Origin of the sequence: Pseudomonas sp. MWU12-3088, from assembly GCF_023242405.1 — a bacterium.
GTDB lineage: Bacteria > Pseudomonadota > Gammaproteobacteria > Pseudomonadales > Pseudomonadaceae > Aquipseudomonas > Aquipseudomonas kribbensis.
Map to the genome: position 1 here is coordinate 222,189 of NZ_JALJEA010000008.1, position 55,778 is coordinate 277,966.

53 protein-coding genes, 4 tRNA genes and 1 pseudogene (2 of these 58 cut by a window edge) are annotated in these 55,778 nt (G+C 60.8%); 31 read left to right on the top strand and 27 right to left on the bottom strand.

The window, feature by feature from the left end; translation table 11 throughout:
* Together M5B98_RS19820 and M5B98_RS19825 are read right to left on the bottom strand one after the other, a co-directional pair.
* Window positions 1-259 carry the 5' portion of a zinc ribbon domain-containing protein YjdM gene (locus M5B98_RS19820; RefSeq protein WP_007950963.1) on the bottom strand. 83 nt of this gene lie to the left of the window's left edge, so only the first 259 of its 342 coding nucleotides appear in the window; its start codon is at window positions 257-259; the stop codon falls past the left edge of the window.
* A gap of 125 nt (window positions 260-384) precedes the next feature.
* Window positions 385-1,353: a polyprenyl synthetase family protein gene (locus tag M5B98_RS19825; protein ID WP_248743717.1), complete on the bottom strand. Its 969-nt coding sequence runs from the start codon at window positions 1,351-1,353 to the stop codon at window positions 385-387.
* 241 nt (window positions 1,354-1,594) lie between these two features.
* Between M5B98_RS19825 and rplU the strand changes: the two genes are divergently transcribed.
* The 5 genes from rplU (at window position 1,595) to M5B98_RS19850 (ending at window position 5,348) form a co-directional block, all read left to right on the top strand.
* Complete coding sequence (gene rplU, locus M5B98_RS19830; RefSeq protein ID WP_003228361.1) at window positions 1,595-1,906, top strand: 50S ribosomal protein L21; 312 nt, start codon at window positions 1,595-1,597, stop codon at window positions 1,904-1,906.
* A gap of 35 nt (window positions 1,907-1,941) precedes the next feature.
* On the top strand, window positions 1,942-2,199 hold the full coding sequence (gene rpmA / locus M5B98_RS19835; RefSeq protein ID WP_003228360.1) for a 50S ribosomal protein L27: 258 nt from the start codon (window positions 1,942-1,944) through the stop codon (window positions 2,197-2,199).
* Window positions 2,200-2,392: 193 nt separating this feature from the next.
* Window positions 2,393-3,616 carry an Obg family GTPase CgtA gene (gene cgtA / locus M5B98_RS19840; RefSeq protein ID WP_085712195.1) on the top strand — a complete coding sequence of 408 codons (1,224 nt, stop codon included), beginning with the start codon at window positions 2,393-2,395 and terminating at the stop codon, window positions 3,614-3,616.
* A 137-nt stretch (window positions 3,617-3,753) separates the two neighbouring features.
* Window positions 3,754-4,872 carry a glutamate 5-kinase gene (gene proB / locus M5B98_RS19845; RefSeq protein WP_085712194.1) on the top strand — a complete coding sequence of 373 codons (1,119 nt, stop codon included), beginning with the start codon at window positions 3,754-3,756 and terminating at the stop codon, window positions 4,870-4,872.
* Between the two features lie 11 nt (window positions 4,873-4,883).
* A complete protein-coding gene (locus M5B98_RS19850) occupies window positions 4,884-5,348 on the top strand; it encodes a CreA family protein (RefSeq protein ID WP_085712193.1) in 465 nt (154 codons plus the stop codon).
* A 115-nt stretch (window positions 5,349-5,463) separates the two neighbouring features.
* Here M5B98_RS19850 and rpsT read toward each other — a convergent pair whose 3' ends face one another.
* Window positions 5,464-5,736, bottom strand: a complete 273-nt coding sequence (gene rpsT / locus M5B98_RS19855; RefSeq protein ID WP_003228351.1) for a 30S ribosomal protein S20 — start codon at window positions 5,734-5,736, stop codon at window positions 5,464-5,466.
* Between the two features lie 252 nt (window positions 5,737-5,988).
* Here rpsT and murJ point away from each other — a divergent pair, with 252 nt between their 5' ends.
* From murJ to ispH, 6 genes are all read left to right on the top strand, one after another.
* Window positions 5,989-7,527 (top strand): murein biosynthesis integral membrane protein MurJ, encoded by a 1,539-nt coding sequence (murJ, locus tag M5B98_RS19860; RefSeq protein WP_248743718.1) that lies wholly within the window; start codon window positions 5,989-5,991, stop codon window positions 7,525-7,527.
* A 129-nt stretch (window positions 7,528-7,656) separates the two neighbouring features.
* The gene (ribF, locus tag M5B98_RS19865) at window positions 7,657-8,595 is read left to right on the top strand and encodes a bifunctional riboflavin kinase/FAD synthetase (protein ID WP_007959537.1); all 939 of its coding nucleotides are present in this window, start codon (window positions 7,657-7,659) and stop codon (window positions 8,593-8,595) included.
* A gap of 13 nt (window positions 8,596-8,608) precedes the next feature.
* Window positions 8,609-11,440, top strand: coding sequence for an isoleucine--tRNA ligase (ileS, locus tag M5B98_RS19870; RefSeq protein WP_248743719.1), 2,832 nt, complete (start codon window positions 8,609-8,611; stop codon window positions 11,438-11,440).
* The gene (lspA, locus tag M5B98_RS19875; RefSeq protein ID WP_085732853.1) at window positions 11,433-11,945 is read left to right on the top strand and encodes a signal peptidase II; all 513 of its coding nucleotides are present in this window, start codon (window positions 11,433-11,435) and stop codon (window positions 11,943-11,945) included. The genes ileS and lspA overlap by 8 nt, the downstream gene beginning before the upstream one ends.
* A gap of 7 nt (window positions 11,946-11,952) precedes the next feature.
* Window positions 11,953-12,390 (top strand): FKBP-type peptidyl-prolyl cis-trans isomerase, encoded by a 438-nt coding sequence (gene fkpB / locus M5B98_RS19880; protein ID WP_248743755.1) that lies wholly within the window; start codon window positions 11,953-11,955, stop codon window positions 12,388-12,390.
* A gap of 73 nt (window positions 12,391-12,463) precedes the next feature.
* Window positions 12,464-13,408, top strand: coding sequence for a 4-hydroxy-3-methylbut-2-enyl diphosphate reductase (ispH, locus tag M5B98_RS19885; protein ID WP_248743720.1), 945 nt, complete (start codon window positions 12,464-12,466; stop codon window positions 13,406-13,408).
* On the opposite strand, the gene M5B98_RS19890 is transcribed toward ispH, so the two are convergent.
* A complete protein-coding gene (locus tag M5B98_RS19890) occupies window positions 13,380-13,934 on the bottom strand; it encodes a GspH/FimT family protein (protein WP_248743721.1) in 555 nt (184 codons plus the stop codon). The genes ispH and M5B98_RS19890 overlap by 29 nt on opposite strands.
* A gap of 130 nt (window positions 13,935-14,064) precedes the next feature.
* Here M5B98_RS19890 and M5B98_RS19895 point away from each other — a divergent pair, with 130 nt between their 5' ends.
* The 7 genes from M5B98_RS19895 to thiO are packed head-to-tail and all read left to right on the top strand — an operon-like array spanning window position 14,065 to window position 20,837.
* Window positions 14,065-14,538: a GspH/FimT family protein gene (locus M5B98_RS19895; RefSeq protein WP_114885624.1), complete on the top strand. Its 474-nt coding sequence runs from the start codon at window positions 14,065-14,067 to the stop codon at window positions 14,536-14,538.
* On the top strand, window positions 14,535-14,984 hold the full coding sequence (pilV, locus tag M5B98_RS19900) for a type IV pilus modification protein PilV (RefSeq protein WP_248743722.1): 450 nt from the start codon (window positions 14,535-14,537) through the stop codon (window positions 14,982-14,984). The genes M5B98_RS19895 and pilV overlap by 4 nt, the downstream gene beginning before the upstream one ends.
* Entirely contained in the window at window positions 14,981-15,694 is a 714-nt protein-coding gene (locus tag M5B98_RS19905; protein ID WP_248743723.1) for a PilW family protein, read from the top strand. The genes pilV and M5B98_RS19905 overlap by 4 nt, the downstream gene beginning before the upstream one ends.
* Window positions 15,695-15,704: 10 nt before the next feature.
* Complete coding sequence (locus tag M5B98_RS19910) at window positions 15,705-16,184, top strand: PilX N-terminal domain-containing pilus assembly protein (RefSeq protein WP_248743724.1); 480 nt, start codon at window positions 15,705-15,707, stop codon at window positions 16,182-16,184.
* The gene (locus tag M5B98_RS19915; RefSeq protein ID WP_248743725.1) at window positions 16,171-19,263 is read left to right on the top strand and encodes a pilus assembly protein; all 3,093 of its coding nucleotides are present in this window, start codon (window positions 16,171-16,173) and stop codon (window positions 19,261-19,263) included. The genes M5B98_RS19910 and M5B98_RS19915 overlap by 14 nt, the downstream gene beginning before the upstream one ends.
* A gap of 14 nt (window positions 19,264-19,277) precedes the next feature.
* Entirely contained in the window at window positions 19,278-19,679 is a 402-nt protein-coding gene (locus M5B98_RS19920) for a type IV pilin protein (RefSeq protein ID WP_085712180.1), read from the top strand.
* Between the two features lie 57 nt (window positions 19,680-19,736).
* Window positions 19,737-20,837 carry a glycine oxidase ThiO gene (thiO, locus tag M5B98_RS19925; protein WP_248743726.1) on the top strand — a complete coding sequence of 367 codons (1,101 nt, stop codon included), beginning with the start codon at window positions 19,737-19,739 and terminating at the stop codon, window positions 20,835-20,837.
* 102 nt (window positions 20,838-20,939) lie between these two features.
* On the opposite strand, the gene M5B98_RS19930 is transcribed toward thiO, so the two are convergent.
* The 4 genes from M5B98_RS19930 to M5B98_RS19945 form a co-directional block, all read right to left on the bottom strand.
* On the bottom strand, window positions 20,940-22,286 hold the full coding sequence (locus tag M5B98_RS19930; protein WP_248743727.1) for a sigma-54-dependent transcriptional regulator: 1,347 nt from the start codon (window positions 22,284-22,286) through the stop codon (window positions 20,940-20,942).
* Window positions 22,283-23,872 (bottom strand): sensor histidine kinase, encoded by a 1,590-nt coding sequence (locus M5B98_RS19935; protein WP_248743728.1) that lies wholly within the window; start codon window positions 23,870-23,872, stop codon window positions 22,283-22,285. Before M5B98_RS19935 ends, M5B98_RS19930 begins: the two co-directional genes overlap by 4 nt.
* Window positions 23,862-24,095, bottom strand: a complete 234-nt coding sequence (locus M5B98_RS19940) for a PP0621 family protein (RefSeq protein ID WP_085712176.1) — start codon at window positions 24,093-24,095, stop codon at window positions 23,862-23,864. Before M5B98_RS19940 ends, M5B98_RS19935 begins: the two co-directional genes overlap by 11 nt.
* 126 nt (window positions 24,096-24,221) lie before the next feature.
* Window positions 24,222-25,244, bottom strand: a complete 1,023-nt coding sequence (locus M5B98_RS19945; RefSeq protein ID WP_248743729.1) for an outer membrane protein assembly factor BamD — start codon at window positions 25,242-25,244, stop codon at window positions 24,222-24,224.
* Window positions 25,245-25,396: 152 nt separating this feature from the next.
* Here M5B98_RS19945 and rluD point away from each other — a divergent pair, with 152 nt between their 5' ends.
* From rluD to M5B98_RS28915, 9 genes and pseudogenes are all read left to right on the top strand, one after another.
* On the top strand, window positions 25,397-26,359 hold the full coding sequence (gene rluD, locus M5B98_RS19950) for a 23S rRNA pseudouridine(1911/1915/1917) synthase RluD (protein ID WP_085712174.1): 963 nt from the start codon (window positions 25,397-25,399) through the stop codon (window positions 26,357-26,359).
* On the top strand, window positions 26,356-27,078 hold the full coding sequence (pgeF, locus tag M5B98_RS19955; protein ID WP_248743730.1) for a peptidoglycan editing factor PgeF: 723 nt from the start codon (window positions 26,356-26,358) through the stop codon (window positions 27,076-27,078). The genes rluD and pgeF overlap by 4 nt, the downstream gene beginning before the upstream one ends.
* Window positions 27,079-27,208: 130 nt before the next feature.
* Window positions 27,209-29,773: an ATP-dependent chaperone ClpB gene (gene clpB / locus M5B98_RS19960; RefSeq protein WP_114885605.1), complete on the top strand. Its 2,565-nt coding sequence runs from the start codon at window positions 27,209-27,211 to the stop codon at window positions 29,771-29,773.
* Window positions 29,774-30,071: 298 nt separating this feature from the next.
* Window positions 30,072-30,147: transfer RNA gene (locus M5B98_RS19965), tRNA-Asn, on the top strand.
* Window positions 30,148-30,156: 9 nt separating this feature from the next.
* A tRNA-Pro gene (locus M5B98_RS19970) sits at window positions 30,157-30,233 on the top strand.
* 5 nt (window positions 30,234-30,238) lie between these two features.
* A tRNA-Lys gene (locus M5B98_RS19975) sits at window positions 30,239-30,314 on the top strand.
* Window positions 30,315-30,411: 97 nt separating this feature from the next.
* Window positions 30,412-30,488 (top strand) — tRNA-Pro (locus M5B98_RS19980).
* Window positions 30,489-30,647: 159 nt separating this feature from the next.
* Window positions 30,648-31,418: pseudogene (locus M5B98_RS28910) on the top strand (MCP four helix bundle domain-containing protein); the annotation flags it as partial.
* Window positions 31,410-32,273 carry a methyl-accepting chemotaxis protein gene (locus tag M5B98_RS28915; RefSeq protein ID WP_412548547.1) on the top strand — a complete coding sequence of 288 codons (864 nt, stop codon included), beginning with the start codon at window positions 31,410-31,412 and terminating at the stop codon, window positions 32,271-32,273. The pseudogene M5B98_RS28910 and the gene M5B98_RS28915, both read left to right, overlap by 9 nt.
* An 86-nt stretch (window positions 32,274-32,359) precedes the next feature.
* Here M5B98_RS28915 and M5B98_RS19990 read toward each other — a convergent pair whose 3' ends face one another.
* The 4 genes from M5B98_RS19990 to M5B98_RS20005 form a co-directional block, all read right to left on the bottom strand.
* Window positions 32,360-32,767 (bottom strand): EF-hand domain-containing protein, encoded by a 408-nt coding sequence (locus M5B98_RS19990; RefSeq protein WP_114885602.1) that lies wholly within the window; start codon window positions 32,765-32,767, stop codon window positions 32,360-32,362.
* A 212-nt stretch (window positions 32,768-32,979) separates the two neighbouring features.
* The gene (locus M5B98_RS19995) at window positions 32,980-34,278 is read right to left on the bottom strand and encodes an NAD(P)/FAD-dependent oxidoreductase (RefSeq protein WP_085712169.1); all 1,299 of its coding nucleotides are present in this window, start codon (window positions 34,276-34,278) and stop codon (window positions 32,980-32,982) included.
* 66 nt (window positions 34,279-34,344) lie between these two features.
* Window positions 34,345-34,518 (bottom strand): DUF3094 domain-containing protein, encoded by a 174-nt coding sequence (locus M5B98_RS20000; RefSeq protein ID WP_065261571.1) that lies wholly within the window; start codon window positions 34,516-34,518, stop codon window positions 34,345-34,347.
* Between the two features lie 144 nt (window positions 34,519-34,662).
* A complete protein-coding gene (locus M5B98_RS20005) occupies window positions 34,663-35,289 on the bottom strand; it encodes a DUF1780 domain-containing protein (protein WP_065261573.1) in 627 nt (208 codons plus the stop codon).
* A gap of 133 nt (window positions 35,290-35,422) precedes the next feature.
* On the opposite strand from M5B98_RS20005, the gene M5B98_RS20010 reads away from it, so the two are divergent.
* Both M5B98_RS20010 and M5B98_RS20015 read left to right on the top strand, forming a co-directional pair.
* Complete coding sequence (locus M5B98_RS20010; RefSeq protein WP_248743732.1) at window positions 35,423-36,112, top strand: energy-coupling factor ABC transporter permease; 690 nt, start codon at window positions 35,423-35,425, stop codon at window positions 36,110-36,112.
* A gap of 65 nt (window positions 36,113-36,177) precedes the next feature.
* Window positions 36,178-36,393 (top strand): hypothetical protein, encoded by a 216-nt coding sequence (locus M5B98_RS20015; RefSeq protein WP_007959584.1) that lies wholly within the window; start codon window positions 36,178-36,180, stop codon window positions 36,391-36,393.
* Window positions 36,394-36,399: 6 nt separating this feature from the next.
* On the opposite strand, the gene yacG is transcribed toward M5B98_RS20015, so the two are convergent.
* From yacG to pilB, 5 genes are read right to left on the bottom strand one after another with little or no spacing between them, the layout of a single operon-like run.
* Window positions 36,400-36,600 carry a DNA gyrase inhibitor YacG gene (gene yacG, locus M5B98_RS20020; RefSeq protein WP_085712167.1) on the bottom strand — a complete coding sequence of 67 codons (201 nt, stop codon included), beginning with the start codon at window positions 36,598-36,600 and terminating at the stop codon, window positions 36,400-36,402.
* Window positions 36,597-37,220 (bottom strand): dephospho-CoA kinase, encoded by a 624-nt coding sequence (gene coaE, locus M5B98_RS20025; protein WP_248743733.1) that lies wholly within the window; start codon window positions 37,218-37,220, stop codon window positions 36,597-36,599. The genes yacG and coaE overlap by 4 nt, the downstream gene beginning before the upstream one ends.
* Entirely contained in the window at window positions 37,217-38,089 is an 873-nt protein-coding gene (locus M5B98_RS20030) for a prepilin peptidase (protein WP_248743734.1), read from the bottom strand. The genes coaE and M5B98_RS20030 overlap by 4 nt, the downstream gene beginning before the upstream one ends.
* A 1-nt stretch (window position 38,090) precedes the next feature.
* Complete coding sequence (locus M5B98_RS20035) at window positions 38,091-39,308, bottom strand: type II secretion system F family protein (protein WP_248743735.1); 1,218 nt, start codon at window positions 39,306-39,308, stop codon at window positions 38,091-38,093.
* Window positions 39,309-39,310: 2 nt separating this feature from the next.
* On the bottom strand, window positions 39,311-41,011 hold the full coding sequence (gene pilB, locus M5B98_RS20040) for a type IV-A pilus assembly ATPase PilB (RefSeq protein ID WP_248743736.1): 1,701 nt from the start codon (window positions 41,009-41,011) through the stop codon (window positions 39,311-39,313).
* A 226-nt stretch (window positions 41,012-41,237) separates the two neighbouring features.
* Between pilB and M5B98_RS20045 the strand changes: the two genes are divergently transcribed.
* A complete protein-coding gene (locus M5B98_RS20045; RefSeq protein ID WP_114885593.1) occupies window positions 41,238-41,681 on the top strand; it encodes a pilin in 444 nt (147 codons plus the stop codon).
* 299 nt (window positions 41,682-41,980) lie between these two features.
* A complete protein-coding gene (locus M5B98_RS20050) occupies window positions 41,981-42,337 on the top strand; it encodes a BON domain-containing protein (RefSeq protein ID WP_065261581.1) in 357 nt (118 codons plus the stop codon).
* Window positions 42,338-42,506: 169 nt separating this feature from the next.
* Here M5B98_RS20050 and M5B98_RS20055 read toward each other — a convergent pair whose 3' ends face one another.
* The 10 genes from M5B98_RS20055 to M5B98_RS20100 form a co-directional block, all read right to left on the bottom strand.
* The gene (locus M5B98_RS20055; protein WP_085712161.1) at window positions 42,507-42,803 is read right to left on the bottom strand and encodes a DUF2845 domain-containing protein; all 297 of its coding nucleotides are present in this window, start codon (window positions 42,801-42,803) and stop codon (window positions 42,507-42,509) included.
* Window positions 42,803-45,754 (bottom strand): DUF748 domain-containing protein, encoded by a 2,952-nt coding sequence (locus tag M5B98_RS20060; protein ID WP_248743737.1) that lies wholly within the window; start codon window positions 45,752-45,754, stop codon window positions 42,803-42,805. The genes M5B98_RS20055 and M5B98_RS20060 overlap by 1 nt, the downstream gene beginning before the upstream one ends.
* Before the next feature lie 133 nt (window positions 45,755-45,887).
* Window positions 45,888-46,904, bottom strand: a complete 1,017-nt coding sequence (locus M5B98_RS20065; RefSeq protein ID WP_085712159.1) for a class I SAM-dependent rRNA methyltransferase — start codon at window positions 46,902-46,904, stop codon at window positions 45,888-45,890.
* Window positions 46,905-46,958: 54 nt separating this feature from the next.
* A complete protein-coding gene (locus tag M5B98_RS20070; RefSeq protein ID WP_248743738.1) occupies window positions 46,959-47,828 on the bottom strand; it encodes an oxygenase MpaB family protein in 870 nt (289 codons plus the stop codon).
* Between the two features lie 50 nt (window positions 47,829-47,878).
* Window positions 47,879-49,816 carry an acetate--CoA ligase gene (acs, locus tag M5B98_RS20075; RefSeq protein ID WP_248743739.1) on the bottom strand — a complete coding sequence of 646 codons (1,938 nt, stop codon included), beginning with the start codon at window positions 49,814-49,816 and terminating at the stop codon, window positions 47,879-47,881.
* 192 nt (window positions 49,817-50,008) lie between these two features.
* On the bottom strand, window positions 50,009-51,673 hold the full coding sequence (gene pgi / locus M5B98_RS20080) for a glucose-6-phosphate isomerase (protein ID WP_248743740.1): 1,665 nt from the start codon (window positions 51,671-51,673) through the stop codon (window positions 50,009-50,011).
* A 358-nt stretch (window positions 51,674-52,031) separates the two neighbouring features.
* Window positions 52,032-52,892, bottom strand: coding sequence for a pantoate--beta-alanine ligase (gene panC / locus M5B98_RS20085; protein ID WP_248743741.1), 861 nt, complete (start codon window positions 52,890-52,892; stop codon window positions 52,032-52,034).
* Entirely contained in the window at window positions 52,889-53,689 is an 801-nt protein-coding gene (gene panB / locus M5B98_RS20090) for a 3-methyl-2-oxobutanoate hydroxymethyltransferase (protein ID WP_114885579.1), read from the bottom strand. The genes panC and panB overlap by 4 nt, the downstream gene beginning before the upstream one ends.
* Window positions 53,690-54,008: 319 nt before the next feature.
* The gene (gene folK / locus M5B98_RS20095) at window positions 54,009-54,494 is read right to left on the bottom strand and encodes a 2-amino-4-hydroxy-6-hydroxymethyldihydropteridine diphosphokinase (protein WP_248743742.1); all 486 of its coding nucleotides are present in this window, start codon (window positions 54,492-54,494) and stop codon (window positions 54,009-54,011) included.
* Window positions 54,495-54,497: 3 nt separating this feature from the next.
* A protein-coding gene (locus tag M5B98_RS20100) for a polynucleotide adenylyltransferase PcnB (protein WP_007959609.1) crosses the window boundary here: on the bottom strand, window positions 54,498-55,778 show its 3' portion. Its footprint extends 120 nt past the window's final position; 1,281 of the gene's 1,401 nt are visible here — the last part of the coding sequence; the start codon falls outside the window, past its right edge — the gene reads right to left on this strand; its stop codon occupies window positions 54,498-54,500.

Consider the following 55,778-nt stretch of genomic DNA (forward strand, 5'->3'; position numbering starts at 1 on the left):
ACAGACGGATGTTTTTCACCTTGGTGCCGACCTTGACCACCAGCGAGGTGCCCTTGACCTTCAGGTCCTTGATCACGGTGATGGTGTCGCCGTCCTGCAGGACGTTGCCGACCGAATCTTTCTTCACGGCATCATCGGACGCCACTTCGGCTTCGCCGCCGGCAGACCACTCGTGGGCGCACTCCGGGCACACCAGTTGGGTGCCGTCTTCGTAGGTGTATTCGGAATTGCATTTCGGGCAGGGTGGCAACGTGCTCACTAAGGCTCCTTGGTTTGAGGATCGCTAAAAGTCGCACATTGTATAGGGTTTTAATCCCTGATGGCAGGCAACAAAAAACCGCAGGCTCCGACGGAGGCTGCGGTTTCTTGGTGGTGCGGCGTTGATCAGTGCGTGCGGGCGACTGCGAACTCGCTCAGTTCAACCAGTGCATCGCGGTATTCGCTGGCCGGCAGCGCTTCGAGGCACTTGATCGCACGGGCCACATAATCGCGAGCCAGTTGCGCGGTGTATTCCAGCGAACCGGATGCTTCCACGGCAATGCGGATGCTTTCCAGGTCTTCGATCCCGCCTTTCTGGATCGCCTGGCGTACCAGTGAGGCCTGCTCTGGCGTGCCTTCGCGCATGGTGTAGATCAGCGGCAGGGTCGGCTTGCCTTCGGCCAGATCGTCACCGACGTTCTTGCCCAGGGTTTCGGCGTCGCCCTTGTAGTCGAGCAGGTCGTCGACCAGCTGGAACGCCACGCCCAGATGATCGCCGAAGGTACGCAGGGCTTCGCTCTGCTCGGCGGTGGCACCGGCCAGCGCTGCGGCGCTGTGGGTCGAGGCTTCGAAGAGCATCGCGGTCTTGCCGCGGATGACTTCCATGTAGGTTTCTTCGGTGGTGCTGGCGTCACGGACCTTGGACAGCTGCAACACTTCGCCTTCGGCGATGATGCGCGTGGCCTGGGACAGGATCTTCATCACCGGCATCGAACCCAGTTCGACCATCATCTCGAACGAGCGCGAGTACAGGAAATCGCCGACCAGCACGCTCGGGGCGTTGCCCCACATGGCGTTGGCGGTCGAACGGCCACGGCGCATGCCGGACATGTCGACCACGTCGTCATGCAGCAGGGTGGCGGTGTGCAGGAATTCGATGGTGGCGGCCAGCAGGCGCAGGTCGTCGCCTTCGCGACCCAGGGCCTTGCCGCACAGCAGCACTAATAAAGGACGCAGGCGTTTACCGCCGGCCGACGTGATGTAATCGCCGATTTTCGATACCAGCGGCACTCGGGAAGTCAGCTGCTTCTTGATGATGCCGTCGACGGCGCTAAAATCGTCCGCCACCGCGCGGTAGAAAGCTTGGGGTTGCATCAGCGACAGGTGCTCCAGAAGGGTTGCGCGGCATGCTAGGACCCACGTCCGGGCCTGTCAAGGCGCGATGGACGGCCCCTTGCATGACTCTTGTAGCTTGCGTACAATCGCGCACCCTGAACTTCCTGGGCAGCACCTGCCTTACGCAATTGCACTTGGGCCGTTCCAGCCCCATGCAGCCATGCCAGCCAATACCTCTTCTTATAAAGAGCTGGGTGAGCAGGATTATCGGAGAAATACCATGTACGCAGTAATCGTTACCGGCGGTAAGCAATACAAGGTCGCTGAAGGTGAATACCTGAAGATCGAAAAACTGGAAGTCGCTACTGGCGAATCCGTGACTTTTGACCGCGTTCTGTTGGTCGCCAATGGCGACGACGTGAACATCGGCGCACCTGTTGTTGCTGGCGCAACCGTCAAGGCTGAAGTGATCTCCCAAGGTCGTCACGATAAAGTCCGCATCATCAAGTTCCGTCGCCGTAAGCACCACATGAAGCGTATGGGCCACCGCCAGTGGTTCACCGAGATCAAAATCACCGGTATTCAGGCTTAATTACAGCCTAATTCCTCACTAGGAGAATTGAACTCATGGCACACAAAAAAGCTGGTGGTAGTACCCGTAACGGTCGCGACTCAGAAGCCAAACGCCTTGGCGTGAAGATGTATGGCGGCCAGGTCATCAAGGCCGGCAACATCATCGTGCGTCAGCGCGGCACCCAATTCCACGCTGGTTACGGCGTTGGCATGGGTAAAGATCACACCCTGTTCGCGAAAATCGAAGGCGTGATCAAGTTTGAAGTAAAAGGCGCCTTCGGTCGTCGTTACGTGAGCGTTGTCGCAGCCTAACTGCGAGAGTGCTGGAGAAGCCCTGTCTTGCGACGGGGCTTTTTCGTTTGTGGGGTGAGTCTCTTGCAAAGCTGTTTGTATGGGCTGCCGGCGTGCGATGCAGGTCGTGGATTGGGGTCGCTGCGCTCATTTTTGCAAGAGTCTTATGTCTTGATTGTTTTTCGGCTCGTCCGTACGGCGAGAGGCGTTGGTTATGAAGTTTGTTGATGAAGTATCGATCCGCGTAAAGGCTGGCGACGGCGGCAATGGCTGCATGAGTTTCCGTCGGGAAAAATTCATTGAAAACGGCGGCCCGAACGGTGGTGACGGCGGCGACGGCGGTTCCATCTTCATGATGGCCGACGAAAACCTGAACACCCTGGTGGACTACCGCTACACCCGGCACTTCGATGCCGAGCGTGGCTCCAACGGCGGCAGCACCGACTGCACCGGCAAGAAGGGTGAAGATCTGGTCCTGCGCGTGCCGGTTGGCACCACGATCATTGACTCTGCTACCCAGGAAGTCATCGGCGACCTGACCAAGTCCGGTCAGAAGCTGATGGTGGTGCAGGGCGGCTGGCACGGTCTGGGCAACACCCGTTTCAAATCCAGTACCAACCGTGCGCCGCGTCAGACGACGCCGGGCAAGCCGGGCGAGCAGCGTGACCTGAAACTGGAAATGAAGGTTCTGGCTGACGTCGGTCTGCTGGGTCTGCCGAACGCTGGCAAAAGTACCTTTATCCGTTCCGTTTCGGCCGCCAAGCCGAAAGTCGCCGATTATCCGTTCACGACCCTGGTGCCAAACCTGGGTGTGGTCAGCGTCGACCGCTGGAAAAGCTTCGTCATCGCCGACATTCCGGGTCTGATCGAAGGTGCTTCCGACGGCGCGGGTCTCGGTATCCGTTTCCTCAAGCACCTGGCGCGTACCCGTCTGCTGCTGCACCTCGTGGACATGGCGCCGCTGGACGAAAGCAGTGCGCCGGATGCCGCTGAAGTGATCGTCAACGAGCTGATCAAGTTCAGCCCGTCCCTGGCGGAGCGTGATCGCTGGCTGGTGCTGAACAAGTGCGACCAGATCCTTGAAGAAGAGCACGAAGAGCGCGTCAAGGAAATCGTTGAGCGTCTGCAGTGGGAAGGTCCGGTCTACGTGATCTCGGCCATTGCCAAAGAAGGCACCGAGCGTCTGACGCGCGACATCATGCGTTACCTCGAAGATCGTGCCGATCGCCTGGCCAATGACCCGGCCTACAAGGAAGAACTGGCCGATCTCGATCAGCGCATCGAAGACGAAGCCCGTGCTCAGTTGCAGGCGCTGGACGACAAGCGTGCGCTGCGTCGCAGCGGCGTGAAGTCGGTCCATGACATCGGCGACGATGACTGGGACGAAGAAGATGTGGATGACGAAGACGGTCCGGAAATCATTTACGTGCGTGACTGATTCGTTGAAGTAAACTTAAGCGCCGCTCAATCGAGCGGCGTTTTGGTATCTGGAAATCGATTGTTGGTCACGAGTAAACACGAATAACGTCACGGGCAGCGCTGGGTCGCGCTGTCCTCAAGCTAAGGTTGAAGATGATGCGGAGCAAGGTGACAGGTGCGCAGCGTTGGGTCGTGAAGATCGGCAGCGCTTTGCTGACAGCGGATGGCAAGGGTCTTGATCGCAAGGCGATGGGCGTCTGGGTCGAGCAGATGGTGGCTTTGCATGAGGCTGGCGTCGAGTTGGTGCTGGTGTCCTCCGGGGCAGTGGCGGCCGGCATGAGCCGTTTGGGCTGGACCGCACGACCCAGTGCGATGCACGAGCTCCAGGCTGCCGCAGCAATCGGTCAGATGGGGCTGGTGCAGGCCTGGGAATCGAGCTTTGCCGAGCACGGCCGGCACACGGCGCAGATTCTCCTGACTCACGACGATCTGTCCGACCGCAAGCGCTACCTGAATGCCCGCAGCACCCTGCGTGCGCTGGTCGAGCTGAAAGTCATTCCGGTGATCAACGAAAACGACACCGTGGTTACCGACGAGATCCGTTTCGGCGACAACGACACGCTCGCTGCGCTGGTGGCCAACCTGGTCGAGGCTGATCTGCTGGTGATCCTGACGGATCGCGACGGTATGTTCGACGCTGATCCGCGCAACAACCCCGACGCGCAGCTGATTTACGAGGCGCGTGCCGATGATCCGACCCTCGATGCGGTGGCGGGCGGTACCGGTGGTGCGCTGGGTCGTGGCGGCATGCAGACCAAGTTGCGTGCGGCACGTCTGGCGGCGCGTTCCGGTGCGCACACCATTATTGTCGGTGGGCGTCTGGAGCGGGTGCTGGATCGTCTGAAGGCGGGCGAGCGCATCGGTACGCTGCTGTCGCCTGAGCGCGGCATGCTGGCGGCGCGCAAGCAGTGGCTGGCCGGGCATCTGCAGACTCGTGGCACGCTGGTGCTGGATGATGGCGCGGTTTCTGCGTTGTCGGAAGGTCACAAGAGTCTGCTGCCGGTCGGCGTCAAACTGGTTCAGGGCAGCTTCCGTCGCGGTGAAATGGTGGTTTGCGTGGCACCGGACGGTCGTGAGATTGCCCGTGGCCTGGCCAACTACAGCGCGCTGGAAGCACAAAAAATCATCGGTCAGTCGTCGGATGCGATTGTCGGTTTGCTGGGTTACATGGCTGAGCCGGAACTGGTTCACCGTGACAACCTGATTCTGGTCTGAGGAAAAGCGCAATGCGCATGGCAAAAGGATTGTTGGGCTTGCTGATGGCGTTGCCATTGCTGGCTTCGGCCGAGGAAATCGGCCAGGTGTCGACGGTATTCAAATTTGTCGGGCCGAACGACCGGATCGTGGTCGAGGCCTTCGACGATCCAAAGGTTGAAGGTGTGACCTGCTATCTGTCGCGCGCCAAAACGGGTGGCGTGAAGGGTGGCTTGGGTCTGGCTGAGGATCGTGCGGAGGCATCCATTGCTTGCCGTCAGGTGGGGCCGATCAACTTCAAGGGTGAGCTGAAGGATGGTGAAGAGGTGTTCAAGGAGCGCACTTCGCTGGTGTTCAAGACCATGCAAGTGGTGCGGTTCCTCGATAAGAAGCGCAATACGCTGGTGTATCTGGTCTATAGCGATCGCCTGATCGAGGGCAGTCCGCAGAATGCGGTGACGGCGATTCCGATTCTGCCGTGGGCGCCAGTCCATTGATTTGGGCGTAAATAAAAAGAGGAGCCGGTTGGCTCCTCTTTTTTTGCGTTGCTTTTGGCAAATCGCAGGCAATAAAAAACCGACCCGGAGGTCGGTTTTTTAATGACTACGTCGCTTAGGCAGCTTCTTTCAGTGCCTTGACGTGGCCATTCAGACGGCTCTTATGACGAGCAGCCTTGTTCTTGTGGATGATGCCTTTATCGGCCATGCGGTCGATAACTGGCACAGCCAGAACGTATGCAGCTTGAGCTTTTTCAGCGTCTTTTGCGTCGATGGCTTTAACTACATTCTTGATGTAGGTACGAACCATGGAACGCAGGCTGGCGTTGTGGCTGCGACGCTTCTCAGCCTGTTTTGCACGTTTTTTGGCGGAAGGTGAGTTGGCCACCGTCGAGCTCCTCGAAAGACTTTTTAGGAAATAGCAAACAAAATAGGCCGCGAATCATGCCGATGAAGAGATGTCTTGTCAAGGGCGCTTGAGACGTTCCGCTAAGTGGTAGGTATAAAGAGGCGGGATATTTATTTCCGGCGCTTGACCTGTAAACTCGCGAGCTTTGGCTCTGTGCTGTTGCGGCGCGGAGTATCGCACAAGTAGGCGCATTGTTCGCCTGCTGTTTATCGACAGGCACAAATTCCTTCAATGAATCTGCTCAAATCGTTGGCCGCCGTCAGCTCTATCACGATGCTTTCCCGGATTCTCGGGTTTGTCCGCGACACGCTCATTGCGCGTACATTCGGCGCGGGAATGGCGACCGACGCCTTCTTTATCGCCTTCAAACTGCCCAATCTGCTGCGGCGAATCTTTGCCGAGGGGGCGTTTTCACAGGCGTTCGTGCCGATTCTTGCCGAATACAAAAGTCAGAAGGGCGAGGAGGCGACCCGCACCTTTATTGCCTATGTGACAGGGCTGCTGACGCTGGTGCTGGCGCTGGTCACTGCGCTGGGCATGATCGCCGCGCCCTGGGTGATCTGGGCCACGGCGCCAGGTTTTACCGATACGCCGGAAAAATTTCAGCTGACCTCCGATCTGCTGCGAGTGACCTTCCCCTATATATTGCTGATCTCCCTGTCATCGCTGGCGGGCGCGATTCTTAATACCTGGAACCGTTTTTCGGTGCCGGCGTTCGTGCCGACCCTGCTCAACATCAGCATGATCGTGTTCGCGCTGTTCCTGACGCCGTACTTCGATCCACCGGTCATGGCTCTTGGCTGGGCGGTGCTGGTCGGTGGTCTGGCGCAGTTGCTCTATCAACTGCCGCACCTGAAAAAGATCGGCATGCTGGTGCTGCCACGCCTGAACCTTCGCGACACCGGTGTCTGGCGGGTAATGAAGCAGATGCTGCCGGCGATCATCGGCGTCTCGGTCAGCCAGATTTCCCTGATCATCAACACCATCTTTGCCTCGTTTCTGGTGGCGGGTTCGGTGTCGTGGATGTACTACGCCGACCGATTGATGGAGCTGCCATCCGGCGTGCTGGGTGTGGCGCTGGGCACGATCCTGCTGCCGACCCTGGCCAAGACTTACGCCAGCAAGGATCGTCACGAGTACTCGCGGATTCTCGACTGGGGTCTGCGCCTGTGCTTCGTGCTGGTGCTGCCGTGTGCGCTGGCGCTGGGGATCCTGGCCGAGCCGCTGACGGTTTCGCTGTTCCAGTACGGCCAGTTCAGCGGCTTTGACGCGGCCATGACCCAGCGGGCGTTGATTGCCTATTCTGTCGGTCTGCTCGGGATTATCGTGATCAAGGTGTTGGCGCCGGGCTTCTATGCGCAACAGAACATCCGTACGCCGGTGAAAATCGCAATCTTCACTCTGGTGGTCACGCAGTTGTTCAACCTGGTGTTGATCGGGCCACTGGCCCATGCCGGGCTGGCGTTGGCGATCAGCGCCGGTGCCTGCCTGAATGCCGGGCTGCTGTTCTATCAACTGCGCAAACAGCAGATGTACCAACCACAGCCGGGCTGGCTGAAATTCGGTTTGAAGCTGCTGCTCGCGGTGGCGGTGATGTCGGCCGTGCTGTTGATCGGCATGCATTTCATGCCGGCGTGGGATCAAGGCCACATGCTGGAGCGCTTCCTGCGCCTGGGCGTGCTGGTGGTTGCCGGCGTGGTGGCTTATTTCGGTATGTTGCTGTTGCTCGGTTTCCGTCTGCGCGACTTCAATCGCAAGGCGTTGAGCTGAGGTTTCACCCTTGAAAGACGGGCGCGGGCCGGCAGTTTTGTCGGCTCGTTCACTTTGGGTTACGGTGTTGCCTGTCGTCGGCCGTCGGGTGTGGTTATAATCGGCCACTTTATGAGCAAGAAGCGCGTTATGCAGCTGGTTCGAGGCCTTCACAACTTGCGCCCCCAGCATCGGGGCTGCGTCGCCACTATTGGCAACTTTGACGGTGTTCACCGTGGTCACCAGGCCATCCTGGCACGACTGCGTGAGCGTGCGCTCGAGTTGGGCGTACCCAGCTGCGTGGTGATTTTCGAGCCGCAGCCACGGGAATTCTTTGCTCCGGAGACCGCGCCGGCGCGTCTTGCCCGGTTGCGCGACAAGCTGCAACTGCTGGCCGCCGAAGGCGTCGACCGGGTCTTGTGCCTGGCCTTCAACCAGCGCTTGAGCAAGCTCAGCGCCAGTGAATTCGTCGATACGATTCTGGTGGATGGCCTGGGCGTGCAGCATCTGGAAGTCGGCGACGATTTCCGCTTCGGTTGCGACCGCCTCGGCGATTTCGATTTTCTGCTGCAGGCCGGGCAGGTTCACGGTTTTACCGTGGAAGCCGCGCAAACCGTTGAGCTGGACGGCATTCGTGTCAGCAGCACCCAGGTGCGCAACGCGTTGGCCGCCGCCGATTTTGCCCTGGCTGAACGCTTGCTTGGCCGCCCGTACCGGATTGCCGGTCGCGTGCTGCATGGCCAGAAACTGGCCCGCCAATTGGGTACGCCCACGGCGAACATACAACTCAAGCGCCGTCGCGTGCCGTTCACCGGGGTTTACCTGGTCGACGTCGACATCGACGGCAAGACCTGGCCCGGCGTCGCCAACATCGGCGTACGGCCCACGGTGCAAGGTGATGGCAAGGCCCACCTTGAAGTACATCTTTTGGATTTTGCCGGCGATCTGTATGACCGGCGTTTGACGGTGGTTTTCCACCAGAAGCTGCGTGAAGAGCAGCGTTTCGCCTCCCTGGAGGCATTGAAAACGGCGATCAGCGCGGATGTCGCCGCCGCCCGTGCACTAGCCGCACCTAGCGCCCATCGCTAATGAAGAGCCTTAAATGACCGACTATAAAGCCACGCTAAACCTTCCGGACACCGCCTTCCCAATGAAGGCCGGCCTGCCACAGCGCGAACCGCAGATCCTGCAGCGCTGGGACAGTATTGGCCTGTACGGAAAGTTGCGCGAGATTGGCAAGGATCGTCCGAAGTTCGTCCTGCACGACGGCCCTCCGTACGCCAACGGTACGATCCACATCGGTCACGCACTGAACAAGATTCTCAAGGACATGATCATCCGCTCGAAGACCCTGTCGGGCTTCGACGCGCCGTATGTTCCAGGTTGGGACTGCCACGGCCTGCCGATCGAGCACAAGGTTGAAGTGACCCACGGCAAGAACCTGGGCGCGGACAAGACCCGCGAACTGTGCCGTGCCTACGCCACCGAGCAGATCGAAGGGCAGAAGACCGAATTCATCCGTCTCGGCGTGCTGGGCGACTTCGCCAACCCGTACAAGACCATGGATTTCAAGAACGAGGCCGGTGAAATCCGCGCCCTCGCCGAAATCGTCAAGGGCGGTTTCGTGTTCAAGGGCCTGAAGCCTGTGAACTGGTGCTTCGACTGCGGTTCGGCCCTGGCCGAAGCGGAAGTCGAGTACGAGAACAAGAAGTCCTCGACCATCGACGTGGCTTTCCCGATCGCCGACGAAGCCAAACTGGCTGCCGCATTCGGTCTGCCTTCGCTGGCCAAACCTGCTGCCATCGTGATCTGGACCACCACCCCGTGGACCATCCCGGCCAACCAGGCGCTGAACGTTCACCCGGAATTCAACTACGCGCTGGTCGATATCGGCGACAAGCTGCTGGTTCTGGCCGAAGAGCTGGTCGAATCCTGCCTGACCCGTTACGGCGTTGAAGGCACCGTTCTGGCCACCGCGCCGGGTTCGGCGCTGGAACTGATCAATTTCCGTCACCCGTTCTATGACCGTCTGTCGCCGGTATACCTGGCCGACTACGTGGAGCTGGGCGCCGGCACCGGCGTGGTTCACTCGGCCCCGGCCTACGGCGTGGACGACTTCGTGACCTGCAAGAAGTACGGCATGGTCAACGACGACATCCTCAACCCGGTACAAAGCAACGGCGTTTACGTGCCGTCGCTGGAATTCTTCGGCGGCCAGTTCATCTGGAAGGCCAACCCGGCCATCGTCGACAAACTGACCGAAGTCGGTGCGTTGATGCACACCACCGTCATCGAACACAGCTACATGCACTGCTGGCGTCACAAGACCCCGCTGATCTACCGCGCTACCGCGCAGTGGTTCATCGGCATGGACAAGGAGCCGGTATCCGGCGACACCCTGCGTCAGCGCTCGCTCAAAGCCATCGAAGACACCAAGTTCGTTCCGGCCTGGGGCCAGGCGCGCCTGCACTCGATGATCGCCAACCGTCCGGACTGGTGCATCTCCCGTCAGCGCAACTGGGGCGTGCCGATCCCGTTCTTCCTGAACAAGGAAAGCGGCGAACTGCACCCACGCACCGTCGAGCTGATGGAAGAAGTCGCCAAGCGCGTCGAAGTCGAAGGTATCGAAGCCTGGTTCAAACTCGACGCTGCCGAACTGCTGGGCGATGAAGCGCCGCAGTACGACAAGATCAGCGACACTCTCGACGTCTGGTTCGACTCGGGCACCACGCACTGGCACGTCCTGCGCGGTTCGCACCCGATGGGCCACGAGACCGGCCCGCGTGCCGACCTGTACCTGGAAGGTTCGGACCAGCACCGTGGCTGGTTCCACTCGTCCCTGCTGACCGGTTGCGCCATCGACAACCACGCGCCGTACCGCGAGCTGCTGACCCACGGCTTCACCGTGGACGAGTCCGGCCGCAAGATGTCCAAGTCCCTGGGCAACGTGATCGCGCCGCAGAAAGTCAACGACACCCTGGGCGCCGACATCATGCGTCTGTGGGTCGCGTCGACCGACTACTCCGGCGAAATGGCCGTGTCCGAGCAGATCCTGCAGCGCAGCGCGGATGCCTATCGTCGTATCCGTAACACCGCGCGCTTCCTGCTTTCCAACCTGACCGGTTTCAACCCGGCCACCGACCTGCTGCCGGCCGAAGACATGCTGGCGCTGGATCGCTGGGCGGTGGACCGTACCCTGCTGCTGCAACGCGAGCTGCAAGAGCACTACGGCGAATACCGTTTCTGGAACGTCTACTCGAAGATCCACAACTTCTGCGTGCAGGAGCTGGGTGGTTTCTACCTCGACATCATCAAGGACCGCCAGTACACCACCGGCGCCGACAGCAAGGCCCGTCGTTCGTGCCAGACCGCGCTGTTCCACATCTCCGAAGCGCTGGTGCGCTGGATCGCACCGATCCTGGCCTTCACCGCCGACGAGCTGTGGCAGTACCTGCCGGGCGAGCGCAACGAATCGGTGATGCTCAACACCTGGTACGAAGGCCTGACCGAGTTGCCGGAAGGCTTCGAGCTGGGTCGCGAGTACTGGGACCGCATCATGGAAGTGAAGGTCGCGGTCAACAAAGAGATGGAAATCCAGCGCGCGGCCAAGGCCGTCGGTGGCAACCTGCAAGCCGAAGTGACGCTGTACGCCGAAGACGCCCTGAGCGCCGACCTGGCCAAGCTGAGCAACGAGCTGCGCTTTGTACTGATCACTTCGACTGCCAGCGTTGCGCCGTTCGTGCAGGCTCCGTCCGAAGCTGTGGCCACCGAAGTCAGTGGCCTGAAGCTGAAGATCGTCAAATCCGCCTTCCCGAAATGCGCCCGTTGCTGGCACTGCCGTGAAGACGTCGGCGTGAACCCGGAGCATCCGGAAATCTGCGGCCGTTGCGTGGACAACATCGATGGCGCCGGCGAGGTTCGTCACTATGCCTAACGCCGTTGGCCGTTTCGGACGGCTGAGCTGGCTCTGGTTGAGCTTGCTGGTTCTGGTCATCGACCAGGCCAGCAAGTTTTACTTCGAAGGCAAGCTCGAGATGTACCAGCAGATCGTGATCATTCCCGATTACTTCAGCTGGACCCTGGCCTACAACACGGGCGCGGCATTCAGCTTCCTGGCTGACAGCTCCGGCTGGCAGCGCTGGCTGTTCGCCCTGATCGCGGTCGTGGTCAGTGCGGTGCTGGTGGTCTGGCTCAAACGCCTGGGCCGCAACGAAACCTGGCTGGCCATCGCGCTGGCACTGGTGCTGGGCGGCGCACTGGGCAATCTGTATGACCGCATTGCCCTGGGCCATGTGATCGACTTCATTCTGGTGCACTGGCAGAACCGCTGGTACTTCCCGGCGTTCAACTTCGCCGACAGCGCCATCACCGTTGGCGCGGTGATGCTGGCACTGGACATGTTCAAAAGTAAAAAAACCGGAGAAACCGTTCATGACTGAACAGGTATTGGCTGAGCAACGCATCGGCCAGAACACGGAAGTCACTTTGCATTTTGCATTGCGCCTGGAGAACGGCGACACGGTCGACAGCACTTTCGACAAGGCCCCGGCGACCTTCAAGGTCGGCGACGGCAACCTGCTGCCGGGTTTCGAAGCGGCGCTGTTCGGCTTCAAGGCGGGTGACAAGCGCACCCTGACCATCGAGCCGGAAAACGCATTCGGCCAGCCGAACCCGCAGAACGTGCAGGTCATTTCACGTTCGCAGTTTGCGGACATGGAGCTGTCGCCAGGTTTGCTGGTGATCTTCAACGATGCGGCCAATACTGAGCTGCCGGGTGTGGTGAAAGAGTTCGACGACGCGCAAGTGACCGTCGACTTCAACCACCCGCTGGCCGGCAAGACGCTGACCTTTGACGTGGAAATCTTCTCCGTCAAAGCGCTGTAAACGTTGTTCTGCGGGGGCCGGACCGGCCTCCGCATTGATCTGAATTTTTCGCGCGCAAGACACGAGGCACAGCATGCAAATCAAACTCGCCAACCCCCGTGGCTTCTGCGCCGGCGTGGACCGGGCGATCGAAATCGTCAACCGCGCCCTGGAAGTCTTCGGGCCGCCGATCTATGTGCGTCATGAAGTGGTGCACAACAAGTTCGTCGTCGAGGACCTGCGCAGTCGTGGTGCGATCTTCGTCGAAGAACTGGATCAGGTGCCTGACGACGTCATCGTGATCTTCAGTGCCCATGGCGTCTCGCAAGCCGTGCGTACCGAAGCCGCCGGTCGTGGCCTGAAAGTGTTCGACGCCACTTGCCCGCTGGTGACCAAGGTGCACATCGAAGTCGCCAAATACAGCCGCGACGGCCGTGAATGCATCCTGATCGGCCACGCCGGTCACCCGGAAGTCGAAGGCACCATGGGCCAGTACGACGCCAGCAACGGCGGTGCGATCTACCTCGTCGAAGACGAGAAGGATGTCGCCGAGCTGCAGGTGAAAAACCCTGAAAAACTGGCCTTCGTCACCCAGACCACCTTGTCCATGGATGACACCAGCCGGGTCATCGATGCCTTGCGTGAACGTTTCCCGGCCATTGGCGGGCCGCGCAAGGACGACATCTGCTACGCCACCCAGAACCGTCAGGACGCGGTCAAGCAACTGGCCGATGAGTGCGATGTGGTGCTGGTGGTCGGCAGCCCGAACAGCTCCAACTCCAATCGCCTGCGCGAACTGGCTGAACGCATGGCCACGCCGGCTTACCTGATCGATGGCGCCGAAGACCTGGAAAAGAGCTGGTTCGATGGCGTCGAGCGCATCGGCATCACCGCCGGTGCTTCTGCGCCGGAAGTGCTGGTGCGCGGCGTGATCCAGCAGTTGCAGGCCTGGGGCGCCACCGGTGCCGACGAGTTGGCCGGGCGTGAAGAGAACATCACCTTCTCGATGCCTAAAGAGCTGCGCGTACGCTCGATCTGACCGCTTTATCCTTTCGACACAGCGCCTGTTCAGCTTTTTCGCTGACCAGGCGCACGCGACCGGTCGCTGCCAGCACCAGTTGAAGCTGGCTGACCGGTTCGCGGGTCGAACAGATATGTAGTTTTCCTGCCTGAAACGCCCGCCCGGGCATCAGCGGTTGCCCCAGGCTGCTGAACCGTATGTACCGACTGACGAACCAGTTACCGACAATGGGCACTTGCCCATCACTGGCGTGCTCGACCAGCAGCGGATTGCTACTGTCCTCCGCGCCCTTGCCACTGACATCCAGAATGATCCGCCAGCCCTGGCTCCAGTCCCCGTCGATGCCATGAATCACCACGCTCTGATTGCGCGTGATTGCCTGGCTGCGGGCATTGCGGATTCCGCTGATCAGCGATTCGGCGGCCTGTTGCCGCTGGTTCGACTCCCTAAGCGTAGCGAGCGCCGGACTGACCAGCGACAGAACAATTGCGCCGATCGCCAGTCCCATAAGCAGTTCGACCAGACTGAATCCCTGTTGCGGCATGAGCATTTCCTCCTTGAAGCAGGGTGTTCGACGCGATCCGTGCGCCGGGCAGGGCAAATCAACCGACGTAAGCCGGCCGAATGTTCTAGGTTTACAGGGCAGGTATAGCCGACGGCAACGGAGGGCATCGATGGATCATCGTACAAAAGGTTTCACGCTGATCGAGGTGCTGGTGGCGGTCGCATTGGTTGTGATCCTGATCACGATGGCCGTCCCGGCGTTTACCCGATCGATACAGGGCAGCAAGGCCGACACCGAAGTCGGCGACCTGCAGCGGGCGCTCAACTATGCGCGACTGGAAGCCATCGATCGCGGGACCACCATCCGCTTGCGACCGACTGCCGGGGGCAGCGTCTGGACGGGCGAGTTGTCGGTCTACGACAGTACTGGCACTTCGGCCAATGTATTGCGGGTTGTTCCAGCGATGAGCAGTGGTGCGACTCTGACGCTAACCTCAGGAGTAACCACGCTGGATTTCAACAATCTGGGTGGTCTGGCGGCACCGTCCACGGCGGTGGTGTTCAGTTATACGCTGGGAACGCAAAGCAGGACGCTGAACGTGTGTCTGAACGGACGAATTCAATCGGGTGGAAGCTGCGGATGAGGGCAGGGAGCAGAGTTGCACAGGAAGGCATGTCGCTGATCGAAATCCTCGTCGCGCTGCTGGTGCTGACGGTCGGGTTGCTGGGGGCGGCGGCGGTTCAGCTCAATGCGCTGAAATACACCGACAGCTCGCGGATGACCAGTCAGGCGAGTTTCATCGCCTACGACATGATGGACCGCATCCGTGCCAACTCCGGGGCCGACTACACCGTCACGCCGCCGACCTCGGGCAACCTGAATGTCACCCGGGATCAGGACCTCTACGACTTCACCACCAACATCGTCAATTTCGGCGGGCCGACCGCCACCGGCAGCATCACCCTCAACCAGCGGGTGTACACCATCACCATCAACTGGAGTGATTCACGGGCTGCCAACACTGCCAGTGCACCGAACAGCTTCGTTTTGACCAGTCGGGCTACGGTCGATCCGGTGGCCACGCCATGAAGCGGCAAAACCAGGGTTTCGGCCTGATCGAAATGCTCATCGCCCTGGCACTGGGGCTGATCATCGTGCTCGGTGTCGTGCAGACCTTTCTCGCAGCGAAGAACACCTACGTCAGCCAGAACACCTCGGCGGCCATGCAGGAAGATGCGCGGTTCGTGCTGAGCAAGATGATCCAGGAAATTCGCATGGTCGGGATGTTCGGCTGCCTCGGAACCATTACCGACTCGAGCACCAGCGGCGATTTCAATGCCGCGCAAATCACGCCGATCAGCTGGGACAACACCAATCTCAAACTGACGCTGGTCACTGCCGACGTCGGCAGTGGCGGTGGAACACCGACCTGGACGGTGGTTTCCGATTGCCGCAACAGTGCAACGGCTTACAGCAACCTGCAGACTCCGGCGGCCGGGCAAATCGCCTTCCCCATCCGCCGTCTGGTTTACAGCTTCAGCAACAACCAGATCCTGATGGGTACCGGTGGCGGAACGCCGACCCAGCAGGTACTGGTGAACAACGTCAGTGCATTTACGGTGATGTTCGGACTCGCCACGTCGGCGACGGATGTCTCTGCCTCGACCTACAGCAGCAACCCCGGCGATCCGGCGCGCATCCGCAGCGTACGCCTGACCCTGACCCTCACCGACCCGAACAACCGGGTCGCCAACCAGACCTTCAACGTGGTTGCCGCTCTGCGCAACCGCTTGCAGTGAGGGCCGGCCGATGAATGTTTCTCTCCATCAGCGAAGAACCCAGCGTGGCATGGTGCTGCTGGTCAGCCTGGTGTTTCTGTTGCTCCTGACGGTGATCGGCCTGTCATCGATGCAGAGCGCCAACCTGCAGGAAAAGATGGCCGGCAGCGTGAGCCTGCGCAATCAGTCGTTCCAGACCGCCGAGGCGGCGCTGCGTATTGGCGAGAGTGCGGTGCAACTGAGCACATATACGTTGGCGGTGTGTGCCAATGCCACCCAGTGTGCGCCGCCGGCGGAGTCCACCGTCGTGACTGCTGCGGGGCTCAACTCGACATCCGGAGTTACATGGATCGCTGCCGGCAACGGTTTCTACGGGGTACAGAACATCGGCACCACGCTCACCGCGGTGAACGTTCCGAGCAACACCTCGGCGACGCTCTACCGGGTCACGGCTGTCGGGATCGTCGGCAGTTCACGCAGTGTCGTGGAGAGTGTCTATGCGAAGTACTGAACGACGCTCTGGTTGGCGGCCGTGGTTGGCGGGGTTTCTTGCGGGGTTGTATCTGACTGCACCGGCGTATGCGTTCACGCCGTCTGATTCACCATTGCTCAGTGCCGCCGCCGTGCCGCCGAATGTCATCTTGCTGATCGACGACTCGGGCAGCATGAACAGCATCATTTACGCTGCGGGTTTCGATCCCACGGTCACTCGCACACCGGCCCGGCAGTGCAACGCGGTGCTCGGGTTGTGCCTGAGTTCGACGGCCATCACCGGTGATCCGGTATTTCTGTCGAGCCTGCCGACCTCCGGCTGTTCCGGCGGCGCCTATGCGTTCTACAACAACAGCCTGGCACCGCTGTGCCTTAAACTGCCGGACCCGGTCGGCGGCGGCAATACCCGGTATTACGGGGATTACATCGCCTACGTGGTCGGCCTCGCCATCAGCAACGGTACCCGTGATTTCACCACCGGGGCGATTCCCAACGACTACCGGATCAACGTCGCCCGCAACGTTTCCACCGCACTGGTGACCAGCAACCGTAACCTGCGTTTCGGCCTGTCGACATTCAACCCGGCCACCAGCAACAACCCGGGCAACGGCGGTTACATCGCCCGGTCCGTCAGCGACCTGGCACCGGTCAGCGGTAGCGTGACCCAGGCCCAGGCCGACAGTAACTACAACGCACTGATCTCGGCGATCAGCGGCCTGAGCGCCGTGGCCAATACGCCCTTGGCGGAAACCTATTACGAAATCACCCGCTACATGCGCGGCATGACGCCGTACTACAACACCACGCCGAGCACTTATACCAGCCCGATCCAGTACCGCTGCCAGAAAAACTACGGGGTGGTGATTACCGACGGCCTGCCGACCTACGACCGCACGTTCCCCACCAACGACCCGCTGGGCGGTAGCCGTCTGCCGAACTGGGACGGCATCAACAATGACGGCAACAACCTCAACGGCGATAACGAGGGCGACACGCTGTACCTGGACGACATCGCCAAGTTCGCCTTCGACATCGACATGCGTTCGACCGGTGTCGATGCGGCCGGCAAGAGCTGGGGCTCGCCGGATTTTCCCAAGCAGAACATGAATACCTATACCGTCGGTTTCACCGCCGCCAATGACATGCTGTCGGACGCGGCGAACTACGGCCAGGGCAAGTATTACCAGGCCACCGACAGTGCCGGACTCAACACGGCGCTTTCGTCGGCATTGAGCGACATCACCTCCAAGGCCGGCTCCGGCGGCAGTGGGGTGACCAGCGCTACGACGCTGGTGAGCGGCAGCAGCTATTTCCAGACCAGTTACGACCCCAGGGACTGGCGCGGCACCATCAAGTCCTTCGGCTTCACCTCGAGCGGGACGGTCAACACCTCGACGGTGCTATGGACGACCGACACCGCCATCGTCCCCGGCGCCACGGCACCGACCTATCAATCGTGGAATACCTTGAGCAACGCGGCAGTGACACTGGCTTACGGCAACTTCTCTGCAGTGCAGCAGACAACGCTCGGCCAGAGCCTGCCCGCCGGCATCAGTGGCAGCGACCTGGTGGAGTGGAGCAAGGGCACCAACAAGACCGGGCTCAAGGTTCGCAGCGTATTGCTGGGCGACATCATCAACTCGCCGCTGGTGCTGGCCTCGCCCACGGACAAGACCGCCTCCGACCTGTCGGGCGACACCACCTACACCAGCTACCTGACCACCAAGGCTGCGAACATGAACGCCAACCTGGTGGTGAACGGCAATGACGGTTTCGTCAGCGTCATCAACCCGGCCAACGGTACCCGGCGTTATGCCTACATGCCGTCGAGCGTGCTGCCGTCGTTGCGATTGATCGCCGACCCCAACTACATCAACGGCGTCAGCCACAAGTTTCTGGTGGACGGGCAGGTCGGTGTCTATGACGCGCAGTTCGGCACGGCCTGGAAGACCCTCGCCATCGGCGGCACCGGGGCCGGTGGCAAGACGTTCTATGCCTTGCAGTTGTTCGACGCCTCGGCGGGGAACATTCTCAATGCATTGTGGGAAGTGAGTGCACCGGCCACTGCCAGCACCGCGAACGCTTTCAATGATCTGGGTTATGCCTACGCCCGTCCGGAAGTGGCACGCTTGGCCGATGGTCGCTGGGCGGCTTTCATCGCCAATGGCTACGGCAGCAACTCGGGGGTGGCGGCGCTGTATGTGCTGGATGTGCGCGACGGTTCGCTGATCAAGAAAATCGTCATCGACAGTACCGAAACCACCAACGGACTGTCGTCGGTGAAACTCAAGGTCAACTCGCAGAATGTGGTGCAGGCCGCGTACGGAGGGGATCTGAAGGGGCGCCTGTGGAAGTTCGACCTGAGCGCGACCACCACCGACAGCTGGGGCGTGGCGTTTTCCGGCAAACCGCTGTTCACCACGGCAGGCGGTACGACGCAACCGATCACGGCGCAGCCGCTGCTGGCGGACAACTCATTGGGGGGCAAACAGATTTTCGTCGGTACTGGCAAATTCAACGAGACCGCCGACAAGACCAACAAGGATCTGCAGGCGTTCTACTCGGTGTGGGATGCCGATGGCGGTTCGGGGCAACTGACGGTCAGCAGCCTGCAGGCCCAGGCCATCACCGGTGTGTTCTCGGGCAGTTCAGGGCAGTTCATTACCACGACCCAGAACGACACCACGTATCCGGCGGAGAAGGGCTGGTATCTGCCGCTGGTGTACAACAACGTATTGACCGGCGAGCGGGTGATCAATCAGGCGAGTCTGGTGCTGGGGCGAATCGTATTTACTACGGCCAGCGTCGATACCACTGACCCGTGCTCCAGCTTCGGTACCGGCAAACTGGTCGAACTCGATGCGTTCAGCGGTAAGATGCTCAACTATGCGGTGCTCGACACCAACGCCGACGGCGTGGTCGACACCAATGACACGATTTCCAGCGGTGTGGTGTTCAGTGGCGGCATTCCTACGCTGAACGCCATCGTCAACGGCGCATCGCGCAAGATCGTGAACGATTCCAGTGGCGGGATCACCACCCTGGTGGAAAAATCCGGCGGCGGCAGCCGTCGTATCATGTGGCGACAAATACAGTAAGTGAGAGTTGAGGCATGCGCAGATCCATCCGCGGGTTCACCCTGATCGAAATCATGATCGTGATTGCGATCATCGGGATCATCATCACCATTGCCGCGCCGAGCTATACCGAATACCTGAAAAAGGGCCGCCGCGCCGAAGTGGCCTCGCTGCTGAACGAGCAGGCGCAGACCCTCGAGCGCTTCTACACCCGCAACAATGTTTACACCGGTGTCACCGGGCTCAGCACGGGCAATGATTTCTACACCATCACCCCGACCATCGCTGACCAGACCTACCTGCTGACCGCGACCCGCAAGGCCGGCACGACCATGGCCGGCGACAAGTGCGGGGACTTCACCCTCACCAACACCGGTGTACGCAGCATGATCAACGCGACTGCCGGGCTTGCCACCAAGGATTGCTGGGGCCGCTGAGCCGCTTTCATTCGGGCGCCGTTTGCGCCCACTGTCTTCTTTACGGTTGGAACAAACATGACCAGGCAACAGCAAGTGGTGATTGTCGGTGGCGGGGTGATTGGCCTGCTGACCGCGTACAACCTCGCCTCCGAAGTGCGCAGCGTGGTGCTGCTGGATCGCTCGAACGTCGGCCAGGAATCGTCCTGGGCCGGCGGCGGCATCGTTTCTCCGCTGTATCCATGGCGCTATAGCCCGGCGGTCACGGCGCTGGCGCACTGGTCGCAGGACTTTTATCCACAGCTGGGCGAGCGCCTGTTCGCCGACACCGGCGTCGATCCTGAAGTCCATACCACCGGCCTGTACTGGCTGGATCTGGACGACGAAGCCGAAGCGCTGGCCTGGGCCGAGCGGGAAAACCGTCCGCTGCGGGCTGTGGATATCTCGGCGGCCCATGATGCGGTGCCGGTGCTTGGCGGTGGATTTTCCCGGGCGATCTACATGGCCGATGTGGCCAACGTACGCAACCCGCGGCTGGTGAAGTCCTTGAAAGCCGCGTTGCAGGCGTTGCCGAACGTGACGATTCACGAGCAGTGCGAGGTCAGCGGGTTTGTCCGTGAGGGCGAACAGGTTGTCGGTGTGCAAACCTCGAAAGGCGTGATCAACGGCGATCAGGTGGTGCTGACGGCGGGGGCGTGGAGCGGCGAGCTGCTCAAGACGCTGAATCTGTCGCTGCCGGTGGAACCGGTCAAAGGCCAGATGATTCTCTACAAATGCGCGGCGGACTTCCTGCCGAGCATGGTGCTGGCCAAGGGGCGTTATGCGATTCCGCGTCGCGACGGGCATATCCTGATCGGCAGCACGCTGGAGCACGAAGGTTTCGACAAGACACCAACCAATAATGCGCTGGAAAGTCTCAAGGCTTCGGCGGTGGAATTGCTGCCGGCGCTGGCAGATGCCGAAGTGGTGGGGCATTGGGCCGGTTTGCGTCCTGGCTCACCGGAAGGGATTCCCTATATCGGGCGGGTGCCGGGATTCGAAGGCTTGTGGCTCAACTGCGGGCATTACCGCAACGGGTTGGTGCTGGCACCGGCATCCTGTCAGCTGTTTGCCGATGTGATGCTGGGACGGGCGCCGATCATCGATCCGGCGCCGTATGCACCGGCCGGACGTATCTAGTCAGTTTTTCTTCTGGTGACTGACAAACCGCTTTCGCGGGCAAGCCCGCTCCCACAGTAAACGCGATACCCTGTGGGAGCGGGCTTGCCCGCGAAGGGGCCCTTAATCCAGACCCAGTTTCTTGAGCCTGTAGCGCATCGAACGGAATGACAGATTCAACCGCTGGGCCGCTGCGGTACGGTTCCAGCGGGTTTCCTCCAGCGCCTGCAGAATCAGTTTGCGCTCGACGTTCTCCAGATAGTCTTCGAGGTTGTCGATCTGTGTGAGATCGGCAATACCGCCCTCGGCCGCGCAGTTGCCTTCACTCAGACGCAGGTCGTCGGCCTCGATCATGCGGTTTTCGCACAGCGTGTGCGCGCGCTCGAGGACGTTCTCCAACTCCCGGACATTCCCCGGAAAGCGGTAGTTCTTCAAGGCCTCCAGCGCTTGTGGATGCAGGCGCGCCGCCGGCTGGCCAGTGCCATGGGCCAGACGTTTGAGCACATGGCTGGCCAATGCCTCGATATCGTCACGACGTTCGCGCAGAGAAGGCACCCGCAGTTCGATCACGTTCAGCCGGTAATACAGATCCTGCCGAAAGCGCTCGGCGGCGACTTCGGCATCCAGATCTTTGTGGGTGGCACAAAGAATGCGCACATCGACCACGGTTTCCTGCTGGCCGCCGACGCTGCGCACGGCCTTTTCCTGAATCGCCCGCAGCAGCTTGACCTGCATCGACAGCGGCAAGTCCGCCACTTCATCGAGAAACAGCGTCCCGCCATGGGCGGCCTGGAACAGGCCCGGCTTATCGTCCACCGCGCCAGTGAAACTGCCTTTGCGGTGACCGAAGAACTCGCTCTCCATCAATTCCGAAGGAATCGCCCCGCAATTCACCGGCACGAACGGTTGGCTGGCGCGCGGGCCTTGCTCGTGAATCAGGCGGGCGACCAGTTCCTTGCCGCTGCCGGACTCGCCGCTGATGTAGACCGGCGCCTGGCTGCGGGCCAGTTTGTCGATCTGCTTGCGCAGGTTACGCATCGGCAGAGAGTCACCGAGCAGCCGGCGATCAATCGAGGTACAGACGCCGCCCGCCGCAGGCATGCGCAACGCGGTGGCGACCAGTTCGCGCAGTCGGGTGAGATCCACCGGTTTGGTCAGGAAGTCGAAAGCCCCGGCTTTCAGGGCGTTGATCGCCGTTTCCAGGCTGCCATAAGCGGTGATCATCGCCACCGGCAATTGCGGATAGCGTTGCTGGATGTGCTGCACCAGGTCCAGCCCGGTGCCGTCCGGCAGGCGCATGTCGGTCAGGCACAGATCGAAGGTGTCGCGGTTCAGCAGCGCCTGGGCTTCGCCGAGGTTGCGCGCGCTGAACGTGTCGAGTTTCATCCGTCCCAGGGTGATTTCCAGGAGTTCGCGGATATCCGGTTCGTCGTCGACGATGAGGATTTTTTGCCGTGGGCTCGTGTTCAACTTTGTTTCCGTCCGTGAGCAAAGGTGATGCGAAAGCAGCCGCCGCCTTGGCGTGGTTTGAAGTCTAGGCGGGCCTGGTTGCTTTCGCACAGCTCACGGGACAGATAAAGCCCAAGGCCGGTGCCCTGGCTGCTGGTGGTGAAGAAGGGTTCGAACAGATGCGCCTGCTGATCCAGCGCCACGCCGGGGCCGTTGTCCTGAACTTCGAGTACGGCCAGCTGGCTCTCGGGGTCGATGAACAACCGCAGCCAGACCTGCGCCGGATCGTGCAGCAGGGCGCTGTGCCGCCAGCCATTGCGCAACAGATTGTCGAGAATTTGCGTCAGTTGCCCCGGGTCCATCAGGGTCCGGAAATCCCCGGGTTCGATGTTCAGGTGAATACGTTGGTGCTCGCTGGCCTGTTCGCGGCTTTCCTCGACGAAGTGCTCGAGCCATGGCTCGAGATCCAGCCGTTGCGGCGCGCTCTGCTGGCGGCGGGACAGTTGCAGGACGTTTTCAATGACTCGGTTCATGCGCTGGGAGTGATCCTGGATGATCTGCGTCAGACGCCGGTCCGCGCCGTCGAGTTCCTCGGATTCCCGCAACAGCTGTGCGGCATGACTGATGGCGCCCAACGGATTGCGGATCTCGTGGGCGATGCCGGCGGTCAGGCGTCCGAGCGCGGCGAGCTTCAGTTGCTGGGCCTGCTGGGCGATTTGCGCGAGGTCTTCGAGAAACACCAGGGTCTGGCGGTTCGGGCTCTGCTCCAGGGCGATGAAGCTCGGTTGCAGTTCCAGGCCGTTGGCGGCGATTTTCAGGCTCTGCGGGCGCAGGGTCGGGTTGTTCAGCCACAGGTTCAGGCGCTCGACCAGTGCGATCGAATATTCATCGATCAAATGACCTTCAAGGGGCGTCTGCGCCAGCAGCGTCCGGGCGCTCTGGTTGGCCAGTTGCACCCGGCGTTGTTCGTCGAGGACCAGAATGCCGGTGCGCATGCGTTGCAGGATCAAGGCGTTGAGAGCCTCGAGACTGACCACCTCGCTGGCCCGTTGTTCGGCGAGGGTCTCGCTGACTTCGAGGCGGCGGATCAAGCCTTGCACCAGCAGCGCTCCGGCAAAACACAGAGCGCCGAGGGTGCCCGCCTGAAGGTATTCGTTGGCGCTCAGGGGATGGCTGAAACTCAGCAGGAAGCTGAGACCGACAATGCCGAGTGCACCGATGGCCGCGATCAGCACGCCGATACGGCGTTTCAGCAGCGTGTTGCTGATGGCTACCGAGACGATCAGCAAATTACCCACCGGGCTGGCCACGCCGCCGGCGGCGTAGAACAAGCCGCACAGCAGCAGGATGTCGACCAGGGCCAGCCCGAACAACTGGGCCGGGCGGCGGATGTTCTCCAGGAACACCACCAGCAGGATATTCAGCACCAGGTACAACCAGCTGCCATTGCGCAGCAGCTCGTCGTCGGCCGACGTCAGCAGGCGGTTGTCCATGTTGCTGGAGATCAGCAGCACCAGGGTGATGCCGACGCTCAGACGGTAGAGGTGATAGAGGCGCAGCAGTCGCTGGGCCTGTTTGCGAGTGGCGTCGGTCGCCTCAGCGATCACTGGAACCGGGGCCTTGCTCGAGGTGAGCCTGGCTGCAATACCACTGTTGACGGAGACTCAGCGCGCGGTCGCGTGGCAGGTGCACGCCGCAATGGGCGCAACGTACCATCGGTGCGGCATCCTGTTCGCGGGGGGATTGCGTGGGTGCGACAGGCGCCTTGAATTTGCGCCAGAGCCAGACGGCGGCGGCGATCAGGGCGATCCAGAAGAGTAGACGAAGCATGATGGGCGGCTTTTTGACTGATGATCCGGCAGTTTAGCCAAGGTCTTGGCAGGCGCACAGCGCAATAAAACGCGGCAATAAAAAAGGGAGATCCGAAGATCTCCCTTTCTCGTACTTGCGCTGTGATCAGTCGAACACACCGAAAGTCATGTAGCTGAACCAGGAGCGGTCGTCATTGTTACCAGCGGCGCCGTGCTCTTCTTCTTCGATCACTGCACCGTTTTCGTCTTTAGGCTTGAGCTCGTTCGGGATCGCGTCTTTCGCGTCCTGGAACTGCTTCTGCACGTCCTGGTTGGCGCGGGTCTCTCCCGGCGGCAGCGGCGGACGGGATTCGATCAGGCCCAGAGTAGCCTTGCTCAGCCACGAACGGTTGTCGGCTTCGGCGACCGACGGTACGAACTGACCGTCTTTCAGGCTCGGGTGATTCGGGTAGTTGAGCTTCAAGGTTTCCAGGCTGGTGGCCGCCAGCTCGTCCAGGTGCAGACGCTGATAGGCTTCGGTCATCACCGCCAGGCCGTCGCCGACCGATGGGGTTTCCTGGAAGTTTTCCACTACATAACGGCCACGGTTGGCGGCGGCGACGTAGGCCTGACGGGTCAGGTAGTAGTCGGCCACGTGGATTTCGTAGGCCGCCAGCAGGTTGCGCAGGTAGATCATGCGCTGCTTGGCGTCCGGCGCGTAGCGGCTGTTCGGGTAACGGCTGGTCAGCTGGGCGAACTCGTTGTAGGAGTCGCGGGCAGCACCCGGGTCACGCTTGGTCATGTCCAGCGGCAGGAAGCGCGCCAGCAGGCCGACGTCCTGGTCGAACGAGGTCAGGCCCTTGAGGTAGTAGGCGTAATCGACGTTCGGGTGCTGAGGGTGCAGACGAATGAAGCGCTCGGCGGCGGACTTTGCAGCTTCCGGCTCCGAGTTCTTGTAGTTCGCATAAATCAGTTCAAGTTGTGCCTGATCTGCGTAGCGACCGAACGGATAGCGCGACTCCAGAGCCTTCAGCTTGGCGGTGGCACTGGTGTAACTGTTGTTGTCCAGGTCCTTTTGAGCCTGCTGGTACAGCTCGGTTTCGCTCAGGTTTTCGTCTACGACTTCCTTCGATGAGCAAGCAGCGGTCAATGCGAGGATGGCGATCAGCAGCAGGTGTTTCACTTGCATGGCGGCTTGCGTCCCTATGACGGCCGCTGTCTTGGGCGGGGCCGTCCTGTTATGATGAGCGCCCCGTTGAAAAGCCCCGGGGCAAAAGACGCCGTATTTAACCACAAGCGCGCAGCCGAAACCAAAGGCTGTAGCCGACGCCCAGTCCGAGCATGTCCGATAAAATTGAACTTCGCGCAGAGGTGCCGTCCGAATTGGGCGGCCAACGCCTCGATCAAGTCGCCGCCCAACTCTTCGCAGAGCACTCCCGCTCGCGCCTTTCCGCCTGGATCAAAGAAGGTCGCCTGACTGTGGACGGGGCGGTCATCCGCCCGCGCGACATCGTTCATGGCGGTGCCGTCCTTGAGCTGACCGCCGAGCAGGAGGCCCAGGGTGAATGGGTCGCCCAGGACATCGAGCTCGACATCGTCTATGAAGATGACGACATCCTGGTGATCAACAAGCCTGCGGGCCTGGTGGTGCACCCGGCTGCCGGCCACGCCGATGGCACCTTGCTCAACGCCTTGCTGCACCACGTGCCGGACATCATCAATGTCCCGCGCGCCGGTATCGTGCATCGCCTGGACAAGGACACCACCGGTCTGATGGTGGTGGCCAAGACCATCCAGGCGCAGACCAAACTGGTCGCGCAGCTGCAAAGCCGCAGTGTCAGCCGGATCTACGAGTGCATCGTGATCGGCGTAGTGACAGCCGGCGGCAAGATCAACGCCCCGATCGGTCGACATGGCCAGCAGCGCCAGCGCATGGCGGTGATGGAAGGCGGCAAGCCTGCCGTCAGCCACTATCGTGTGCTGGAGCGTTTCCGTTCGCACACTCATGTACGGGTGAAGCTGGAAACCGGTCGTACCCACCAGATCCGCGTACACATGGCGCACATCAACTTCCCGTTGGTCGGCGATCCGGCGTACGGCGGTCGTTTCCGCATTCCGCCGGCGGCGAGCCAGACCATGGTCGAATCGCTGAAACACTTCCCGCGTCAGGCCCTGCACGCACGGTTCCTCGAGCTGGATCATCCGACCACCGGTGAGCGCATGAGCTGGGAATCGCCGTTGCCGGAAGATCTGGTCTGGCTGCTGACCCTGCTCAAGCAGGATCGCGAGGCATTCGTCGGATGAACTGGCTGACGCCGGACTGGCCCGCGCCGGCCAGCGTCAAGGCCTGTGTCACCACCCGCGAGGGCGGCGTCAGCGAGGCGCCGTTCGACAGCCTCAATCTGGGCGATCATGTCGATGATCGTCCCGAGGCCGTCGCCGAAAACCGTCGGCGACTGACCGATCACTTCTCTATAAAGCCTGCCTGGTTGCAGCAAGTGCACGGGATTGCCGTGGCGCATGCTGATCCGTCGGTTGTAGCCACGGCGGATGCCAGTTGGACGGCAACACCGGGTATCGCTTGTGCGGCAATGACCGCCGATTGTCTGCCGGCGCTGTTCTGCGACCGTGCCGGTACTCGCGTGGCAGCGGCGCATGCCGGTTGGCGTGGGCTGGCGGCCGGGGTGCTGGAAGCGACCCTCGACAGTCTGGATGTACCTGCCGAAGACATTCTGGTCTGGCTCGGCCCGGCCATCGGTCCGCAAGCCTTCGAAGTCGGCCCGGAAGTCCGGGAAGTCTTCATCAATCAATTGCCCGAAGCTGCGACAGCCTTTGTCCCGAGCCACAATGCCGGCAAGTTCATGGCCGACATCTATAAGCTGGCGCGCCTGCGTCTGGCGGTCCGGGGTGTCACGGCTGTTTATGGTGGCGGTTTCTGTACCGTGACCGATCCTCGTTTCTTCTCTTATCGCCGTGCATCGCGCACTGGTCGCTTCGCCTCCCTCGTTTGGCTCACCCGCTAAACTGTCTGATCTGCATCAACTGTCCCACGCTTGAATCTTCCAGAATCGACCGCATCTATAGCGGTATCTGGCAGGTTTCTTTATTCAGGATGGTTTTTTAGGTCCGGCCTGCTCAAAAGGAAGGTGACCCATGCGTATAGACCGTTTAACCAGCAAATTACAGTTGGCGTTGTCCGATGCCCAATCTCTGGCTGTCGGCCACGATCATCCGGCCATCGAGCCGGCGCATTTGATGCAAGCCATGCTTGAACAGCAGGGTGGTTCGATCAAACCCCTGTTGATGCAGGTGGGCTTCGACGTCAACAGCTTGCGTAAAGAGCTGACCAAAGAGCTCGATCAATTACCGAAAATCCAGAACCCGACCGGCGACGTGAACATGTCGCAGGATCTGGCGCGCCTGCTCAACCAGGCCGACCGTCTGGCCCAGCAGAAGGGCGACCAGTTCATTTCCAGCGAGCTGGTACTGCTCGCGGCGATGGACGAGAACAGCAAGCTCGGCAAGTTGCTGCTCGGCCAGGGCGTGAGCAAAAAGGCGCTGGAAAATGCCATCAACAACCTGCGCGGTGGCGAGGCCGTCAACGACGCAAACCACGAAGAGTCGCGTCAGGCGCTGGATAAATACACCGTCGACCTGACCAAGCGCGCCGAAGACGGCAAGCTCGACCCGGTGATCGGCCGTGATGATGAAATCCGTCGCACCATTCAGGTCCTGCAACGCCGGACCAAGAACAACCCGGTGCTGATCGGCGAGCCTGGCGTGGGTAAAACCGCGATTGCCGAAGGTCTGGCCCAGCGCATCATCAACGGCGAAGTGCCGGATGGCCTGCGTGGCAAGCGTCTGCTGTCCCTCGATATGGGTGCGCTGATTGCCGGTGCCAAGTATCGCGGCGAGTTCGAAGAACGCCTGAAAGCGCTGCTCAACGAGCTGTCGAAGCAGGAAGGGCAGATCATTCTGTTCATCGACGAACTGCACACCATGGTCGGCGCCGGCAAGGGCGAAGGCTCGATGGACGCCGGCAACATGCTCAAACCGGCCCTGGCCCGTGGCGAGCTGCATTGCGTCGGTGCGACCACGCTCAACGAGTACCGCCAATATATAGAGAAGGATGCGGCCCTCGAGCGGCGCTTCCAGAAGGTGCTGGTGGACGAGCCGAGCGAAGAAGACACCATCGCTATCCTGCGTGGCCTCAAGGAACGTTACGAGGTTCACCACAAAGTGGCGATCACCGACGGTGCGATCATTGCGGCAGCCAAGCTCAGCCATCGCTATATCACTGACCGGCAGTTGCCGGACAAGGCGATCGACCTGATCGACGAAGCCGCCAGCCGCATCCGCATGGAGATCGACTCCAAGCCGGAAGTGCTGGATCGCCTGGAGCGGCGCCTGATTCAGTTGAAGGTGGAATCCCAGGCACTGAAGAAAGAAAGCGACGACGCGGCGAAGAAACGTCTGGAGAAACTCCAGGAAGAAATCGACCGTCACGAGCGTGAGTACTCGGATCTGGAAGAAATCTGGAACTCGGAAAAAGCCGAGGTGCAGGGTTCTGCGCAGATTCAGCAGAAGATCGAACAGTCCCGTCAGGAACTGGAAGCCGCGCGCCGCAAAGGCGACCTGAACCGCATGGCCGAGTTGCAGTACGGGGTGATCCCGGATCTGGAACGCAGCCTGCAAATGGTCGACCAGCACGGCAAGAGCGAGAACCAGTTGCTGCGCAGCAAGGTGACCGAAGAGGAAATCGCCGAAGTCGTTTCGAAGTGGACCGGCATTCCCGTGTCGAAAATGCTCGAAGGCGAGCGCGACAAGCTGATGAAGATGGAAAGCCTGTTGCACCAGCGCGTGATCGGTCAGGACGAAGCCGTGGTCGCAGTGGCCAACGCGGTGCGGCGTTCCCGTGCCGGGTTGTCCGACCCGAATCGCCCGAGCGGCTCGTTCATGTTCCTCGGCCCGACCGGTGTCGGTAAAACCGAGCTGTGCAAGGCGCTTGCCGAATTCCTCTTTGATACCGAAGAGGCGATGGTGCGAATCGACATGTCCGAGTTCATGGAGAAACATTCTGTGGCACGGCTGATCGGTGCTCCACCTGGCTATGTCGGTTACGAAGAGGGCGGTTACCTGACCGAAGCGGTACGGCGCAAGCCTTACTCGGTGATCCTGCTGGACGAAGTCGAGAAGGCGCACCCGGATGTGTTCAACATCCTGCTGCAAGTGCTGGAGGATGGTCGCCTGACCGACAGCCACGGTCGTACGGTGGATTTCCGCAATACCGTGATCGTCATGACCTCCAACCTCGGTTCGATGCAGATCCAGGAACTGGTGGGTGATCGTGAAGCGCAACGGGCAGCGGTGATGGATGCGATTTCCACCCACTTCCGTCCGGAGTTCATCAACCGGGTCGACGAAGTGGTGATCTTCGAACCTCTGGCGCGGGATCAGATCGCAGGCATTACCGAGATTCAGCTGGGCCGTCTGCGCAGTCGTCTGGCCGAGCGCGAGCTGAAGCTGGAACTGAGCCCGGAGGCAATGGACAAGCTGATTGCCGTCGGTTACGACCCGGTCTACGGTGCACGGCCGCTGAAACGGGCGATCCAGCGCTGGATCGAGAACCCGTTGGCGCAGTTGATCCTGTCGGGACGCTTCCTGCCGGGCGAGACCGCGACCGGTGTCGTGGAGAACGACGAGATCACGTTCAACTGACAGCTTTGGGTGGTGAAGTAAGGAAGGCCTCGCAATGCGAGGCCTTTTTTTTCGTTAGGCTGTTGAACTCAAAGGAAAAGGCTTGTAAAGTGCGCCCCGCAGTCAGTCACCAACACGGTTTCAGCTCACTGGGCAGAAATCTGAAATAAGTTGCAAATCATTAACTTGAAAGCAATTTAGGGGGTTGACAGAGGTGTTCTAGGTTGTAGAATAGCGCGCCTCAGACACACGAACGCAGCGATGCGAAAACGATGTCTAGAAGCTGCAAGTTTCACCGTAGTAAATTGAAATGTGTAGTTCCGTGATAGCTCAGTCGGTAGAGCAAATGACTGTTAATCATTGGGTCCCAGGTTCGAGTCCTGGTCACGGAGCCAATTTCAAGCCGGGGTATAGCGCAGTCCGGTAGCGCGCCTGCTTTGGGAGCAGGATGTCAGGAGTTCGAATCCCCTTACCCCGACCATTTTTGGGTCGTTAGCTCAGTTGGTAGAGCAGTTGGCTTTTAACCAATTGGTCGTAGGTTCGAATCCCACACGACCCACCATTTTTGAAACCAGTTAACGCTGGGATCGAATCTTAAGATCAGAGGCCAAAAGCGCTGATCGAAGAAGGCGATCTTTGAAAGGTCGCCTTTTTTTTACCGGGGTATAGCGCAGTCCGGTAGCGCGCCTGCTTTGGGAGCAGGATGTCAGGAGTTCGAATCCCCTTACCCCGACCATATTAAAAATCCTCGTATCGAAAGATACGGGGATTTTTTTTGCCCTCCGGAAATGTTTCATTCAAGTCATCGTACAACTTGCCGATAGCCCGCTAACGAAAGGGGCCTGCCATCGATCGCCCCTTGAATCCGGCCAATACAAGAAAAAGGGCGTTCGTCATGTTGCTTCGTCAGTTGAATATTGCTCCCCGTGCCGCCTTGGGCTTCGCCCTGATCGCGGTGCTGGTGGCGTTGCTTGGCGTGTTTGCCCTGGGGCAGATGTCGAGCATCCGCGAGAGCGAGGTCGCGGTGGAGAACCAGTGGCTGCCGAGCATTCGTGGCGGCGACGAGATTCGCGAGATCATGCTGCGCATCCGCACCATTTCCCTGCGCATGGCGCTGGATCCTGATCCGAACAACGTTGCGACTTACCGCAGCCAGATGGACACCCGCGACAAGGAGCTGAGCGAGAAGATCGCCGCGTACGATCGACTGGTGACTACTCGGGAAGGCCAGCAGTTGTACGATCAGTTCAAGAAAACTTTCGCAGCCTATCGCGCCGGCATTGCCCAATCGTTCGTCCTTGCCCAGCAAGGCAAGCGGGACGAGCTGACCAAACTGCTGCTGGTCGACATGAAAACCGTGGTCGACGGCTCGGGCAAGCAACTCAATGACCTGGCGGATCTCTTCGCCAAACAGGTCGCCGCAGAAAGCACTAACTCCGCCGCCCACTACGAAACCTCGCGCACCATCGTCAGCCTGTTCATCGCACTGGCAGCGTTGGCGACCGTGGCTCTGGCGATGTTGCTCACCCGCAGCATCGTTCGCCCGTTGAGCACCGCCGTCAGCGCCGCAGAAAGTGTTGCGAAAGGGGATTTGACCCGACCGATCGAGACCCAGGGCAACGACGAAGTCAGCCGTTTGCTCAAGGCGCTGGCGACCATGCAACAGAACCTGCGCGAAACCCTGCAGGGTATCAACGGTTCTGCCACGCAACTGGCGACCGCCGCCGACGAACTCAATGCCGTCACGCTCGACAGCACTCAGGGCTTGCAACAACAGAACAACGAAATCGAACAGGCCGCCACCGCCGTCAACGAGATGACCACGGCGGTCGAGGAAGTCGCACGCAACGCGGTGTCGACCTCCGACGCGACGCGCCAGTCCAGCGAATCGGCGCATCTGGGGCAAGAACGGGTCAGTGAAACCGCCAGCGCCATCAATGCCCTGGCCAGTGAGGTTCAGCACACCGGCGAACTGGTGCAATCACTGGCCAATCAATCTCAAGACATCGGCAAGGTGTTGGACGTGATCCGCGCGATTGCCGAGCAGACCAACCTGCTGGCGCTCAACGCCGCCATCGAAGCGGCGCGGGCCGGGGAGAGTGGGCGCGGGTTTGCCGTGGTCGCCGACGAAGTCCGGGCGCTGGCTTATCGCACGCAGCAATCGACCCAGGAAATCGAACAGATGGTGCAGGGTATGCGCAACGGTTCGAGCCTGGCATTGGAGTCGATGCAGGCCAGTGCTTCGCGTGCGTCCACCACGCTGGTGCTGGCCGAGCGAGCCGGCGAGGCGCTGCAAACCATCACCGCGTCGGTGCATGAGATCCATGAACGCAACCTGGTCATCGCCAGCGCCGCCGAAGAGCAGGCACAAGTGGCGCGGGAAGTGGATCGCAATCTGGTGAACATTCGCGACCTGTCGGTACGTTCGGCGGCCGGCGCCGACCAGACCAGCGTGTCCAGCCATGAGCTGTCGAAACTCGCCAATGCATTGCAGGGCATGGTGCGGCGCTTCCAGCTGTAATCCCGGCAGACATAAAAAAGCCGCGCTTCTCGTGAGAGACAGCGCGGCTTTTTTGTCGGGGCTGTTTTGCCGGGACGGACTGAATATCAGGCACCGTCACGCTCTTTCAGGTGTTCGAACAGGCCTTTGGGCATTTTCTTGCCGTTGGCTTCGTAGTTGGCTTTGACGTTGTCGTAAGCCTCTTGCTCGTCGATGAAGCCATCGTGGTTGGTGTCGATCTTGTCGAAGTCGGAGTGCGGCGCAACCTTCAGGAATTCGGCGCGGGAGACTTTGCCATCCCCATCGGTGTCGGTTTTGGCCATCGACGCGTCGCCGCATTTGCCTTCACCGCATTTGCCTTCCGGGGTTTTCACCGAGGTCTCGGCCGAAGCGACCATGTAGCCCTGGGCCAGCGGTTGTGCGGCGAACACCGAGCCGGACAGCATCAGGCCGCCGGCCAGTACGGCACCGACCAGGCCAAGGGAGGTTTTGCCGATTTTCGAAGTGCGGGTCATTTCATTCTCCTTCGGTTGCACTGCGCAACCACACGTTAAGGGCGATCAGCCGGAGCAGGTGTGCCCGGGTGTGGCCATTAAGCTGTGACGGTGTATCGCGTCTGTGTCGAGGAGCGGGGCGTTTGTAAGCGAAGGTGCGAAAGCGGGGGGCAGATACAGTAGAAGACAAAACGCCGTGGGGGCGAGCCAGCCCGCCCCCACGGTTTTTTACATCAGTGCAGCTTCAGGCGTGGCTCGGTGCCGCGTCCGATCTTGCTGCCCAGCATCAGCATCGCCGTGCGGAACGGGCCGTACAGCGCCATCTGGTGCATGCGGTACAGCGAAACGTAGAACATCCGCGCCAGCCAGCCTTCGAGCATCACGGTGCCGGTCAGGTTGCCCATCAAGTTACCCACAGCCGAAAAACGCGACAGCGAAATCAGCGAGCCGTAGTCGGTGTATTTGTACTCCGGCAGGGTTTTGCCCTCGATCCGCAGTTTCAGCGACTTGGCCAGCAGCGACGCCTGCTGGTGCGCAGCCTGGGCCCGAGGCGGCACGTTGCGGTCCGAACCCGGTTGCGGGCAGGCGGCGCAATCACCGAAGGCGAAAATGTTTTCGTCGCGGGTGGTCTGCAGCGTCGGCAGCACTTGCAGCTGGTTGATGCGGTTGGTTTCCAGACCATCGATGTCCTTGAGGAAACCCGGTGCACGGATCCCGGCGGCCCAGACTTTCAGGCTGGCCTTGATCTCGTTGCCATCGGCAGTGATCAGGCTGTCGGCGGTGACCTGGCTGACCGAGGCGTTGGTCATCACGTTGACCCCGAGTTTCTCCAGCGTCTTGTGCACCGGCCCGCTGATGCGTTCCGGCAGTGCCGGCAGCACCCGTGGCCCGGCTTCGATCAGGGTGATGTGCATGTTTTCCGGTTTGATCCGGTCCAGACCATAGGCCGCCAGTTCATGGGCGGCGTTGTGCAGCTCGGCTGCCAGTTCGACGCCCGTGGCGCCGGCGCCGACGATGGCCACGCTGATCTGCTGAACCACGTCGGTTTGCCCGGCGTGAGCACGCAGATAGTGATTGAGCAGTTGCTGGTGGAAACGCTCGGCCTGTTTGCGGGTATCGAGGAACAGGCAGTGCTGCGCTGCGCCCTGGGTGCCGAAATCGTTGGTGGTGCTGCCGACCGCGATCACCAGCGAGTCGTAGGGCACTTCCCGCGCCGGCACCAGCTCCACGCCGTTTTCGTCGTAGGTGGCGGCGAGCTGGATCTTCTTCTGCTCACGATCGAGCCCGCTCATGCGCCCCAGCTGGAACTCGAAGTGGTTCCATTTGGCCTGGGCGACATAGTTGAGTTCGTCTTCTGAGGAGTTCAGCGATCCGGCGGCCACTTCGTGCAGCAGCGGTTTCCAGATGTGCGTGAGGTTCGCGTCGACCAGCATGATGCTGGCGGTGCCGCGTTTGCCCAGAGTCTTACCCAGACGGGTAGCCAACTCCAGACCGCCGGCGCCGCCGCCGACAATGACAATACGATGGGACATAGGGATAGCTCGCAAGGTTTTTAAAGGAAATCTTTGTCGTCGTAACCCGAGCGAGCGCGATGCAGCTCATAGCGTCAGGTAACTGATAAATCGGCTCAACAGGCCCAGACCGATGGTCGCTGCCAGCACCACCACCAGGAGCATCCACGGCCGGAATGGCCGGCGCTCGACACGGTGCTGGGACAACTGCAGGTACTCTTCGACATGCTTCTGGTCTTCGGGGTTCAGGCGGCTGGTCATATGAGGCCTCGTCAGGGATAGACGTTGCTGAATGCGCAGACGTTACAGCGGTTTGTCTGCGAGCGTTGAACGGCGCATGTCATCCGGGCGAATGATTGCGCTTTTGTAACATCCGGCCAGTGTTTGCGCCATCCTGCTTAGGGCTTACAGGCTGATCCCGACATCGAACAGAATGCTGCGGCCCAGATTGCTGCGCAGGAAATCCGGTGCATCGGGGTGAGCGAACAGCACGCGGGCGAACGTCGGCCCGACCAGTGACAGCGAACGCCAGCCCTGACGCAAATATTCGGTAGGCGGCGGGAAGTGGCTGTTGAGGTCGAGCACTTCGCGCTTGAGGCTGGCGAAGGCGATGATGTCCAGCTCGCCCAGATCCATGCCGCGTTCCTTGTAGTTGTGCGCTTTCTTGCGCAGGGTCGGCGCCAGCCTCAGCAGAAATTCGTTGGCCGGAATCCGCCGCGGCTTGGCTTCGCGGCGCACCAATTGGCTCAGGGAAAACGCACTGCGCCGACGTTGCAGCTCGTCGCGCCATTCATCGTTGAGCCGGCGGCCTTCGTCGAGGACGAAAAATACCTCGAAGTTGGCATCGCGAAACAACACGTCCGGCGGCTCACCGGCCGGGGCGAATTCGTCGGCGCGATAGGGGATATTCAAGCCTTGCAGCAGGCGCTGGCAGACCCAACGCTCACGCTCCCATTTGCGGGCATTGGACAGGAACGCGTTGGCCTGCTCGGCCGCGATGGTCAGCAGGCGTAAATAATCCGAGTCATCCATAGACCCAAGCTTAGCGTTCAATTGCGACAAGCAGAAAGCTTTGCATCGGCAGATTCACCCGGGTGGCGGTGTAGACTTCGACACAGGAGCGCCAATCAAGGGAGTCTGCGGTGCGAATGAAGGTGATGGGAACATGATCGGTGCAGAACTGCTGTCATCGACGAGTCTGACCCTCGGCTGGCTGATTTACCTGCCGGTGCTGCTCTGGGCGATCTGCCGCGCGCCGTGGGTCGAATTGTTCAGCGACAGCCGTCGTCAGCACTTGCTGTTCGGCACCGTGTTCGCGCTGTTTCTGTTGTGGATGGTGCGCAGGGACTTCGACACGGGCGTCTCGTATCACTTCATTGGCATGACCGCCGTGACCTTGCTGCTCGACTGGCCGCTGGCGATTGTCGGCGGGCTGGTGGCGCAGATCGGGCTGGTTCTGCTGGGCCGCCAGGATCTGGTGGCGGTCGGGGTCAACGGTGCGTTGCTGATCCTGCTACCGGTATTGATCACCGAGGGCGTGGCGATCCTGGTCGAACGGGCGCAACCGCGTAATCCGTTTGTGTATATCTTCTGTTCCGGCTTCTTCGCGGCGGCCTTGTCGGCGCTGTCCTGTCTGATTCTGAGCCTGATCTTGCTCTGGTACGACGGCCTGTTCGCGATGCCGGAATGGCTGGAAGACTTCATCGGTTACCTGTGGCTGCTGATCTTTCCGGAAGCGTTCATCAACGGCATGGTGATCAGCGCACTGGTGGTGTTCTGCCCGGAATGGCTGGAGACCTTCAACCGCACCCGCTACCTTTCGGCGCCCTGGAAGGACGACGATCCCAAGTCTTGATCCACATCAAATCCACCCCGCGCGCGGCATTTCATGCTCGGCCAAATCCCTTCAGGAGCAGCGGCATGAGCGTTTACGAGTGGGCGAGGCAGGAAACCCGGCAGAGTCTGGAGATGGCGCAGGAGGTGGGATTCGATCCGGGCCTGAGCCTGCGGGCCTTGCTCAGTGCGGTGGTGCAGCAGAGCAAGGCGGTGCGCAATGCCGAAGACCTGGCCGACGAGTTGCGCTTTCTGGCGGAAAACCTCGACGACGATCAGGACTACGGCTTCATGCGGCCCTGACCGGGATCAGTGGCGCGGGTCGAAGTCGCCGGAAAACAGTTCGTCCTCGGCATCCGGGGCCACCGGAATCTTGTGTTCTTCCGACGCCCAGGCGCCGAGGTCGATCAGTTTGCAGCGGTCCGAGCAGAACGGCCGGAATTTGTTTGCGGGGGTGAATTCCACCGGGGCGCCGCAGGTCGGGCAATTAACGGTTGGGGTCTGGCTCATGACTGGCCTCCGGATAAAGTCAGGTAAAAGTGATGCAGGCGCTCGACCTCGCTGTGCAGCCAGGCGAGGTCGCGGTCGTTGACCACCACATCGTCGGCACGGCTGACGCGGTCTTCGCGGCTGGATTGGGCCTTGAGGATCGCCTGGACCTGCTGTTCGCTGGTCTGGTCACGCTGCAGGGTACGTTCGATCTGCAGTTGCTGCGGCGCATCGATCACCAGGATTCGCTGGGTCATCGCGTACTGTCCGGACTCGATCAACAGCGGTGAAACCAGAATCGCGTAAGTTGATTTTGCCAGCGCCAGGTGATGGGCGATTTCCTCGGCGATCAGCGGATGCAGCAGCGCTTCGAGCCAGCGGCGTTGCTCCGGCACTTCGAAGATCAGCTTGCGGAGCGCCGAGCGATCCAGCGTGCCGTCGGCCTGCAGGACATCGGGGCCGAAGTGCTCGGCAATTTTCGCCAGCGCCGGGCGTCCCGGCTCAACCACCCAGCGTGCTGCATGATCGGCGTCCACCACATGGACACCAAGATCGATGAAGTGCTGGGCGGCTGCGCTTTTGCCGCTGCCGATGCCGCCGGTCAGGCCGAGAATCCAGGGTTTTTCCACAGGGGTATTCATTTCAAACCGACAAACTGCCAATAGAAGTCGGTTATTTGACCACCCCAGAGCAAGGCAATCCAGCCGGCAATTGCCAGATAGGGCCCGAAGGGGATTGGCGTCGAGGTTTTCCGGTCGCGCAGTTTGAGCAGAATCACCCCCAGTACGGCCCCCACCAGCGACGACAGGAGAATGGTCAGCGGCAGAATCTGCCAGCCTCCCCAGGCCCCCAGCAGTGCCAGCAGCTTGAAATCGCCGTGACCGATGCCGTCCTTGCCGGTGAGCAGCTTGAACAGCCAGAACACCGACCACAGCGCCATGTAACCGGCCACCGCGCCCCACATCGCATCGTGTAGCGAGACGAACAGGCCGAAGCTGTTGACGATCAAGCCCAGCCACAGCAGCGGCAGCACCAGCACGTCGGGCAACAGCTGATGCTCGGTGTCGATCAGGCTCATCGCCAGCAAGCCCCAGGTCAGCACGATCAGCAGGCATGCCGGCCAGCCGAAGCCCAGGTGCCAGGCGATGAACGCCGAGAGCAGGCCGCAGGCCAGTTCGGTCAGTGGATAACGCTTGCTGATCGGCGCCGCGCATGACGAGCAGCGCCCGCGCAAAAACAGGTAGCTGAGCAGCGGGATGTTTTCCCACGCACGAATGCGGTGGGCGCAATGCGGGCACTGCGAATGCGGCAACATCAGGTTGTAGACCGGCAACGGCGTTTCGACGGGCAGCCCGAGCACGTCGTGGGCCTGCTGGCGCCATTCGCGCTCGAGCATCTTCGGCAGACGCCAGATCACCACATTGAGGAAGCTGCCGACCACCAGCCCGAGTATCAGGGCGGTGAAGACAAAGGCCAGCGGATAGAGGGCGAAAAGTTCGTCGATGGGCATGTCAGATCGCTGAGCCGAGTTGGAAGATCGGCAGGTACATGGCCACGACCAGCCCGCCGACGATCACCCCGAGTACCACCATGACGAAAGGCTCCATCAGGCTGGTGAGGTTGTCGACCATGTTATCCACTTCTTCCTCGTAGAACCCGGCCACCTTGTCGAGCATGTCGTCCAGGGCGCCTGACTCTTCGCCGATGGCGGTCATCTGCACGGCCATGTTCGGAAAGATTCCGCTGGTGCGCATCGAAAAGTTCAGCTGCATGCCGGTGGCCACGTCCTGGCGAATGCGCAGCACCGCGCGTTTGAACACCACGTTGCCGGTGGCTCCGGCGACCGAGTCCAGCGCTTCGACCAGCGGCACGCCGGCGGCAAACGTGGTCGACAGGGTCCGGGCAAAACGGGCGACGGCGGACTTGTACATCATGGTGCCTACGAGTGGCAGTTTCAGCAGCCAGGCATCGCGTCGGTCACGCAGGGCCTGGGATTTCTTCAGCGCGTGGCGGGTGCCGAAAAACGCCACGATCAGCACGCCGAGAATCGCCCACCACCATTGCTGCATGAACTCCGACAGGCCAATCACCATCAGGGTGAACGCCGGCAGTTCGGCGCCGAACCCGGAAAACACCGACTGGAACTGCGGCACCACTTTCACCAGCAGAATCCCGGTGACGACCGCCGCCACCAGGATCACGGCGGTCGGGTAGGTCATGGCTTTCTTGATCTTGGCCTTGAGGCTTTCGCTCTTTTCCTTGTAGGTCGCCACGCGCTCGAGCAGGGTGTCGAGGGCACCGGATTGTTCACCGGCATCGACCAGGTTGCAGTACAACTCGTCGAAGTACTGCGGCTTCTTGCGCAGGGCTGCGGCGAAGCTGTTACCGGCGGCGACTTCCTGTTTCACTTCGTCCACCAGTTTGCGCATCGCCGGGTTCTCGAAGCCTTCGCCGATGATGTCGAACGACTGCAACAGCGGTACGCCGGCCTTCATCATGGTCGCCATCTGGCGGGTGAACAGGGCGATGTCCAGCGGCTTGATGCGTTTGCCGAAGTTCAGCAACGACGCGGATTTCTTGCGCACCTTGCCGGGGTTGATGCCCTGCTTGCGCAGCTGGGCCTTGATCAACGCAGGGTTTTGCCCGCTCAGTTCGCCGCTGATCCGGCTGCCTTTCTTGTCCGTGCCTTCCCAGGCGTAGACGCTGATTTTCGCTGCCTTGACGGCCATGTTCAGTCCTTGGTGACCCGGTTGATTTCTTCAAGGCTGGTGATGCCTTGCATCGCCTTGATCAGTCCCGAGGTGCGCAGGTCGTTGAAGCCGTCCAGGCGCATCTGGCTGTCGATTTCCAATGAGTTGCCCTCGGCCATGATCAGCCGCTGCAGTTCGGGCGTGTTCCTGACCACTTCATAGATGCCGGTGCGGCCCTTGTAGCCGCCGTTGCATTGATCGCAACCGACGGGCTCATAGATCGTGAAACTGCCGATGCGTTCCTCGGGGAAGCCTTCCTTGAGCAAGGTTTCGCGGGGAATTTCGATAGGCTTCTTGCAGTGGCTGCAGAGTTTTCGCGCCAGACGCTGGGCGATGATCAGGCTGACCGAGGTGGCGATGTTGAAGCCGGGAATGCCCATGTTGTGCAAACGGGTGAGTGTCTCGGCAGCGCTGTTGGTGTGCAGCGTGGACAGTACAAGGTGACCGGTCTGTGCAGCCTTGATTGCAATTTCCGCAGTCTCGAGATCGCGGATCTCACCGACCATGATCACGTCCGGGTCCTGACGCAGGAACGAGCGCAGCGCCTGGGCGAAATCCAGCCCCTGCTTCGGATTGACGTTGACCTGGTTGATGCCTTCCATGTTGATCTCCACCGGGTCTTCGGCAGTGGAGATGTTGATATCGACGGTATTGAGAATGTTGAGCCCGGTGTACAGCGACACGGTCTTGCCGGAACCGGTGGGACCGGTGACCAGGATCATGCCTTGTGGTTGCTTCAGGGCCGCGAGGTACAGCTCTTTCTGCTCCGGCTCGTAGCCGAGGGCGTCGATACCGATCTGCGCGCTGGACGGATCGAGGATCCGGATCACCACTTTCTCGCCCCACAGGGTCGGCAAGGTGTTGACCCGGAAGTCGATCGACTTGGTTTTCGACAGGCGCATTTTCAGACGTCCGTCCTGAGGCTTGCGCCGTTCCGAGATGTCGAGGCTGGCCATGACCTTCAACCGGGCGGCGATGCGTCCGGCCAGTTGAATCGGCGGTTTGGCCACCTCACGCAGGATGCCGTCGGTACGCACCCGCACCCGGTAGTTTTTCTCGTAAGGCTCGAAGTGCAGGTCGGAAGAGCCGCTCTTGATCGCATCCAGCAGCATCTTGTGGACGAAGCGCACCACCGGCGCGTCGTCGGCGTCCATTCCACCGATGGCGTCCTGTTTGCTGTCATCGACGGATTCGACGTCCAGCCCGTCGAGGTCGACATCGGCCATGTCTTCCAGGCCTGAGGCGTGGGTGTCGAAGAATTTCTCGATGGCATCGGTGAGCTTGTCGTCCTCCACCAGGATGGCTTCGGTGGTCAGCCCGGTGCTGAACTGAATGTCGTTGATCGCCTGGTGATTGCTCGGGTCGGAGATCCCCACGAACAGTTTGTTGCCGCGTCGCCACAGGGGCAGGGCATGGTGCTGGCGGACCAGTTTTTCGCTGACCAGACCCTTGGGCTGGGTTTCCTTGTCCAGGCAGTTGAGGTCAAGGAACGCCATGCCGAAGTGCTCCGAGGCGATTTCGGCAACCTGCGAACTCTTCACCAGTTTGTTCTGTACCAGATAGCTGACCAGCGACAGGCGATTGCGCTGGGCTTGCTGCCAGGCTTGTTGGGCGCTTTTTTCCGTGAGCAGTTCGGCCTGTACCAATTGCTTGGCCAGACCGCTCAGAGCGATGTCATTCATGGGAATCCCGGATGCAGACAGTTCATGACTTATAGCCTAGTCAAGTGACAGCGCCAAACCGCCTCGGTGCAGGTGACAAAAAGTGTCAGATAGTGCGGTTACAGGTTGTAGGAAACACCGCGATAGCGTGATCGCGCCCAGCCTGCGCGGGTGCGGGCGCCTTGGCACGGGCTGTGCTGAGTCCTGTTCAGATCATGAGATTCCGACTCATGCATGGAGCGTGTCTATGAAGAAACAACAAGGTTTCACTCTGATCGAGCTGCTGATCGTCGTGGCGATCATCGGCATTCTGGCCACCATCGCATTGCCGCAATACACCAAGTACCAGGCACGGTCGAAAGTGACGGCGGGGCTGGCGGAAATCAGCGCGCTGAAAGTGCCGTTCGAGGACACCATCAATCAAGGTACCGACCCGAACAGTACGCTGGTGACCGGTTCCGCAACTTATGTAACGACCAACTGCGGTACTGTCAGCGTGTCGGGTACGGCGAATACCGGGGCAGGCACCATCGTTTGCACCATCGCGAATGCCCCGGCGCCTGTGCTGGGCAAAACCATTACGCTGACCCGCACCGGCGGCGCCACCGGTAACGTGGCCGGTGTCTGGAGCTGTGCTTCGACCGTCAACCCTGACTACGCCCCCAAAGGTTGCCCAGGCAGCGGTACTTGATTGCTTGATCCCTGCTCATCAAATGCCCCGCTTTGCGGGGCATTTTCTTTTGCGCGGTGCTTCACAAAAAGCTTCAATCTTTTCAGCGTGTTAGGAACTTTCCCAAAAGCCGCAAGTTGCATGTAGATAATTCAGAGGTCATGCAATTTGCATGATTCCGAGAATTTTCAATTTTATTAACTTATTGATTTATAAGGATTTATTTCATTTTCGAAAGTTGGCACAGCGTTCGCAATATCTACGGTAACCCTGCTGACAAGACACGCAGCAGACTTTCCAGAAAAACAGGAGTTACTCGTATGAAGAAGTTCGCTATCACTGCCGCTGCTGCTACCGCGCTGACCCTGACCATGGCCACCGGCGCATTCGCACAATCCACCCAGGCGACCCAGGCTCCAATGACTCTGGCTGCCGGTGAAATGACCAAGGCGAAAGAAGCCACTTCCGACACCTGGATCACCACCAAAGTCAAAAGCGACCTAGTGACCGAAAAAGGCATTCCAGGCACTGACATCAAAGTAGAAACCAACAAAGGCGTCGTGTCTCTGTCCTCCACTGTTGCAGTGACAGAAGCACAGAAAAAGATGGCCGTAGACATCACCAAGAAAATCAAAGGCGTCAAAGCGGTCTCCGCTGACGGCCTGAAAGCCGAGTAAGGCAAGACTTCTCGCCTGGACCGGGAGAAGACGCGACAGGCGGGCCGAGCAATACGTCTGCCGCCCCTTTAGAGTTCATGCGAACGGCCACACGGAATGTGGCCATTACAGGCCCCGACATTCGTGTCGGGGCCTGTTCTATTTCAGGGACTGGAAAAGTGCAGAGAAGTCAGTCGCCGCGCTTGCTGTTGATCTGCCGCAGGCGATTGCCTTCGAAGCGCAGGTACTGATACATGCCGTTGCTCGGGCCGTAGGTCCATTCCTCGACCTGAAACTCTTCACGGCGATTGGCGCTGCGCTTGTAGCCCAGCACGTCGCGGCTGACCGGTTCACCGCATTTCTGCAGCACTTCGCTTGCGCGATCACCGAGGCTCACCAACTGGCTGCCACAGCGCAAGGTATCGGATGCCGAAGCCTGGCTGGCGACGAGCGCCAGCGCCATTGCGGCCAGCCATTGACTGTTCATCACTCGGCGTCCAGATGCATTTGTGTCACCACGCGACCGTCGCTTTCCGCTTCGCCAAGGTTGGCGTCGATGAAGTACACGCGGTCGTCGGCCAACTGGCCCTTGTCCACCAGGTAATCCTTGATGCTGCTGGCACGGTCCTGACCGAGCTGGCGCAACAGCACATCGCTGGAGCTCCAGAACTTGATTACGTCGGCACGCATTTTCGCCGTGCGTTCTTCCTTGCCCAGATCTTTCCATTCAGCCGGTGGCTGGGTTTTCAGACGGGTGCGGTAGATGCCTTCAAGCAGCGGACCTTTTTCGTTGTCCGGCACCTGGATCAGCGAGGCCTGGGCCGGCACCTTGTCGCCACGGCGCTGGAGCATCTTGTAGTAGTTGTACTGGTATTCGCGTTCCAGACGCTGCTCGGCAAGCAGCGGGCCGTCGCTGCTTTGTGCGGCGGTGCCTTCGATTTCCAGACGCAGGGCCGGACGCTCCTTCAAGGCCTGGGACAATTTGACCAGCGCCGCTTCGGCATCCTTGTTCAGTTCACTGGAGCCCGGTGCGAAGGACACGGTGCCCAGATCTTCCGATCCGCCACCACTGACCAGACCGCCAATCAGCTTGAACGGTGCGGCGGCGGCTTTGACGATCAGGTTGCGCAGGGTCTGCCAGACAATCGGCATCACGCTGAATTGCGGGTTGTTCAGGTCGCCGGTGACCGGCAGCTCGATGGAAATCTTGCCGTCCACGTCCTTGAGCAGCGCAATCGCCAGTTTCAGCGGCAGGCTCACGGCATCCGGGCTGTCGACTTTCTCGCCGAGCTGCAACTGCTCGACCACCACTTTGTTCTCGGCCTTGAGCTGGCCCTTGGTGATCAGGTAGTGCAGGTCTAGATTGAGCCGGCCCTTGCGGATCCGGTAACCGGCGAACTTGCCGGAGTAGGGGGTCAGGGTGGTCAGCTCGACCCGTTTGAAACTGGTGGCGATGTCGAGGCTGGCCATCGGGTCGAACGGATTGACCGCGCCTTTGATGGTCACCGGCGCATATCGATCGACCTTGCCCTTGACGTCGACGCTGGCGGGTTTCGCCTGACGACTGTCGATGGTGCCGATCTGGCCGTTGAGCTGCTGTATCGCGGTGGCGAAGTTTGGCGTCAGGCTGAAGTCGGCGAAGTTGGCCGAGCCGTCATTGATCACGATGCCGCCGATGTGAATGCCCAGCGGTTTCGAGTTACTGGCTGGTTTGGCCGCTGCGGTTTTCGTCCCGGAGTCGGCAGGTTGCGGGATCAGCAGGTCGTCGATGTTGGTGGTGCGGTCATCGTTGATCATGAAGCGCGCATACGGCTGGAACAGGTTGATCCTGTCGATCGACAGGCTGTCGCCGTGCTGATAATTCAGGCCTTCGACCACCACTTGCTGCCACTTGAGGAAGTCGCGGGTCTTCAGGGTGTCGAGGGTGTGCAACTGATCGACCTGAGCGCGACCGGTGACACTGAGTGCCAACGGCTCGGTGCTTTTCAGGTTCACTTTCAGGTCGCTTCCGAGCATGCCGCTGCGCAGTTCCAGACGAATGAACGGGTTGATGTAGGACTGGGCGACGCGCAGGTCGATGTCCTGGGTTTTCACGTTGAGCTGGGCGGTGACCGGCGCCAGGTTGACCACGCCGTCGGCGTTGATCTTGCCTTGCTTGCCCAGGCCAGCGTCGAGTTTGACGTTGAAGGGCGAGCCGTTGAGGCTGTCGAAATTCTGCAGATCGACGTTCAGCGGCGTGACATCCAGCGTGACCTCGGGCTTCGCCGAGCGGTCGGCCAGATGCACTTTGTAGTCACGCAGTTGCACGTCCTTGAGCTGCACTTGCCATGGCTTGCCCGGCGCGGTCGGTTCCGTTTTCGGCGAGTCGGCGGCGGCCGGAGTGCTTTTCGGTTCAGCCGCTGCTTTGGCGGCAGGTTTGGACGGCTGACTGGCGAACAGTTTTTGCCAGTCCAGTTGCCCGTCCGCTTCGAGGGCGGCCCAGGTTTCGAGTTTCTGGCTGCGGATCTTGCCGACCACCACTTGTTGCTTGGCCAGGTCCACGGTGGTTTCGCTGACGTCGAGGCGGTCGAGTTTTGCCAGCGGACGTCCGTCCGGGGCCTTGATCGCAAACGGCGCAACGCTGACCGCCACGTTGCTCAGCAGCAGTTCGGTTTCCTTGGACAGGTTGAGCTTGTAGTCGGTGCTGAGGCTGACCACGCCGTTTTCCAGCACCAGCGGTACGGCGTCGCGCACGTAGGGCCAGAACGCTTTCATCTGGCCATCGGTGACCTTGAGCGTGCCTTCGGAGGCAATCGGGATCAGGCTGAAGTTGCCTTTCCAGTCGATCTGCCCACCGGCCGGGCCGATGGCGACCAGGGTCATGTCGGCGTTGTCTTCAGGCAGGGTGCTGAGGTTGTTCAGTTCGAAATCGAGTTTGTCGTAGAGAAACTCGATCGGCTCGCTCGGGCGTGCATCCTCGAAATGCACGTTGCCGCCGGCCAGTTTGATCCGGTCGATACGCAGCGGAAACGGCTTGGCATTCGGATCGGCCGGCGTCGGTTCGCTGGCCGGCAGTTTGAACAGGCCGAGCAGATTGAGTTTGCCGTCCTTGGCGAACAGGATTTCGGTCTTCGGTTTGTCCAGTTCGATGTCGGACAGGTGCAGGGCTTTTGTCCACAGGCTGTCGAGTTGCAGGTTGGCGTACAGGCGTTCGAAACCGACCTGTTCCTTGCCCGGCTCGCCGATGACCAGGCCCCAAAGCGTGACTTCAAGGCTGAACGGATTGAGTTCGATACGCTGGATGTGCGCAGGCACCGTGGCGTAGTTGGCCAGTTGCTGGTTGGCCACTCGTAGCGCGATGCCCGGCAAAATCAGAAACCCCAGCAGGCTGTAGAGGGCCAGAGCAGTCAACAGGGCGCCAATCGCGCGAATCAATCCTTTGGGCATGTGCGGCTTCATCTGTCTGAATCGGAGTGCCTTGGAGTATGGCACGCGATTCCGGTTCCGAAGTACATCGCGCGAGACAGGATTGTTCAGATTTGTCTGCAATGTCTGTAGGAGCTGCCGAAGGCGACTCCTGCCGGGGGAAAATTCAGAGCTGGAGAATCAGGGTCTTGAGCGGCGGCTGCCCGTCCAGTGAAGGGAAATCCCGGCCCGGGGTCATCACGCTCCATTCGCGCACCGGACGCCCGGCTTTCTCGGCGCAACGCAGCACCTGTTCGCGCCAGTCGTCCATGCTGACTTTTGCCAGGTTGTTGCAGCAAATCAGCACGCCGTTTTCAGCGGTGGTCAGCAGGGCCGGCTTGAGCAGGCTCTGATAATCGCGCAGCAGGTCGACGGTGCCGAACGCACTTTTGGCCCATGCGGGTGGGTCGAGCAGTACCAGATCGTACTGACGCTGTTCAAGGCGTTGATAGCTCGGCAGTTTCTGCCCGCGACGCTGACTGATCGGCAGACCGGCCAACTGGCGGATCGCCGGGAAGTAGTCGGACTGGATGAATTCCATGGTCGGCAGTTGCGGATTGAGCAAGCCGTTCTCGCGGCCGACCGCCAGGTTGCCTTCGGCGAAGTCCAGGTTGCACACCTCGCGAGCACCGCCGGCAGCCGCGCTGAGACCGACGCCGCAGGTGTAGGCGAACAGGTTGAGCACGCTTTTGCCCTTGGCGTGATCCTTGACCCAGCCGCGGGTGTTGCGCAGGTCGAGGAACAGCAGCGGATCCTGGCCGGCATGGCGTCCGCGCACGCGGTAGTTCAGGCCCCACTCGTGGCCGACCAGATCGACCAGCGCTGCGTCGTCGGCGCGGTAGACGTTGTCCTCACGATCGATGCGCGAGTTGCCACGGGAGCGGTCGTTGTAGACCAGCAAGGTTTGCAAGCCCAGCGTTTCGTTCACCGTGGCGTGCAGTTGCAGCAAGTCGGCGAGTTCCAGCGTCTGGTGGAAGCTCTGCACCATCAGTTGCGGGCCGTAGCGGTCGACGGTCAGGCCGCCGGCGCCTTCCTGGCTGCCGTGGAACAGGCGATAGCAGTCGGTGCCCTGACGGTGCAGCTCGGCGAGCAGATCCTGGCGTTGATCGAGGGCGGCGCGCAGCGCCTGATTCAGGGAAGACATGCTTGCGCCTTGCTGGAGGGAATCGGGGCGCGGGAGTTTAGCAGCTACTGAGCTTCATCTCAGCCCCATCCGCCGTTGGGCCCGCTGCACCGAACCATTGCGCATCGCCCAGCGCAGCATTGGTGCGCTGCGTTTGACGCTGGCGCGGATCAGCTGACGTTGCAGCGGATTCTGGCGGGCATCCAGCATGTCGCTGGCCCAGTCCGGCAGCAGGTCGATGCCGGCCTTCATCATCAGGTCGCCAAACGGTCGCGCCAGCACGCTGGGCGCCGGGGCATCAAGCAACAGGCGCAGGACTTCGCGGCTACGATCGTCGCACACCAGCTGCGGGCGCATGCGATGCAGGTAATCGGCCACGGCCTGGCGCGACTTCGGCACATCGCGGGCACCCAGGCGTTCAGCGACCACGGCGATTTCCGCGTAGTAACGGTCCTGATCCTGCGGTGACAACTGCGGGTTGCGGTAACGCAAATGGGCGGTGAGAAAGTTGCTGACTTCGGCCACGTGCACCCAGGTCAGCAGATCCGGATCGCTGGCCGCATAGGGCCGGCCATCCGGCGCGGTGCCGACGACTTGCAGGTGAATGGTGCGGACTTTCTCGATCAGCCATTCGGCATCACGACGCGAGCCGAACGTAGTGCCGGAGACGAACTGACTGGTACGGCGCAAGCGGCCGAGCATGTCCTGGCGGAAATTCGAGTGATCCCAGACGCCGGCCAGCGCCAGTGGGTGCAGGGCTTGCAGTAGCAAGGCACTGATGCCGCCGATCAACATGCTGCTGAAGTCGCCGTGCACTTGCCAACTGACCGAGTCCGGGCCGAACAGGCCGGGATCGCCCTTGGGGTTTTCCAGATCGAGCTGGCCGAGGGACAGACCGGTCAGGCTCATGAGCTGGTTTTCGATACGGCTGCGGATGAATTCCATGGCAACTCAGTGGTGAAGGGCGGCGCGGCCGGTTAACCGCGCCTGTGATTCTACTGGTTAAGGCGCTTGTCGATCAGCCCCTGCACCACGCTCGGGTCGGCCAGAGTCGAAGTATCGCCAAGACTGTCGAGCTCGTTGCAGGCGATCTTGCGCAGGATCCGCCGCATGATCTTGCCCGAGCGGGTTTTCGGCAGGGCCGGTGCCCACTGGATCAGGTCCGGTTTGGCGAAGCTGCCGATCTCCTTGCTGACGTGGGCCAGCAATTCCTTCTTCAGTTCGTCGTTGGGTTCGGCGCCGTTCATGGGTGTGACGAAGGCATAGATGCCCTGGCCTTTGACGTCGTGGGGATAACCGACCACGGCGGCTTCGGCGATGCTGTCGTGCAACACCAGCGCGCTTTCGACCTCGGCGGTACCGATGCGATGGCCGGAGACATTGATCACGTCATCGATGCGCCCGGTGATCCAGTAATCGCCGTCCTCGTCGCGGCGGGCGCCGTCGCCGGTGAAGTAGTAGCCAGGGTAGGGTTTGAAGTAGGTGTCGACCATGCGCTGCGGATCACCGTAGACGCTGCGGATCTGCGCCGGCCAGCTCGACTTGATCGCCAGCACGCCGCTGCCGGCGCCCTTGATTTCCTTGCCGTGTTCGTCGAGCAGCACCGGTTGCACGCCGAACATCGGCTGGGTGGCACAGCCCGGTTTGATCCGTTGGGCGCTGACCAGCGGGCTGAGCATGATGCCGCCGGTCTCGGTCTGCCACCAGGTATCGACAATCGGGCAGCGTTGTTCGCCTACGATGTTGAAATACCATTCCCACGCTTCCGGGTTGATCGGCTCACCGACGCTGCCGAGCAATCTGAGGCTTTCGCGGGAAGTTTCCTGCAAGGGGCCGGCTCCTTCACGCATCAGTGCGCGCAGTGCGGTCGGCGCGGTGTAGAAGATGTTGACCTTGTGTTTGTCGATCACCTGCCAGAACCGGGAAGTGCTCGGGTAACTCGGTACGCCTTCGAAGATCAGCGTTGTCGCGCCGTTGGCCAGCGGGCCGTAGACGATGTAGCTGTGGCCGGTGACCCAGCCGACGTCGGCGGTGCACCAGAACACTTCACCGTCGCGGTAGTCGAGGACGTACTTGAAGGTCATCGCCGCTTGCAGCAGGTAACCACCGGTGGTGTGCAGCACGCCTTTGGGTTTGCCGGTGCTGCCGGAGGTGTAGAGGATGAACAACGGGTCTTCGGCGTCCATCGGTTCCGGCGGGCAGTCGTCGCTGACATCGCGCACGGCCTGGTGATACCAGAGGTCACGGCCTTCGGCCCAGTCGACCTTGTTCTGGGTGTGTTCGACGACCACGACAGTGCTGACCTTCGGGCAACTCTGCAGGGCCTTGTCGACGTTCTGTTTCAACGGCACGAACTTGCCACCGCGCACACCTTCGTCAGCGGTGATCACGGTGCGGCAGTCGGCATCGAGAATGCGGTCGCGCAACGAGTCCGGTGAAAAACCGCCAAACACCACCGAGTGAATCGCACCGATCCGCGCGCAGGCCAGCATCGCGTAAGCGGCTTCGGGGATCATCGGCATGTAGATGCACACCCGGTCGCCTTTCTTTACGCCACGGCTTTTCAGCACGTTGGCCAGGCGGCAGACGTGGTGATGGAGTTTGTTGTAGGTGATTTGCGTGGATTCGGCGGGATCGTCGCCTTCCCAGACAATGGCGGTCTGGTCGCCGCGTTTTTCCAGGTGGCGATCGATGCAGTTGTAGCTGACATTCAGTTTCGCCCCGGCGAACCAGGAGGCCTCGCCGGTCTTCAGGTCATAGCGCTGGACGGTCTGCCACGGCGTGCTCCAGTCGAGGAAGCGGGTGGCCTGTTCGGCCCAGAAGGTGCTGGGGTGTTCAATGGATTCGCGGTACAGGCGATGGTAGTCGTCCTGACTCAACTGGGCTGCCCGGCGGACGGCATCGGCTTTGGGGAACGTGCTGATATCGAACATGACGGTTCCTTATTCTTGTTGTGCGACAAGGATAAAGATGCGCCGAGAGGTCAACAGGTTCAAGTCACGTGCAAAACAACTGTGGGAGCGAGCTTGCTCGCGATAGCGGAGTTTCAGTCAACGTCGATGTTGAATGAATAACCGAAATCGCGAGCAAGCTCGCTCCCACAGGAGTACAGCAACGCGATCAAATCAGCCGCGGTGACGGCCGCGGAAGTAGTTGATCAGGCCTTGAGTGGACGCATCTTCGGCGGCGGTTTCCTCGCTGCCGACCAGGCGGTTGTAGACGCCCTTGCCCAGTTCCTTGCCCAGTTCCACGCCCCACTGGTCGAAGGCGTTGATGCCCCAGACCACGCTCTGCACGAAGACTTTGTGTTCGTACATCGCCACCAGCGCGCCGAGACGACGCGGGCTGATGCGCTCGACCACCAGGGTGTTGCTCGGACGGTTGCCCGGGATCACCTTGTGCGGTGCCAGTTTCTGCACCTGTTCTTCGTTCATGCCCTTGTCGCGCAGTTCCGCTTCGGCTTCCGGCAGGGTCTTGCCGAGCATCAGCGCCTGGCTCTGAGACAGGCAGTTGGCGTACAGCCACTGATGGTGGTCGGACACTGGGTTGAAGCTGACGATCGGCACGATGAAGTCGGCCGGAATCAGTTGGGTCCCTTGGTGCAGCAACTGGTGGTAAGCGTGTTGGCCGTTGCAGCCGACGCCGCCCCAGATCACCGGGCCGGTATCGGTCGACACCGGAGTGCCGTCCTGACGCACGCTCTTGCCGTTGGATTCCATGTCCAGCTGCTGCAAGTGCTTGGTGATGTTACGCAGGTAGTGGTCGTATGGCAGGATCGCGTGGCTTTGCGCGCCCCAGAAGTTGCCGTACCACACGCCGAGCAGGGCCAGCAGCACCGGCATGTTCTGTTCGAACGGCGCGCTCTGGAAATGCTGGTCCATGGTGTAGGCACCGGACAGCAGTTCCTTGAAGTTGGACATGCCGATGGCCAGGGCAATCGGCAGACCGATGGCCGACCACAGCGAATAACGACCGCCGACCCAGTCCCACATCGGGAAGATGTTCTCTTCGCGGATACCGAAGGCCACGGCCGCCGCGTTGTTGCTCGATACGGCGATGAAGTGACGATACAGTTCGGCTTCCGAACCACCCTGGGCCAGGTACCAGGCACGGGCGGCCTGAGCGTTTTTCAGGGTTTCGAGGGTGTTGAACGATTTCGACGACACGATGAACAGCGTGGTCTCGGCGCGCAGTTTTTGCGTCAGTTCGTGGAATTCGCTGCCGTCGATGTTAGCCAGGTAATGGCAGCGCACGCCTTTCTGGGCGTAGGACAGCAAGGCTTCGGAGACCAGCTCCGGGCCGAGGAACGAACCACCGATGCCGATGTTGACCACGTCTGTGATCGGCTTCTCGGTGTAACCGCGCCACAGGCCGTCATGGATCTTGCCGACCAGATCGGTGATCTGGTTCAACACCTTGTGGACTTCAGGCATCACGTTGACGCCATTGACCGACAGCTTGTCGCCCACCGGGCGACGCAGGGCGGTGTGCAGCGCCGGGCGGCCTTCGGAGGAGTTGACGATTTCACCGTCGAACAGCGCCTTGATCGCGCCCTTGAGATCGACTTCGTTGGCCAGGCCCACCAGCAGGTTGCGGGTCTCGGCGTTGATCAGATTCTTCGAATAGTCGAGAAACAGTCCGCAGCTGCTGAGGGTGAACTGAGTGAAGCGCTGCGGATCGGCGTTGAAGGCTTCGCGCATGCTGAAATCCTGCATGGCTTGGCGGTGATCTTTCAACGCTTGCCAGGCAGGCAGAGCGGTAACGTCATGAGGAGTGCGGTAGTACGCCATCGCTGCGGTTTTCCTTTTTACTTGAACGGCCTTTTGAACACTGAAAAGACCTCCCCGCCATGTTTGGGCGAGGGGGCAACTGCGTCGACACGATTACTTTGGCGCAGGGCGAATACAGTAAACCCAGCGCTGCGATCTGTCTTGGCTTCTTCTGACCTGTTACCTGTACTTTTTTAACATCGATAACAGCAGACGCCGACAGACGGCGGGTAATACGAGCAAGTCCCTGCTTTTCGCGCGCAGTGGATCGGCGGGCAGTTTGCCCGATGGTCTGGTGGTCAGCAATACGGTTTGGAAGAGGAGGTGACACGAATGTGAGAGCGAGCAGGCTCACTCTCACATTCGGATATTGCGGTGTTCAGGCGGGGGTATCTAGGTTCAAGTGCAGGTTGTCGATCAACCGGGTGGTGCCGAGGAACGCCGCAACCAGAATCACCAAATCACGATCTTCCGCCGTGGCCGGACGCAGGGTCAGGGCGTGGCGGATTTCCAGGTAATCCGGGCGCAGGCCGGCGGCTTCCAGCTGTTGCCGCTGTGCCTGGATCAAGGCCGGGAAGTCGCGCTCACCTTGCTTGATCGACTCGGCAATGCTGCTCAGGGCGCGGTAAACGACGGGCGCCACGGCGCGTTGTTCCTCGCTGAGAAAACCGTTGCGCGAGGACAGCGCCAGGCCATCGGCAGCACGTACGGTCGGCTCGCCGATGATCTGGATCGGCATGTTCAGGTCATGCACCAGTGCACGGATCACGGCCAGTTGCTGGTAGTCCTTCTGACCGAAGATCGCCAGATCCGGCTGGACCATGTTGAACAATTTGCTGACCACGGTCGCGACACCTTCGAAGTGCCCCGGACGGCTTGCGCCACACAGACCTTCGGAAAGCTGTGGCACGCTGACCCGGGTCTGCCCGGCCATGCCATCGGGGTACATTTCTTCGACGGTCGGGGCGAACAGCAGGGAGCAACCGGCTTCCAGCAGTTTTTCCTGATCCGCCGCCAGGGTGCGCGGGTACTTGTCGAGGTCTTCGCCGGCGCCGAACTGCAGCGGATTGACGAAAATGCTCGCGACCACGAAGTCCACTCGCTGCCTGGCTTTAGTGATCAACGCGATGTGGCCGCTGTGCAGGTTGCCCATGGTCGGCACGAAGCCTATGCGCTTGCCTTCACTGCGGGCGCGCGCCACGGCAGCGCGCAGTTCACGTACGGTTTTGACGGTGTTCATGCAGAGAATCCGTGTTCGATCCCAGGGAAAGTGGCGGCTTTGACTTCGTTCACATAAGCCTTCAGTGCGGACTGGATGCTGTCCTGACCCTGCATGAAGTTCTTCACGAATTTCGGTACGCGGCCGCTGATCGACAGGCCGAGCATGTCGTGCAGCACCAGGACCTGACCGTCGGTGTCGGTGCCGGCGCCAATGCCGATCACCGGGATTTTCACCGCCTGGCTGATTTCGGCCGCCAGTTCGCTCGGCACGCATTCCAGCAGCAGCATGGCCGCGCCGGCCTGCTCCAGAGAGATCGCGTCGGCGCGCATCTGGCGTGCCTGGTTTTCGTTGCGACCCTGCACTTTATAGCCACCGAGAATGTTCACGGCTTGCGGGGTCAGGCCCATGTGGGCGCAGACCGGTACACCGCGCTCGGCCAGCAGGCGGATCGATTCCGCCAGCCACAGCGCACCTTCGACCTTGACCATGTGTGCGCCGGCCTGCATCAGCATGGCGCTGTTGGTCATGGTTTGTTCAAGGGTGGCGTTGGCCATGAACGGCAGGTCGGCCAGGATCAGGGCGTCGGTGTTGCCGCGCTTGACGCAGGCGGTGTGGTAGGCCATTTCCGCAATGGTCACCGGCAGGGTGCTGTCGTGACCTTGCAGGACCATGCCGAGGGAGTCGCCCACCAGCAGCACTTCGACACCGGCCTCGTTGCAGGCGTGGGCGAAGGTCGCGTCATAGCAGGTCAGCATGGTGATCTTTTCACCTTTCTGCTTGAGGCTCTGGAGCGTGGTCAGGGTGATGGCTGGCATGTAAGAAATCCTCGTTCAGGCGCTTTGGAAACTACTGCGAGTAACGCGCGTGATTCGTCATCTATTCAGGCGCACGCTCTTTTGTCGTGCTTATAAGGCCTGGATTGCGCCCTTGTATGCCGGGTTGGCGGCAGCGGGACGCCTATAGTCGTGATGAGGCCTCAGGAAGTCAATTGCATGTGTTACCGCATTGTTACGACGGGAGTGTTACCGGCGTTACTGATGCGATTCAGCGGGCCGGCGGGCCTGATCTGCGGAGTTTTGTCCTACAAAAACGCAAAATACGGGAGCCGATTGGCACCCGCATCGGCGGTTTGGGTCAGGCGTGGGAGAGGCGTTCGAGGCCGACGAACGGGCAGGCTGCGAGCAGATCGGCAAGGGTGCGGCCGTCGGCCAGGCGCAGATCTTCGGGCGCCAGTTCGGCCAGGGGATAAAGAACGAACGCGCGTTCCTGCATGTGGTAATGCGGGACTTTCAGGCGCGGCTCATCAATCAGACGGTCACCGAACAGCAGAATGTCCAGGTCCAGCGTGCGCGGGCCCCAGCGTTCCAGGCGTTCGCGACCCTGGCCGTTTTCGATGGCTTGCAGGGCATCGAGCAGTTCCAGCGGGGCGAGTGTGCTGTCGAGTGCCGCGACCGCGTTGGTGTAACGCGGCTGACCCGGCAGCAGCGAGTCGCTCTGGTAAAAGGCAGAGACACCGACCAGTGCTGTACTCGGCAGCTGCGCCAATGAGTCGACCGCGCTGCGCAATTGTTCGGCCGGGTCAGCCAGATTGCTGCCCATGCCGATGTAGATGCGTTCCATGCCTTATTCGCCTGTAGCGCTCGGTGCGCCGGCGCGTTTGCGCTTGGAACCGCTGCTGCGGCGACGTTTGCGCGGTGCGCCACTCGCGTCATCACCCTTACCGCTGAGGTCGCGGATCATGTCGCGACGTTCGCTGTCGTTGGCGTCCTGATAATCGGTCCACCATTCGCCCAGGCCATCGGTCTGCTCGCCGGCGCTTTCACGCAGCAGCAGGAAGTCGTAGCCGGCGCGGAAGCGCGGATTGTCCAGCAACAGGTCGGCGCGTTTGCCACTGCGGCGCGGCAGACGTTCCTGCATGTCCCAGATCTCACGAATCGGCATGGTGAAGCGTTTTGGAATCGCGATGCGCTGGCACTGTTCGGCGATCAGTTCGTGAGCCCCTTCCTGCATCGCTGGAATCGGCGGCATGCCACGCTCTTGCAGACGCAACACGCGGGCTGGCAGGGCAGGCCACAGCAGCGCGGCAAACAGGAACGCCGGGGTCACCGGTTTGTTCTGCTTGATCCGCAGGTCGGTGTTGGTCAGCGCTTCGCTGATCAGCGTATGGGTGTATTCCGGGTTGTGTTCCAGCGCATCGGCGCTGGCCGGGAACAACGGCGCGAACAGTTGCAGGTCGACCAGCATCTCGAAGGTGATGGCGCCATGCCCGGAGAGGAACAGCTTGAGCACTTCCTCGAACAACCGGGCCGATGGAATCTCGCGCAGCATCGGCGCCAGTTCGCGGATCGGCTGGACGGTATGCTTTTCGATGCCGAAGTTGAGCTTGGCGGCGAAACGCACGGCCCGCAGCATCCGTACCGGGTCTTCCTGGTAGCGCTGCTTCGGGTCGCCGATCAGGCGGATCAAATGATTGCGGATGTCGTGCACGCCGTTGGCGTAATCGAGGATGCGCTCACTGACCGGATCGTAATACAGGGCGTTGATGGTGAAGTCGCGGCGTTGCGCGTCTTCTTCCAGGGTGCCGTAGACGTTGTCGCGCAGAATGCGCCCGCTCTCGTTGCGCGAGGACTGGTTGCTGTCTTCGTCGTCTTCGTTCTGCGGGTGGTTGGCGCGGAAGGTCGCGACTTCAATGATTTCGCGACCGAAATGGATGTGCACCAGCTTGAAGCGGCGGCCGATGATCCGCGCATTGCGGAATTCGGCGCGAACCTGCTCGGGGGTGGCGCTGGTGGCGACGTCGAAGTCTTTGGGCGTGATGCCCAGCAGCATGTCTCGCACGCAGCCGCCAACCAGGTAGGCCTGGTAGCCGGCGCCCTGCAGACGTTCGACGATGTTGACCGCGTA

What these genes read in the sequence shown, in the direction of transcription:
- M5B98_RS19825 (WP_248743717.1), bottom strand. Translation starts at nt 1,353, where the DNA reads ATGCAACCCCAAGCTTTCTACCGCGCGGTGGCGGACGATTTTAGCGCC.
- rplU (WP_003228361.1), top strand. Translation starts at nt 1,595, where the DNA reads ATGTACGCAGTAATCGTTACCGGCGGTAAGCAATACAAGGTCGCTGAA.
- rpmA (WP_003228360.1), top strand. Translation starts at nt 1,942, where the DNA reads ATGGCACACAAAAAAGCTGGTGGTAGTACCCGTAACGGTCGCGACTCA.
- cgtA (WP_085712195.1), top strand. Translation starts at nt 2,393, where the DNA reads ATGAAGTTTGTTGATGAAGTATCGATCCGCGTAAAGGCTGGCGACGGC.
- proB (WP_085712194.1), top strand. Translation starts at nt 3,754, where the DNA reads ATGCGGAGCAAGGTGACAGGTGCGCAGCGTTGGGTCGTGAAGATCGGC.
- M5B98_RS19850 (WP_085712193.1), top strand. Translation starts at nt 4,884, where the DNA reads ATGCGCATGGCAAAAGGATTGTTGGGCTTGCTGATGGCGTTGCCATTG.
- murJ (WP_248743718.1), top strand. Translation starts at nt 5,989, where the DNA reads ATGAATCTGCTCAAATCGTTGGCCGCCGTCAGCTCTATCACGATGCTT.
- ribF (WP_007959537.1), top strand. Translation starts at nt 7,657, where the DNA reads ATGCAGCTGGTTCGAGGCCTTCACAACTTGCGCCCCCAGCATCGGGGC.
- ileS (WP_248743719.1), top strand. Translation starts at nt 8,609, where the DNA reads ATGACCGACTATAAAGCCACGCTAAACCTTCCGGACACCGCCTTCCCA.
- lspA (WP_085732853.1), top strand. Translation starts at nt 11,433, where the DNA reads ATGCCTAACGCCGTTGGCCGTTTCGGACGGCTGAGCTGGCTCTGGTTG.
- ispH (WP_248743720.1), top strand. Translation starts at nt 12,464, where the DNA reads ATGCAAATCAAACTCGCCAACCCCCGTGGCTTCTGCGCCGGCGTGGAC.
- M5B98_RS19890 (WP_248743721.1), bottom strand. Translation starts at nt 13,934, where the DNA reads ATGCCGCAACAGGGATTCAGTCTGGTCGAACTGCTTATGGGACTGGCG.
- M5B98_RS19895 (WP_114885624.1), top strand. Translation starts at nt 14,065, where the DNA reads ATGGATCATCGTACAAAAGGTTTCACGCTGATCGAGGTGCTGGTGGCG.
- pilV (WP_248743722.1), top strand. Translation starts at nt 14,535, where the DNA reads ATGAGGGCAGGGAGCAGAGTTGCACAGGAAGGCATGTCGCTGATCGAA.
- M5B98_RS19905 (WP_248743723.1), top strand. Translation starts at nt 14,981, where the DNA reads ATGAAGCGGCAAAACCAGGGTTTCGGCCTGATCGAAATGCTCATCGCC.
- M5B98_RS19910 (WP_248743724.1), top strand. Translation starts at nt 15,705, where the DNA reads ATGAATGTTTCTCTCCATCAGCGAAGAACCCAGCGTGGCATGGTGCTG.
- M5B98_RS19915 (WP_248743725.1), top strand. Translation starts at nt 16,171, where the DNA reads ATGCGAAGTACTGAACGACGCTCTGGTTGGCGGCCGTGGTTGGCGGGG.
- M5B98_RS19920 (WP_085712180.1), top strand. Translation starts at nt 19,278, where the DNA reads ATGCGCAGATCCATCCGCGGGTTCACCCTGATCGAAATCATGATCGTG.
- thiO (WP_248743726.1), top strand. Translation starts at nt 19,737, where the DNA reads ATGACCAGGCAACAGCAAGTGGTGATTGTCGGTGGCGGGGTGATTGGC.
- M5B98_RS19940 (WP_085712176.1), bottom strand. Translation starts at nt 24,095, where the DNA reads ATGCTTCGTCTACTCTTCTGGATCGCCCTGATCGCCGCCGCCGTCTGG.
- M5B98_RS19945 (WP_248743729.1), bottom strand. Translation starts at nt 25,244, where the DNA reads ATGCAAGTGAAACACCTGCTGCTGATCGCCATCCTCGCATTGACCGCT.
- rluD (WP_085712174.1), top strand. Translation starts at nt 25,397, where the DNA reads ATGTCCGATAAAATTGAACTTCGCGCAGAGGTGCCGTCCGAATTGGGC.
- pgeF (WP_248743730.1), top strand. Translation starts at nt 26,356, where the DNA reads ATGAACTGGCTGACGCCGGACTGGCCCGCGCCGGCCAGCGTCAAGGCC.
- clpB (WP_114885605.1), top strand. Translation starts at nt 27,209, where the DNA reads ATGCGTATAGACCGTTTAACCAGCAAATTACAGTTGGCGTTGTCCGAT.
- M5B98_RS28915 (WP_412548547.1), top strand. Translation starts at nt 31,410, where the DNA reads ATGCAACAGAACCTGCGCGAAACCCTGCAGGGTATCAACGGTTCTGCC.
- M5B98_RS19990 (WP_114885602.1), bottom strand. Translation starts at nt 32,767, where the DNA reads ATGACCCGCACTTCGAAAATCGGCAAAACCTCCCTTGGCCTGGTCGGT.
- M5B98_RS19995 (WP_085712169.1), bottom strand. Translation starts at nt 34,278, where the DNA reads ATGTCCCATCGTATTGTCATTGTCGGCGGCGGCGCCGGCGGTCTGGAG.
- M5B98_RS20000 (WP_065261571.1), bottom strand. Translation starts at nt 34,518, where the DNA reads ATGACCAGCCGCCTGAACCCCGAAGACCAGAAGCATGTCGAAGAGTAC.
- M5B98_RS20005 (WP_065261573.1), bottom strand. Translation starts at nt 35,289, where the DNA reads ATGGATGACTCGGATTATTTACGCCTGCTGACCATCGCGGCCGAGCAG.
- M5B98_RS20010 (WP_248743732.1), top strand. Translation starts at nt 35,423, where the DNA reads ATGATCGGTGCAGAACTGCTGTCATCGACGAGTCTGACCCTCGGCTGG.
- M5B98_RS20015 (WP_007959584.1), top strand. Translation starts at nt 36,178, where the DNA reads ATGAGCGTTTACGAGTGGGCGAGGCAGGAAACCCGGCAGAGTCTGGAG.
- yacG (WP_085712167.1), bottom strand. Translation starts at nt 36,600, where the DNA reads ATGAGCCAGACCCCAACCGTTAATTGCCCGACCTGCGGCGCCCCGGTG.
- coaE (WP_248743733.1), bottom strand. Translation starts at nt 37,220, where the DNA reads ATGAATACCCCTGTGGAAAAACCCTGGATTCTCGGCCTGACCGGCGGC.
- M5B98_RS20030 (WP_248743734.1), bottom strand. Translation starts at nt 38,089, where the DNA reads ATGCCCATCGACGAACTTTTCGCCCTCTATCCGCTGGCCTTTGTCTTC.
- M5B98_RS20035 (WP_248743735.1), bottom strand. Translation starts at nt 39,308, where the DNA reads ATGGCCGTCAAGGCAGCGAAAATCAGCGTCTACGCCTGGGAAGGCACG.
- pilB (WP_248743736.1), bottom strand. Translation starts at nt 41,011, where the DNA reads ATGAATGACATCGCTCTGAGCGGTCTGGCCAAGCAATTGGTACAGGCC.
- M5B98_RS20045 (WP_114885593.1), top strand. Translation starts at nt 41,238, where the DNA reads ATGAAGAAACAACAAGGTTTCACTCTGATCGAGCTGCTGATCGTCGTG.
- M5B98_RS20050 (WP_065261581.1), top strand. Translation starts at nt 41,981, where the DNA reads ATGAAGAAGTTCGCTATCACTGCCGCTGCTGCTACCGCGCTGACCCTG.
- M5B98_RS20055 (WP_085712161.1), bottom strand. Translation starts at nt 42,803, where the DNA reads ATGAACAGTCAATGGCTGGCCGCAATGGCGCTGGCGCTCGTCGCCAGC.
- M5B98_RS20060 (WP_248743737.1), bottom strand. Translation starts at nt 45,754, where the DNA reads ATGAAGCCGCACATGCCCAAAGGATTGATTCGCGCGATTGGCGCCCTG.
- M5B98_RS20065 (WP_085712159.1), bottom strand. Translation starts at nt 46,904, where the DNA reads ATGTCTTCCCTGAATCAGGCGCTGCGCGCCGCCCTCGATCAACGCCAG.
- M5B98_RS20070 (WP_248743738.1), bottom strand. Translation starts at nt 47,828, where the DNA reads ATGGAATTCATCCGCAGCCGTATCGAAAACCAGCTCATGAGCCTGACC.
- acs (WP_248743739.1), bottom strand. Translation starts at nt 49,816, where the DNA reads ATGTTCGATATCAGCACGTTCCCCAAAGCCGATGCCGTCCGCCGGGCA.
- pgi (WP_248743740.1), bottom strand. Translation starts at nt 51,673, where the DNA reads ATGGCGTACTACCGCACTCCTCATGACGTTACCGCTCTGCCTGCCTGG.
- panC (WP_248743741.1), bottom strand. Translation starts at nt 52,892, where the DNA reads ATGAACACCGTCAAAACCGTACGTGAACTGCGCGCTGCCGTGGCGCGC.
- panB (WP_114885579.1), bottom strand. Translation starts at nt 53,689, where the DNA reads ATGCCAGCCATCACCCTGACCACGCTCCAGAGCCTCAAGCAGAAAGGT.
- folK (WP_248743742.1), bottom strand. Translation starts at nt 54,494, where the DNA reads ATGGAACGCATCTACATCGGCATGGGCAGCAATCTGGCTGACCCGGCC.